The following is a 57,671-nucleotide window of genomic DNA, read 5'->3' as shown; positions in this document are numbered from 1 at the left end:
ACGTATATCTAAACGGTATTTAGCAGGTTCGATATCATTAACACTAAAGGTTAATGTACTGATATTCGGTTTAATTTTTATCCAACCTAACTCTTCTAAAATACGTGCGCCGCGCTCTGCATTTACGGGGTCATTGGATAAAGCAACGATCATACCGTCTTTCACTTCGTCTAATGATTTATGTTTATTCGAACGTAAGCTTTGTGGTGCACTCGGAGAATCAGTTAATGCCACCATATTAATATTATTTTTCTTATTATAAGCTTCCATATATGCACGACTCTGGTTTACCGAGGCATCGATAGAACCTTCTTCAAAGGCGGGATTTATTTGTCTATTTTGCGAAAATTGGCGTAAATTGACTTTATAACCCTTCTTTTCCAAGATGGGTACAATCCCTTTCTCAACTTGGTCGATATAATTACCAACCCCAAAACCTATAGTGATCTCTTTTTTATTCGGATTATCCTTTTCACTATTATCATTACATGCAGCTAATGCAATAACAGCGGTAGCAATAAGCGATAAGTATTTTATTTTTTGTTTCAACATGATGTTACGACCCTGTGTAAATAATGTGGCCAGTATAATCATATTTTTTACATCTTATTTAGATCATCTCGTTATAACTTAATACAAAAAGAATATATAACCTATTTTATATGCCTTTTAGGTATATGAATATAATAATTTGTTCGTTCGAATAACGATTCGCTTGATATGTAATGAAGGAGATAAAAAACGTTAAAAAAAAGTGAGTTATGAAATGCCGATTTTAAATTATGATTTAATTGATGCGCTAATCAATATAACACCAGAGTCTACCTTAGCAGATGCAAGGAAAGAACGTTCAAACGCGACAGAAAATACGCAAGCTGCTTTTGAAGCGATTTTTTCCGCACCGTCACCCCAATTAACCGGAGAAATTAAGTTTTTATTTGCGCGAATTATCGCTGAACAGACAGGTAGCCATGTGCTAGCCGATTTTTACAATCAATTATTAGGGCAGCGCTCACCTAACTTGAATACGCCAGCGCTTCAAGCCGCTGAACACTATTTACGCATATTGGTGAGCCAGCCAAAACAAACTCATTACTCCCTCATTCATGCCCTTATTGAACAAGGGTGGCACGAAGCGGATATTATCCTACTTGCGCAATTAATAACTTTTGTCACCTATCAAGCCCGTTTAATTGAAGGGTTAAGATTATTGCAAGGTAACAGTACTATCACCAAATCTGCTGAGCCAGTTACTGCTGGACAATGGAATAGCAACTCACACACTCATCAAGGCCAACCCGCTCCGACCGCCTTCACTCAAGATCAACTTGGATGGGAATCATGGCTACGAGCGAGAGATCCACAGACGCTAGAAGCAGATGAAGCTCAGGTGATGAAAAAATTCGGCCAACTTAATTCTGAATATTTTTTGCTGCTCGCCCATCAAAGTCACATTCTAACACTACGTACGCTTATCGATCGTGGCGTCTTTTATACCCTCGGCGGCTTACCTCGTTGGGAACGTGAATTTGCTGCTGCGGCGGTTAGCAAGGTGAACGGCTGCATCTATTGTGCTTCGGTACATGCTCGTAAAGCCAGCCAATATGCCAAAGAGCGTAAAGCGGATGTTGAGAAGCTTATCGCAACGCCAGTAGGCGCGATTTTAGCTGAGGGTTTTGATGACCGTTTAACGGCGATTACGGATTTCACGACAGCGCTATCAACGACACCAATACGAGCCACGCATCAACAGGTTGAGACACTACGTCAACTAGGGCTAAGTGAGCTAGAGCTACTTGATTTGATCCAATCAACCGCCTTTTTCTCTTGGGCTAATCGACTGATGCTCTCACTCGGTGAACCATTTGAACTTAAACAGGACAAGGAGTGATCTCGTGACACAGCTAAAAGGGTTAAATGCTTTGGAAGAGCAAATCACTCAAGACCTACAAAACCTTAATCTGCCATTAAACCGCTGGTCATTATCGCCAAACCAGTCTGATGACCATCAATTAGATGTTGCAATTATCGGTGCGGGCATGTCAGGGGTCACGGTAGCCTTTGCCCTTAAATTACAAGGGATTGATGCAATAGTTTTTGATCAAGCCCCAGAAGGTCAAGAAGGCCCATGGCAAACGCCGGCCTTGATGGAAACATTGCGTTCACCAAAACAGGTGGTTGGCCCTGCACTCGCGTCACCCTCTTTAACTTTTCAAGCTTGGTTTAAAGCTCAGTTTGGTGACGATGAGTGGGAAGCACTCGATAAAATTCCTCGTTTACAATGGGGGGAATATCTACAATGGTTTAAAACCATGACGTCGCCAGTGGTTTTCAATCAATATCAATTAACTGATATTCAAGTCAACCCACAAGGTTGCCTACTCACATTTGCAACACCTAACGGTAAACAGCAATATCAAGCACAGCATGTGATCCTTGCGACAGGTATGGAATCCTTTAGCGAACCTAATATTCCAAGCTTTATGGCGGAGATCCCTTCTGCTTACTGGGAGCACTCTTACGCCGGTAGTGATTACAGCCGGTTTAAAGGGTTAGATATTGCGGTCGTAGGATACAGTGCCGGTGCTATGGATAGCTCGGCAACAGCACTTGAACAGGGTGCGCGCTCTGTTGAATTATTGATCCGAGCGAAAGATATGCCAAGGGTGAATCGCGGAAAAGTCGCAGGCAACCCCGGCTTTACTCAAGCTTATCACCAGCTTACTGATGCACAAAAATGGCATTACAGTGATTATGTTGCTAAAGCAAAAACGCCGGCCCCGCATGGCAGCACGCTGAGAGTCTCTCGGCATGAAAATGCTTATTTTAACTTTAATACACAGGTCAAAAAGATAGACGTCAATGGCAAGAAACTGCATATCGCCACAACCACAGGGGAATATGTGGTCGATTATCTGATCTTAGCGACCGGATATCGTATTAATTGGCAGCGCCACAGTGCATTTAATCACATCGCACCTTTTATTCGTAAATGGGGTGATGTGTATACCCCTTCTAAAGCTGAACAAAATAGTGAGTTTGCCTCCTATCCCTATTTAGGCCATCACTTTGAATTTCTCCCTAAAACCGATTGTGAGTTACCTAAGCTCAGTAATATTTACTGCTTTAACTTAGCTGCATCCTTAAGTATGGGGCCACTTATTGGTTTGATCCCTAATACCAATACAGGCGCGCAGAAACTGGCTGAACATATCGCTGCTCAGTTGTACCTCGCTCATCATGAGCAACATTTAGAGCAGGTAAAAAATAGCACTGAAGCGGAGCTACTAGGTGATGAATGGCAACCTGCTCTCCCCTATAGCCAGCGAACACCACAAACGAGTAATGTGGAGTGATTGATGATTACATTTAAAAATATTCAGAAGGTCTATGAAAAAGAAGGCCATTCACTCACTGCCTTACAGGATGTGAATTTGCAGATTCATGAAGGTGATATTTTTGGGTTTATTGGCTATAGCGGTGCAGGAAAAAGCTCCTTGATCCGTCTCGTCAACCAACTTGAAAAACCCTCGTCAGGTGAAGTGATCATTAATGGGAAAAATATTGCTCACCATAGTGCAACTGAAATTCGAGCCCATAAAAAAAGCATCGGCATGATCTTCCAGCACTTCAATTTGTTAGAAACGAAGACCGTTGCACAGAATATCGCCATGCCGTTATTGCTATCAGGGGTCGACAAAAAAGAAATTCAGCGACGCGTGGATGATATTTTAGCCTATGTAGAGCTGAGTGATAAAAAACACCAATATCCTGGGCAACTATCAGGCGGACAAAAACAGCGTGTTGGTATTGCTCGAGCATTAATCAATAACCCGAAAATTTTATTGTGTGATGAAGCCACTTCTGCACTTGACCCACAAACGACACAATCTATTTTGTCATTATTAAAAAAAATTAATCGTGAACAAAATATCACCATTTTGTTGGTAACTCATGAAATGGAGGTGATTGAGCAGATATGTAATCGTGTCGCGGTAATGGAAGCGGGTCGAGTTGTCGAAGAAGGCACTGTTTTAGAGATTTTCTCAGAGCCACAACATCCGACGACAAAAAAGTTTGTCCGTACCGTACTTAACGAAGAAATCCCTGAACGTGTCTTGCACAATTTAGAGCATCAAAGCAATGTTTACCGCTTAGAGTTTTTAGGTGCTTCCGCACAGCAACCCGTTGTGAATGAACTGATCTTACAGGATAAAGTTAAAATCAATATTTTGTTTGCCAATATGAAAGAGATAAGTGGTGTCGTGTTAGGCAGTATGTTTGTCCAGATCGTCGGCCATGATGAAGATATCGACCAAGGGATCGCATTTTTACGTCAGCGCGGTGTTGCTGTCAATAAGGGGGTACTATGACACAATGGCTTGATACCGCATTAACGAGTAAACAATTTTTACTCGCGATGTCTGAAACCTTCACTATGGTTTCAATTGCACTGGTTATCGGTTCCCTATTGGGGATTTTACTGGGGATTGCACTCGTTGTGACGCGCCCTGATGGGATTTGGGAAAATAAATGGGTTTATCGCATTATTAACCCAATAATCAATACGGTCCGTTCATTGCCTTTTATTATTCTACTCGTTGCAATGATCCCTCTAACACGTTTTATGGTTGGCACCTCTATCGGCACTACGGCTGCCATTGTGCCCTTAGTTATCTATATTGCACCTTATACGGCTCGTTTAATTGAAAACTCATTATTAAGTGTGCATTCGGGGATCATTGAAGCCGCAGATTCAATGGGGGCGACCAATTGGCAAATTGTTTGGCACTTTATCTTACCTGAGGCTAAATCATCGCTAATCTTAAGCTTAACCGCAGCCAGTATCACTTTAGTGGGAGCGACAGCCATGGCTGGAGCGGTCGGTGGTGGCGGTGTCGGTGACCTAGCACTCAACTACGGTTACCAACGTTTCGACAACGTTGCTATGGCAATCACCGTCGTTACATTAGTCATTATTGTTCAAGGAATACAAATGATTGGTGATTATCTTGCTAAGAAAGCAAGATTCCACTAATTCTAGATGACCGATATATCAGATTATATCGGTCAATCTACTCTTTTCCGTCCAATGCATCATTTTATTGATAATCTCCGCATCTTTTTCGCCTGTTTTCCTCTAAATAATTATTTTTCTAATTTATAGCTTATTGATTAGCGTGAAAATTACACAAAACGCCAACCTTTACTAACTTTAAAGTTAAATCCCACAAAAAAATATAAATGAAACCGCTGGTTCCACCAAACAATGCATTCAAAAGCTTATAAAAATAGCATAAGCATGTCATAACAATTTAAAAAAATGCAGTTAATCGTCAATTTATTTGTTGTTATCTGTTGTATAATCATAATGATATGTCAATGGAAATGTTTTTAAGTCGTTTTAAACAAAAACATTATCAATGCCATGTTAATCTGAGTTTTTTCTTCTTATTGCTGATTACTTTATACGCAACACTACTGCATCATCAGCGTTTTATTAACCTCTAACCTAAATCTGATTATGCCAACAATAGAACAACTGATATTACTGACATCCATACTGATTTTACTGGGTATTTTTTCTAGCAAACTTTCTGCTCGGCTAGGCTTGCCTATGCTTGTTATGTTCCTGTTTATAGGAATGTTAGCGGGTGAAGATGGCATAGGCCAAATCGCGTTTAACAACGTGAATGTTTCCTATGCTGTAGGTTCACTCGCATTAGCCTTGATTTTGTTCGACGGTGGCCTACAAACATCAGTTAAATCGATTCGACTTGTTTGGAAGCCTGCATTTACCTTGGCCACCTTTGGGGTGTTAATTACCGCGGGCATCACCGGACTCGCCGCGGCTTATATTCTTGGCATCCCCTTGCTTGAAGGGCTGTTGCTTGGCGCCATTGTCGGCTCAACAGATGCGGCGGCGGTATTCTCCCTATTGCGTAACGCGGGTATCTACCTTAATGAACGTTTACAATCAACGTTAGAAATTGAAAGTGCTACCAACGACCCAATGGCAATTTTCTTAACCGTGGGCTTACTGCAACTCCTCATGAATCAAAGCGCTTCTGGTAGCGAATTATTATTACTGTTCGTTAGCCAAATGGGGATCGGTACACTTGTCGGCCTAAGTGTTGGTTGGATTTCAATCAAGATCATTAATAAAATTAAGTTACTGGCAACAGGGTTATACCCAGTATTAGTGGCGGCGTGTGGTCTATTATCATTCGGTCTAGCCAGTAACTTGCAAGGTAGTGGCTTTTTATCTATCTTCGTTACAGGCGTTGTGATTGGTAATGCTCGCTTTGTTTTCCAACGTAATACCTTTTTATTCCATGATGGGCTGGCTTGGCTCAGCCAAATCATCATGTTCGTTATGTTAGGCTTGCTAGTTAACCCAAGCTCTTTATTAGAGGTCTGGTTTGAAGGGTTGGTGATCGCACTGGTACTCACCTTTATCGCTCGCCCCATCGCTGTCGTGCCTGTATTAAAATTCTTTAAATTCAGTCGTGAAGAAATCACTCTGGTTTCTTGGGTTGGTCTGCGTGGCTCTGTTCCTATTATCTTAGCGATCTTCCCTTTTATTTATGGTCTACCAGGCGCTAACTTAATTTTTGATGTGGTTTTCTTCGTGGTATTAATCTCAGCGACGTTACAAGGCTCTACCCTACCTTATGTCGCACGCAAACTTAATTTAATGCAGCCACCACCATTACTGCCCGCTGCGACTTTGGACATTACCGCTGTCGATCAAATTGATGCTGACCTAGTAGAGTATACGTTGGGTGAGGACTGTTCTGCTGTCGGCCGCCGTCTATCTCAATTGGCACTACCTGACCAAACTGTCATCGCAATGATCACTCGTGGTAAAAGCGTGCTCCCCCCTCGTGGTTCAACAAGACTAATTGCCGATGACCATTTGTTTGTCGTCTTGAAACCAGAAAATCGTTTATTCCTCGAACGGCTGTTCTCTGAACAAGTCTCTCCTGATTTAACCCCGATAGAATTACCCACTTCTGGGCTCAGTCTAAAGGGCACAACAAGGCTAGATGAGATTTATGAGTCTTATGGCATTTTAATCGATAATGAGAATAACCAAACACTGGACCAATTTATTTATAGCATTTCAGCAAATGAGCCAGTACAAGACACCGTCATTAGCTTAGCGACATTACAGATAAGAATTAGTGAGATGATCGGCTCTCGAATTGTGACGGCAGTATTAGAGCCCCTTCCACAAGAAGATAATTAGTTCAACGGCAAACATCAGTTAATTCGATTTACAATGAAATTAACTGATGTTTATATCTGCCAGCCTCTTTTATTGTCTGGATGTGCGATTTTATCTGGGTGTATTGTTGATAGCTTTATCTTCTTTAGACTATTTGATGAGTTGTTATTTTTACTCATATAATTTTCTAGATTCTTAGCTACAAAAAATAAAAGCCCGTAAACGGGTTTTTATTTCGCAAAGTATAAATAAAGATAGCTACAATAAATTATCAGTATACTCAATAGAGAGAATTCTCAATTGTTATTAGCATATTAATGTTCTTAATTGAAACAATTAAGTTTTAATTGCTTAATTAAGTTCCACTTTGGAACATAATAACTGATGATTAAATGAGTGAATAAATAGAGTCATCAAACCCTTTAGATTCTTTGTCCTCATTAGCATGAGTATCATCTTGCAGGATTTCACTGAAGAATTCGCCCATATTTACATCTAATACTTTTAGTACTCTAACTAGACAATCAATATCTATACGATTTACCCCACGTTCATAACGAAATAGTTGTTGCTCACTGATATCAATCTCTTTAGCTAACTGAAAAACGGTATAGCCTTGAGATTTTCTTAACGATTTAATTTTTTGTCCAACTGCACAAGCGACAGGATATTTTGTATTCATAAACATTCTCGCTTCAACTTATATTATTAATGAAATAAAAAATCAGCAGGTGATTCTCTGTGTTTTTCTATTGTTATCTTTATTTATGATATAGCCATTTGGGTGTATTAACGACGATTCAGCATATATCTTGAGAGGGATGATATACTAGCCATATAATTAGTTTCAACTAATCCAAAAATGACATTGCAAATGTGTAACTAAATATTATCAGAATCACAAAAAGCCCACCACCTAAGTATTATTCTTTAATTTCAATAAGTTAATCTGTTTAACAATTAATAGTTGTTGTTCTATGCAGACATAGTCTAACAGGTAGCGGTAGAATTATAATCTAAATTAACCTCATTTAACCGATAAAAAATCTAAAAACAAAAGAAATAAACAGAATAATTTAATACTGTAACACTATTAATGATTTTTCAAATCAATATTCATTTTATGAATACGCATAATAGGATAATTACAGCAATACTGTAAAACAAAGTAAAAAATGGAAATTTTTCCCATATTATCATTTTGATAACTTAAATATCAATAACTTATAACAATAGTCCTTTTGTTACAATCGGCAGAAAATACTTAATTTTTAAAACAGCACAAAAAAACAGACTACAGCTATCATAGCTAACATAACAAAACATTAACGTTAAGTATCTTTTTGCTTTGCTATACATGAAGCATATCACAAAAAACAAAAAATTAAATTCCCACAAATAAACAGGTTTTTATCTCGTCACAACACTCTAAAAGTGATATTTTTCTTATAGATTTTTTACATATATTAAACATGGGGAGTTTATGTCTACAAAATTTTTATCGGCAGATTTTTATCATGTTAAGCTCGACTGATACTCCTACAATTTTTTTGTTTTTAGCATCTGATATAGACAAATGAAATCTAATCCTCAACAAAAAGAACATCTACAGCATTATAAGAGTAACAATGTAGATTTTATCTAACCATTATTCCTAGCCCAATAAGAAGAGTATTTCTAGCAATAATCATTCGAAATTTATTTCCTTTTTTGATCCTACCTTCCTTATAACTCATATACAGCGTAGATATAGCGACAAATAAATACCATGCAAAATCATCTTTTAATGACAATCATTTATTGATAAGTTTTTATTGATGATCATTTTTGAACCAAACATTTTTATTAATACATATTTTAGGTGGTTTATTAATTACCTGATTAGTGACTAATAGCAACTTAATGAATATTTTTCGATATTGTAAATATTAAAACTAATTATCATTAATATTTTCATTAAATAAAATAACGGTAAGTGATAATAAAGCAAAGATAATGCGCTCGAGTTAATAAGAGATTATTTCCATCAATTAGCACATTGGGTAATATTTAATATCTAAATTTAGGTTTAGACGTTGCTTTCAGCGAGTTTAATGACTGCGTTCAATTTGCACTCAACGCGTTTACAAGTTTTTTTATTATTATGCCCAGCTAACAGTCAATTAAGACTAAAATGCTGAGATATGCGCATTTAGCTCACTCTACAGTGGGAAATTTAATGGAGCTATCCGAGAAATGAATTTCTGTTATTTTATCCAGCACGCTGCACGCTAGAGCAAAATTGAATAAAAATGAGAGGTTGAAGTGATATTATCTATGTGAGTGGTTATTTATCAATTTTACAAGCTAGCAAATCATTAAGCTCGGTGTATTGGCTAAATCTCTGTTTGCTAGCTTCGCAGACATGACAAAAAACGCTATCGATAAGCAGGGTTCAATGATCGCAAAGCGGTTACAGTGGGTTTGATTAGAATTTTAATGCGGTTTTTCATTGATACTTAAATAAACATCATGAAAATAAGGTGGTTATTGTTGATTTAGGGGATTTGATTAGATGGTGGGTCGTGCAGGATTCGAACCTGCGACCAATTGATTAAAAGTCAACTGCTCTACCGACTGAGCTAACGACCCATCTGGTATGACTGATTTTAATATTAAGATGGTGGGTCGTGCAGGATTCGAACCTGCGACCAATTGATTAAAAGTCAACTGCTCTACCGACTGAGCTAACGACCCATCTATTAATTTTTATAACCAGTATTTATGAAAATGCGAGTAACTAATGAAGTGGTGGGCGATACCGGGCTCGAACCAGTGACCTCCTCCTTGTAAGGGAGATGCTCTACCAACTGAGCTAATCGCCCACTTCATGACAAGTTTCACATATTTGTAAATAAATGGTGGGCGATACCGGGCTCGAACCAGTGACCTCCTCCTTGTAAGGGAGATGCTCTACCAACTGAGCTAATCGCCCATTTATTTACTTCACTTACTTGTTTTATCGTCGACAGTGGTGGGCGATACCGGGCTCGAACCAGTGACCTCCTCCTTGTAAGGGAGATGCTCTACCAACTGAGCTAATCGCCCTGCCGTCGATGGAGGTGCATTATAGGGATCCCTCGTTCTGAGTCAACGGTTTTTGAATAGATTTTTTCTGTTCGTTGTAAAAATAAGCAAGATGTTCCAATATTCACCAGAAAAGAACCTTATTTAACCAATAATTAAGCTTTTGTATCACCCAACCAATACAATATTAGAACAAAAATATTTTTATGCTGAGAAATTGCCTATCCTTTTTCTTTTTTTACGGATTTTATTTGCATCAACATCGATAACTTGATTGAGGTATCACTTTAGAGTGATAGAATAGAACAACATTTTAGACATGCTGACGTGTTTCTCTGGTGACCGATAGCGAGAAGAAATCTTTCGCTCACACATCAATGATAGGCTGTTTATATTTAACGCCTCCCTATTATTTAGAGAACGTTGGCATGTTAGAAACCACGTATCGCAATTAAGGCAATCTCGATGAGTAAAATTAAAACCCGTTTTGCACCTAGTCCAACAGGGTATTTACATGTTGGTGGAGCGCGTACTGCGCTTTATTCCTGGTTATTCAGCCGCCATAATCAAGGCGAATTTGTTCTGCGTATCGAAGATACGGACTTAGAACGCTCAACTCAGGAAGCTATCGATGCCATTATGGATGGTATGAACTGGTTAAATTTGAATTGGGATGAAGGCCCTTATTATCAAACGAAACGCTTTGACCGTTATAACGATGTTATTGACCAAATGCTTGAAGCAGGTACCGCTTATCGTTGCTACTGCTCAAAAGAGCGCTTAGAAGCGCTGCGTGATCAACAGATGGCATCAGGTGAAAAGCCTCGCTATGATGGCTGCTGCCGTGATCACGCCCATAACCATACGCCTGACGAGCCGCATGTTGTTCGTTTCCGTAATCCACAAGAAGGCTCAGTTATTTTTGATGATAAAATCCGTGGCCCGATTGAGTTTAGTAATCAAGAGTTAGATGACCTCATTATTCGCCGCACCGATGGCTCACCAACTTATAACTTCTGTGTGGTTATTGATGACTGGGATATGGAAATTACTCACGTTATCCGCGGTGAAGATCATATCAACAATACCCCACGCCAAATTAATATCTTAAAAGCGCTAGGAGCACCTGTTCCTGAATATGCACACGTTTCAATGATTTTAGGCGATGACGGTAAAAAACTCTCCAAGCGTCACGGTGCTGTAAGCGTTATGCAATATCGCGACGAAGGGTATTTACCAGAAGCACTACTCAACTATTTAGTTCGTTTGGGCTGGTCACATGGCGACCAAGAGATTTTTTCTCGTGAAGAAATGATTGAATACTTTAGCTTAGATGCAATTAGCAAATCAGCGAGCGCATTCAATACCGATAAGTTGCTTTGGTTAAACCACCATTATATTAATCAATTGCCACCAGAAGAAGTTGCCGTTCACCTTGCATGGCATATTGAGCAACAAAACATCAACACTGAAAATGGCCCGCAATTAGCTGAGTTAGTTAAATTGCTCGGTGAACGCTGCAAAACATTGAAAGAGATCGCTGAATCCTGCCGCTACTTCTATGAAGAGTTTGATGAGTTCGATGCAGATGCCGCGAAAAAACACTTGCGCCCTGTTGCACGTCAACCATTAGAAACGGTGAAACAAAAACTGTCAGCAATTACCGATTGGACAGCAGAAAACGTTCATCAAGCTATCGAGCAAACGGCCGCTGAATTAGACGTTGGTATGGGTAAGGTCGGCATGCCATTACGTGTCGCTGTAACTGGTGCGGGTCAATCCCCTGCGTTAGATGTTACCGTTCATGCGATTGGTCAAACACGTGCTATTGCACGCATTGATAAAGCGTTGTCGTTTATCGCCGAACGTGAAGCCTCAGCCCAGTAATTGATTTAATTAAGCCCCTATGATGGTTAGCATCATAGGGGTTCACACCTTATCAACCTTATAAGTACTCCTCTAATCTCTATACACTCCCTTATTCATTGACGAAATGCTCTATAATTCAGCAATTAAACTTAAAACCACATTATTTGATTGACACCCTGACATTGCTTGAATATTATGCCCTCCGTCCAAAAGATTTTGTTTGGGGCTATAGCTCAGCTGGGAGAGCGCTTGCATGGCATGCAAGAGGTCAGCGGTTCGATCCCGCTTAGCTCCACCATCTAATTCCCTGTTAGGTGGTATCAAAATCATTTTGTTGGGGCTATAGCTCAGCTGGGAGAGCGCTTGCATGGCATGCAAGAGGTCAGCGGTTCGATCCCGCTTAGCTCCACCACCTTATATCCTGTCAATAGTTAGTCAGCCTATTTCTGTTTTATCCCAATATAATAGATTGGTTCGGGATGTCATCCGGTTTTACTTCAGAAAAATAGCCGCTATTGAGATATAACACTTCCTCATACTATGGCTGTTTTTGATGCACTTCTTGTAAGAAGAAGTGGTTGCGGCTAGTCATGAATATCTATCACCACCGCATCCCTATTGTGCCGTATATCCCCCATCGACGGGTATAAATGCCCCTGTAATAAAACTGCTATCATCAGAAAGTAAAAATGCGACTGTTTTTGCGATCTCTTCACGCGTTGCCATGCGCCCCATTGGGTGAGTCGATGCCATCCATTCTTGAGTTTCTGTTGGTAAATTCATTATATTTGGCGTTGCGACATAACCAGGACCGATAGCATTAATCCTCACCCCTTTTTGAGCATACTCTAGTGCCGTTGCACGAGTTAGACCTAAAACAGCATGTTTTGCCGCTGTATAAGGTGAAATACCCGCAATACCAGTCACGCCATTACATGCAGATAAGTTCACGACGGCTCCGCCTCCCGCCCTGACGATTGCAGGTAATCCGTATTTTAATCCATAAAAAGTTCCACTCACATCAGTTGCGATAACGGCATCCCAATCCGCTAGTGGATAATCCTCAATAGTAACGCCATGAGGTCCTGTGATCCCTGCATTATTAACCAAATAGTGTAACGCCCCACACTGCTGCTCAATTTGTGTAATTGCTGCTTTAAATTGCTCGTGACTTGTCACATCCATCACTAAAGGAATAACACGTTCGCCACTTTGGTCTATCTTATTGGCTGCTGTTTGTAATGATATTTCGTTGCGTCCTGTTATAAACACCGTCGCACCACATTGGTATAAATGTAGTGCAATTTCTTCACCAACTCCTGTTGATGCGCCTGTCACTAAAGCGACTTTTTCTTGTAAATTTTGCATACTCCCTCTCAATATGATTAACTAAAGTTAATTAACCACACTGTATATGATTAACTAAAGTTAATTAACCACACTGTATATGATTAACTTTAGTTAATCAATAGTCGATTTTATCGGATTGATAAGGCTATACTGTGTCAATAATCACTAACATGATGAAATAACATGGCAAATCAACTCGAAGATGCACTATCACTTTTGCAATGTACCTTGGTTGCGAGGCGTTTAAGCTTTACACCTGAACAGGTCACTTGGGGGCAATATGATGTATTAGAAATACTTCGGCTCAAAGGGGATCAAACACCAGGGCAATTAAGCCAACTGTTAGGCATATCTCGGCAGAATTTATCCAAGTTTCTTCGAACACTAAAAGCACTTGGGTTCGTGAGCCAATACCAATCTGAACAAGATAAGCGAGAATTAATCACTCACTTAACCGATGAAGGTCGGGATTTTTTACAACGTGCAGCAACAGGCCGAAAAGAAAATGCCGCTAAAGTCAGTAGTGCTTTAACAGCGAATGAACAAGCTTTGTTTATCCAGCTTTCACAGAAAGTCACTGCGGCTTTAGGCCATGACTGACCCAATACAACTAAACTCGTTTTAAAGGCTTTACAAGGCCATCTAGCCCCTCTATTTTTAAGCCTAATGCCATTTCCATCAGTTGCCCTAATCGCCCCTGTGGAAATGCCCCTTTTTTGTAAAACCATAGCAGGTATTCTTCAGGAAGATCGATCAATACACGACCTTGATATTTTCCAAATGGCATCCGCGTGTTTGCCATATCAATGAGATCTTGTTTTTCCATTTTTTCCTCCTAAAAGCAAAAACGGCATTCATAATGAACGCCGTTTTACACTTTACCACGCTTTTATGTTTTACAGAATTAAGCCAACAACAGCCGCTGATAGGAAGCTAACTAATGTTGAACCAAACAGCAGTTTCAAGCCAAAACGTGCAACCGTGTTACCCTGTTTCTCATTTAAGCCTTTGATTGCCCCTGCCACAATACCGATTGAGGAGAAGTTAGCAAAAGAGACTAAAAATACCGATAAAATACCGACTGAACGTGTTGATAACGTTGCTGCAACCTCTTTTAGGTCGCCCATTGCGACGAACTCGTTAGTGACCATTTTTACCGCCATGATCCCACCGACTTGCAATGCTTCTTCAGCAGGGATACCTAATATCCAAGCAAATGGGTAGAACACGTAGCCCAGCATGGTTTGGAACTTGATATCAAAAATCGCCATACAGATACCATTTACCATGGCAATCAAAGCGATAAAACCGATTAACATGGCTGATACGATAATCGCAACTTTAAAGCCGGCAAGGATATATTCACCCAACATTTCAAAGAAGCTTTGACCTTCATGAATATTGGTCATCTGTAACTCTTCTTCGGCTTCAGGTGGGTATGGGTTGATTAAGGAAAGGATCACGAAAGTACCAAACATGTTAAGTACCAATGCTGCAACCACAAAGCGCGGTTCTAGCATGGACATATATGCACCAACTATCGACATAGAAACCGTCGACATTGCCGTTGCAGCCATGGTGTACATTCTACGTTCAGACATTTTGCCTAGCTGATCTTTATAGGCAATAAAGTTTTCAGATTGGCCTAATAGCAGTGAGCTAACCGCGTTAAAAGACTCTAGCTTGCCCATACCATTGACTTTAGATAGAACCGTACCGATCACACGGATCACAAGAGGCAGCACCTTAATATGCTGTAAGATACCGATCAGTGCGGAAATAAAGATGATTGGGCAGAGGACTTGCAAGAAGAAAAACGCTAGATTGCCTTCGATCATGCCACCAAAAACGAACTTGGTCCCTTCGGCTGCATAACCTAATAAATGGGTGAAAACACTTGCAACGCCTAGTACGAATGAAGAACCAACATTAGAATTCAAGAAGAAGTATGCTAATGCGATTTGAATAACCAGTAGTTGAAAAACATAGCGTAGTCGTATCGCCTTACGGTTACTACTGGCTAAGACTGCAAGAGCACCAATTACAACAAGGGATAGAACAAAATGCAGGATCGAGGTCATATGCGACTCCATACAAATTTAATAAAGCGGTTTATGTATCTATTCTATGTAATAGCCGACATTTAAATGAGACGGGAATCACATTAGTATGAAAACGACCCCAGTGTATTTTGCAAAAAATATATACCGATCACATTATTACAGTAAATTCTAATTCTTAGGTGGTAGATTGATACAGATCATATCATTACCCATTTTCTGGGTAATGATACTTCAAACTCTCGTTAATTATTAGGCTTCTAATAAGCGAATTAGCTCATTTTCGTCAATGACAGGTATACCTAGCTCATTTGCTTTTGCCAGTTTTGAACCTGCCGCCTCACCTGCAATGACTAAATGCGTCTTCTTAGAGACACTGCCAGAGACTTTAGCACCGAGTGCCACTAATTTATCTTTTGCTTCATCCCGTGTCAGTTGGCTCAAAGAGCCCGTCAATACCACGGTTTTCCCTGCAAATGGACTATCTATCGTACTCACATCTACCGCAACAGCTTCTGGCCAATGAATATTCGCCTTATCTATTAACGCTTGAATGACAGTTTGATTATGCTCCTCACGGAAAAAGTTAACGACATGCTTAGCCACCACATGACCAACATCTTGTACCGTTTTGAGTGACTCCTCATCTGCCGCCATTAGGGCTTCAAGGGTGCCATAATGCGCCGCTAAATTTGCCGCGGTAGCCTCACCGACCTCACGAATGCCTAACGCATAAATAAAACGAGCGAGAGTCGTTGATTTCGATTTATTTAGGGCTTCCACTAAATTTTGTGCCGACTTTGGCCCCATGCGATCTAAACCCGTCAATATCCCTGCACTTAATTGGTACAGATCAGCCGGATTTTTCACATATTCTTTTTCAACTAATTGGTCGATGATCTTATCGCCCATGCCATCCACATCCATCGCACGGCGTGAGACAAAATGTTTCAGTGCTTCTTTACGTTGTGCACCACAAATCAACCCACCAGTACAACGCGTAACGGCCTCACCTTCGACACGTTCCACATCAGAGCCACAGACTGGGCAGTGAGTTGGGAAAACAATTTCTCGGCTATCGGCTGGGCGTTCAGACTCAACAACACTCACAATTTGAGGTATCACATCGCCCGCACGACGGATCACGACAGTATCACCGATATGAACCCCTAAGCGCTCAATTTCATCAGCGTTATGTAGCGTCGCATTACTGACTGTCACGCCGGCAACTTGAACTGGTTCCAAACGTGCAACAGGCGTAATTGCTCCGGTACGTCCAACTTGGAATTCAACATCTTTTAGCAATGTCATCTGCTCTTGAGCCGGGAACTTAAACGCCGTTGCCCAACGAGGTGCCCGAGACACAAAGCCTAACTCTTCTTGGGTTGCAATGTCGTTAATTTTAATGACTACCCCATCAATATCAAAGCCTAATGTTGGGCGAGCTTTTTCTATCTCATGATAAAAGTCCAATACCGCCTGAGCGCCTTTCCGTAATTGCACATACTCACTTACAGGTAACCCCCACTTCTTAAACTGCATCAGTCGCTCATAATGAGTATCTGGCAGTGTTTCGCCTTCCACCAGCCCCACGCCATAGCAGTAGAACGTTAAAGGCCTTTTCGCTGTAATACGTGGGTCTAATTGGCGTAATGACCCCGCTGCCGCGTTACGAGGGTTAGCGAAAACTTTTCCACCTGTACGGCGCGCTTCCTCATTCAATGCTTCAAAGCCTTTTTGTGGCATAAATACTTCACCACGAATTTCTACCCTAGCAGGAATATTTTCACCCGTTAAACGAAGTGGAATAGCACGAATTGTACGAACATTAGAGGTAATATTTTCCCCCACAGTTCCATCACCGCGAGTAGCGGCTTGGACGAGTTCGCCATTCTCATACAGTAAGCTCACCGCAAGGCCATCTAATTTTAATTCACAACAGAAGGTTTGTTCTTGCTGATCTTTTAATCGGTCTCTCACGCGTTTGTCGAAAGCAAGATAGCTTTCTTCATCAAATACGTTATCAAGCGATAACATCGGTATTTCATGACGTACGGTGTCAAACGCCGCTAATGGAGCCGCACCCACTCGCTGAGTCGGTGAGTCACTGGTGATCCATTCAGGATGTTCCGCTTCGATAGCCTTCAGCTCTTCCATGAGTTTGTCATATTCTGCATCTGGGATTTCAGGTGCATCTAATACATGATATTGATATTCATGATGACGTAATTGTTGTTTGAGTGTATCGAGATGTTGTTTTGTAGTCATGTTTCACCAGTAAAGATAAAAAACCCCCAGTTAAGGGGGTTTCGTTGATTCTGATATTTAATTCAGTGTGTTGCGGATCCGAGCATGGTACACCTCAATTTTCTGAGGTGTGAGCATTTTACGCTCATCATCAAGGACTACGCCCCCCACATCGGAAGCAATACGCTGTGCAGCTTGCAACATCAATTTGAAATTTTGCCCTGCTTCACCATACGATGGCACCATCATAAACATAGAGATACCCGGAGTGGTGAACTCTGACATCGTTTCTGGATCAAAAGACCCCGGTTTCACCATATTAGCAAGACTAAATAAAACCGGCCCTGTTCCCGATGGATGCACATGTCGATGGAAAATACGCATTTCACCGAACTGGAAGCCCGCTTGAAGAATGCTTTGCAACAGCGCTTCACCTTGTAGAACTTGCCCCTGAAGTGCAGCTACATGAAGAACCAGAACCGTCTCCTTGTTGTTCTCTGAAGATTGGTTTTGCGGTTGTTCAGTTTTCTTCTCAGTGTGCGCCTGTTCCTGTTCATGGTGTGTCGGCTGTGGCCCCTCTTGCTCTTCGTGAATGTCAAAATCAAATTCTGGTTGTTCAGGCGCATGCTGAGTGCGCCCATTCGCTGTAGAGACTGGTGTCGCTATTGGTTGAACCGTTGGTTCCACCTTCATCGCGGGTTGTTCATTTACAGCATTAATGCGCGAGTCAATATCAGATTCAACAGGCTCTGAACGCTCAGGCGTAATATTTAATACAGGCTCGGTATCACGAGTAGAAGGTGTAATGGGTGGCAAATCAGGTTCGGCACGACGTTCTTCTTGAACCTGACGAGCAGGCTCAGAAACTACCGGTGAAGAGACGGGAGGCTCTACCTTTTGAGTTTCACTGAATAATGCAGAATCATCATCATAATCCGATGATTTATCCTGACTGTCATGTTTTCGGCGTTTTACGGGACGATCACGGAATAACTTAGAGCGCTCTTTACGGCTGGTCCATAAACCATGCAGTAATAACGCAATTATGGCTATCGCACCTACGACCACTAATATCAGACGCAAATCCTGCATCGCTGCTATCTCTAATTGTTGAATGATAATGCCACCACGGCAAAAAATAAGCCAAAATACTTTAAGTTGCAAGCCAAGGCGCACTCCCGCTCCCCTCGCCCCGCATTGCGGTATGATTTTGGGGATTTCAGCGGTAAAACGCCGTCAACCGAAAAACAACTTAAAAAATGACGGATATATCTTAAGATTATTTGTCAAACGTGCTAAGTGCAACCCCCTAAACGATTTTCTGATAAGAAAGAGACAATTCTGCTTTCGTTTGCTGCTTTTTTAAGCAAATACTGACTAGCCAGCCTAAAAACCTATCTATATGATACATAGTCAACCGCAAAGGAGAGAATAAGAAGTATGATACAATCGACAGATTCGCAACAAAAAAGCCATTCAGGTTTTTATTACTTCGTTCAAGGATGGCGTCTTGTTACACGTCCAGGTATTAAACGTTTTGTTATTCTACCACTTTTAGCCAATATCATCTTACTTGGTGGTGCATTTTGGTGGTTATATACCAAACTTGGTGGTTGGATTGACCAAGTCATGAGCTATATTCCTAGTTGGTTACAATGGCTTGATTATCTTATTTGGCCTATTTCCGTTATTTCGATTTTACTTATATTTACTTACTTTTTCAGTACGGTTGCCAACATTATCGCCGCACCGTTTAATGGTTGGTTATCCGAAAAGCTCGAATCAGAATTAACCGGTGTGCCCGCCCCTGATGGCGGTATTGTTGATATCGCAAAAGATGTTCCACGCATGGTTAAGCGTGAGTTTGTTAGGATCGGTTATTATCTTCCGCGCGCTATTGGCTTATTAATTTTGTTTTTTATTCCTGGTATTGGGCAAACTGTTGCTCCCATTCTTTGGTTCCTATTCGGTGCGTGGATGATGTCAATTCAGTATTGCGATTATCCATTTGATAATCACCGCGTTAGCTTTAGTGAAATGAAAAATGCTTTAGCCAAAGACCGCATGAATAATATTCAATTTGGTGGAGCAGTTAGTGTGTTAATGATGATACCTATCCTTAACTTGATTATTATGCCTGTTGCCGTTTGTGGCGCGACCTTAATGTGGGTTGACCAATACCGCGCTCGTCATGCACGCTATTAATTATTCACTGATTTGATCAAGAGTGCGGGGGGAATTTACACCTCGCACTTTTTCATCTTCAACCTCCCTCAGACCACAGACACAGCGCAACATATTTTATGATAGGTGCTTGTGTCACAACCTTTTACTTATAATTTTTCCATATAAGATAGCAATTCGTTATAAGCTTATACTTAATTTATATTTGCAATAATAGCGAGTTCACGTATGTTTGGAGTCAATCTTATCTATCATTCTCAGTTCTAAATAGGCAACTGCCTGATTATAAGGATATCCCATGAGTAAAATTTATGATGATAATTCGCTAACCATTGGCCATACCCCATTAGTACGTTTAAAGCATTTCGGCAATGGCAATATCTTAGCGAAAGTTGAATCACGCAACCCAAGTTTCAGCGTTAAATGCCGTATTGGTGCGAATATGATTTGGGATGCTGAGAAAAAAGGACTTCTGACCAAAGAAAAAGAGCTGGTTGAACCTACTAGTGGTAATACAGGGATTGCTTTGGCGTATGTCGCCGCGGCTAGAGGCTACAAATTAACATTGACCATGCCTGAAACGATGAGCGTCGAACGCCGTAAACTGCTTAAAGCATTAGGGGCGAATCTTGTATTGACTGAAGGCGCTAAAGGGATGAAAGGCGCCATTGAGAAAGCCGAAGAAATCGTCAACAGCAATCCGCATAAGTATATTTTGCTGCAACAATTTAATAATCCAGCTAACCCTGAAATTCATGAAAAAACGACAGGACCTGAGATTTGGAGTGATACTGACGGTAAGGTTGATGTTGTTATCGCGGGTGTGGGAACTGGGGGTACTATCACCGGTATCGGTCGTTATTTGAAAAAAACCAAGGGCAAAAATGTCACTCTGGTTGCGGTAGAGCCTGAAACGTCCCCTGTTATTAGCCAAACGCTAGCAGGAGATGAAGTCAAGCCAGGCCCACATAAAATTCAAGGGATCGGGGCTGGTTTCATTCCTGGCAACCTAGATATCACGCTTATTGATAGAGTATTTAAAATCAGTGATGATGAAGCCATTCAAACTGCCCGCCAATTAATGGAAAAAGAAGGGATCCTAGCAGGGATTTCATCAGGTGCTGCTCTTGCAGCCGCAGTAAAACTCGCAACTGAACCTGAATTTAAAGATAAAAACATTGTTGTTATCTTACCTTCATCAGGCGAGCGCTATTTATCAACGGTTCTATTTTCCGATCTATCCGCCGAGTAATTTTAAAAACCGTTAATTAATCGTTAAAAAAGCACCTAATTGGTGCTTTTTTTGTGGAATGGATCAAACTTTAGCACGTATTGAGATGATTTCTGACCTAGGGTTTAGTATTAAACATAGTAATTATTTTGAGCCACGAAATTAATCAACTTTAAGTCAAAGATTTGTTCAATTACTCATATTCTTTGCGATTTAAATTGACATTATTTAGGCCAATAAACTGAAAAAGTGTTGATACGCAACAAAGTAGGAAACCTTTTTAACAGTTAATAATCTAACAATACGCAAACCTAAGTTTATTCAACTACACTAGCTTAGGTCATTATAAAAAACTAAAGTTATTGAGGAAATAATATGTTCCAGCAAGAAGTCACTATTACAGCACCTAACGGCTTACATACTCGCCCTGCCGCTCAATTTGTGAAAGAAGCCAAAGCATTCTCTTCTGATATTACTTTGACTTCTGGTGGCAAATCAGCAAGCGCAAAAAGCCTATTTAAGTTACAAACTCTAGGCTTAACTCAAGGTACTGTTGTGACAATTTCTGCCGAAGGCGAAGATGAAAAACAAGCAGTTGAGCATTTAGTTAAACTGATGGGTGAGTTGGAATAACCGCACAAGCAAGAGAGCCTGTGTCACCGCATTAATCTTCATCCCTGAATGGCATCATTCAGGGATATCAGTTTACACACAGATAAGCTTACTGTTGTCTTTTCAACATCAGAACACCTACCCGCAGTAGTAAGGTAATATTATGATTTCAGGAATTTTAGTATCCCCAGGTTTTGCTTTTGGTCAGGCTTTAATCCTCAAAGAAGATCCTATCACTGTCAGCACAAAAAAAATTAATGACGACCAGATAGAAACCGAGATCCAACACTTTATTGAAGGACGTAACAAATCAGCCGAACAGCTCAGCTTCATTAAAGAGCGAGCCGAAAAAAATCTTGGTGCAGAAAAAGCTGAGATCTTTGAAGGCCATATTATGCTGCTGGAAGATGAAGAGCTTGAACAAGAAATTGTCTCTCTAATCAAAAGTGATAAAAAAACAGCTGATGCCGCGGTTTACTCCGTTATTGAGGATCAAGCCCAAGCGCTCGAAGCACTTGATGATGAATATTTGAAAGAGCGTGCTGCCGACGTACGCGATATTGGTAAACGCCTATTAAAAAATATCCTCGGTATGCCTATCGTCGATTTGAGTGCCATCGACAAAGAGGTTATTTTGGTTGCAGCTGACCTAACACCGTCAGAGACGGCACAATTAAACCTTGATAAAGTATTAGGTTTCATCACCGATTTAGGTGGTCGTACATCACATACCTCAATCATGGCTCGTTCACTGGAGTTGCCTGCCATTGTCGGCACCTCAGATGCCACCGCGAAAATCAAAAATGGTGACTACCTCATTCTAGATGGTGTCAACAACCACATCTATCTGAACCCGTCAGATCAAGAAATTGATAAGCTGAAAAAATTCAATGAAGAATATCAGCAAGAAAAAAATGAACTGGCAAAATTAAAAGATTTACCTGCAATCACACTGGATGGCCATCAAGTCGAAGTGTGTGCAAACATTGGTACTGTACGCGATGTCGCGGGTGCTGAGCGTAACGGTGCTGAAGGGGTTGGTTTATACCGCACTGAGTTCCTGTTTATGGATAGAGACTCACTGCCAACTGAAGAAGAACAGTTCCAAGCATACAAAGCTGTTGCCGAAGCAATGGGAAGCCAAGCTGTTATTGTGCGTACCATGGATATCGGCGGTGATAAAGACCTGCCATACATGAATTTGCCAAAAGAAGAGAACCCATTCTTAGGCTGGCGGGCAATTCGTATTTGCCTTGATCGCAAAGAAATTCTACATTCTCAGTTAAGAGCTATTTTAAGAGCCTCAAGTTTTGGTAAACTGCGTATTATGTTCCCGATGATTATTTCCGTTGAGGAAGTTCGCGAACTAAAAGCAGAACTTGAGATGCTAAAAGGTCAATTACGTGAAGAAGGCAAAGCCTTTGATGAATCAATCGAAGTTGGTGTCATGGTGGAAACCCCTGCCGCAGCGGTTATTGCTCATCATTTAGCAAAAGAAGTTGACTTTTTCAGTATTGGGACGAACGATCTCACTCAATATACTCTAGCTGTTGACCGTGGTAATGAGCTGATTTCTCACCTCTACAATCCAATGTCGCCTGCTGTATTGAACTTGATTAAGCAAGTCATTGATGCATCACATGCAGAAGGCAAATGGACAGGAATGTGTGGTGAATTAGCAGGTGATGAACGTGCAACCTTGTTGCTGCTTGGTATGGGGTTAGATGAATTTAGTATGAGTGCAATTTCAATTCCTCGTATTAAAAAATTAATTCGTAATGCAAACTTTGCAGATACTAAAGCACTGGCTGAGCAAGCCCTTGCCCAACCAACCGCAGACGAATTGATGAAACTTGTTGATACCTTTATCCAAGAAAAAACGTTATGCTAGGAGCAGCACATTAGTTCGGTCCCATATAAAAACGATTAGGAGAAGGTCCATGGGTCTGTTTGACAAACTGAAATCACTGGTTTCGGATGATAAAAATAGCAGTGGCAGTATTGAAATTATCGCACCTCTATCGGGTGAAATTGTCAATATTGAAGATGTTCCCGATGTTGTTTTCGCTGAAAAAATTGTTGGTGATGGTATCGCCATCAAACCAGCAGGGAACAAAATTGTCGCTCCTGTAGATGGGACTATTGGTAAGATATTTGAAACCAATCATGCGTTTTCTATTGAATCTGATGATGGTATTGAACTATTTGTTCACTTCGGTATTGATACAGTCGAACTGAAAGGTGAAGGCTTTAAACGTATCGCTGAAGAAGGGCAATCCGTTAAAAAAGGTGATTTGGTTATCGAGTTTGACCTTGCATTGCTGGAAGAAAAAGCAAAATCAGTTCTAACGCCTGTTGTGATTTCTAATATGGATGAAATTAAAGAGCTGACTAAGCTTAGCGGTAGCGTTACCGTGGGTGAAACAGTTATTATGCGCGTTAAAAAATAACGGCAATCCCTTTTAAGCTTTTCAAATAAAACCACCAGATAGCGTTGTATGACCTCTGGTGGTTTTTTTATGGCAGGATAAAATCCATCGCCATCATATCTGTTGCAATCAACGACTCACCTATATTCGAGCACATTGATGCTTTTGTCAGTGTCTAGATGGCGATGCTAATTAATCGTCAAACACGCCCGTAGAAAGATAGCGATCGCCTCGGTCACAAATAATGGCAACGATCACCGCTCCCGGATTCATTTTAGCCACTCTCAAAGCGCCCGCAACCGCGCCTCCTGAACTAACACCACAAAAGATACCTTCTTGTTTAGCGAGGGCTCTCATCGTCTCCTCAGCCTCTTCCTGATTAATATCTAAAACGGTATCAACGAATTCTTGATTGAAGATCCCCGGAAGATAGCCTGGCGACCAACGGCGGATCCCCGGAATTTGGCTTTTTTCCGCTGGTTGTAAGCCCACAATCTGAATATGTGATGATTGTGATTTTAAATAACGACTGACTCCCGTGATAGTTCCTGTCGTTCCCATACTTGAAACAAAGTGAGTCATGCGCCCATCGGTTTGCTGCCATATCTCAGGGCCTGTGGTCTTGAAATGGGCTAATGGATTATCGGGGTTATTAAATTGGTCAAGGACCTTCCCTTCCCCCTTCGCTTCCATTTCTTGAGCTAAATCGCGAGCGCCCTCCATGCCAACTGAAGTACTGACTAAAATGAGTTCAGCACCATAAGCCTTCATTGAGGCTTGGCGCTCTTTACTCATATTTTCGGGCATCAATAGTTTGAGTTTATAACCTTTGACTGCGGCGATCATTGCCAAAGCAATCCCGGTATTGCCACTCGTCGCTTCAATCAATGTATCACCAGGTTTTATTTCACCACGTTTTTCCGCTTCTGTGATCATTGAATACGCAGCTCTATCTTTGACGGAGCCAGCCGGATTATTACCTTCTAGTTTGACCCAAATTTCAGCGTCCATCCCCTGTGTCAAACGCTGAAGTTTAACTAGCGGCGTATTACCTATAAATTGTTCCAGAGTTGCCACTGTCTATTCCTTATTCTATTTATCTATAATCACCATTTCGAATGATATAGATAGTATCCTAACACCTACAAATTAGCAGCATGAAAAAAATTCACTTATATATCAGTAATTAATAATTCTGGTCGATGTTATTACTAATATCGATATATGATATGTTTACAGGGAATTTGACTGAAAATAGTCTCAAAAAAATGCCATTGGTCAGCTCAAAAATGGTCAGGCAGGCATAAATTGCGTTTTAATATCGAGGGATATTGCGTTGATGAAATAACAACATCAACGCAATATTAGGAATGGTTAGGCACTTTTAGCTAACTGGGGAAATAAGAGCTCATTTTCACCTTGGTAAATTTTAGCCTGTTGACTACCAAGGAAATAGTGCTCACCACGCACAGGCGTTGCATGAGAAGATTGCCAAACTACAGAGAGAGGTTCATGCCCCCAACCTATAGGCTGTACCGTTAACTGCCAGAAATGCCCTCTCGGCCCTGATTCAATCACACGAACCGGTAATCGGTGTTGTTCATCAACGTCTTTCTTCAATGTTATATCCCATGGACGTAAAAACACATCCACCTCGCCTTGTTGGGCACTTGCATGATGTAGAGGGAATTCATAACCATCAATATGTAACTGAGAACCTTTAATTTGCCCATGGAGTTGATTCACTTCCCCCATAAACTCCAACACAAAACGCGTTTCAGGACGTTGCCAGATATCATCAGGAGTGCCAACTTGCTCAATATGCCCCTGACTCATCACCACTATCCTATCGGCAACCTCCATGGCCTCTTCCTGATCATGGGTGACAAATACACTGGTAAACTTCAATTCATCATGTAATTGACGTAACCAGCGGCGCAATTCAATACGTACCTGAGCATCCAACGCACCGAAAGGCTCATCTAGCAATAAAATTTGTGGCTCTACAGCCAAGGCACGGGCCAGCGCAACACGCTGTTTTTGCCCTCCTGAAAGCTGAGAAGGATAACGAGAGGCTAAATGCGCCAACTGAACCATATCAAGTAATTGCATGACTTTCTGCTTGATAGCTTGCGATGATGGGCGTTGTTTTCTTGGCATAACGGTGAGACCAAACGCGACATTGTCAAACACCGTCATATGACGAAACAGGGCATAATGTTGAAATACAAAGCCAACATACCTATCTTTAGCATGAATACGGCTAACATCTTGACCATGGAAGCGTAGTAAGCCATGGCTATGCTGTTCTAACCCTGCAATAATCCGTAACAGTGTCGTCTTACCTGAACCGGATGGACCGAGCAGTGCCACCATTTCACCAGATGCAATATCTAATGAAATATCTTTCAACACTTGCGTCCTACCAAACAATTTCCCAATTTTTTCAATTTGAATACTCATGGTAAATGAACTCCTGATTCGGATTGCTGCCGGCTCAAATGCCATTGCAATGCACTTTTAATAATTAAAGTGATAATCGCCATTACAGCTAGGATCGCAGCAGCAGTAAATGCGCCTACGGTGTTATAGTCTTGATGCAATAATTCTACTTGTAACGGTAGCGTATAGGTTTCCCCGCGTATGGCACCAGAAACAACGGACACGGCACCAAATTCACCTATTGCTCGAGCATTAGTCAGAACAACACCATACAATAGTGCCCAACGGATATTTGGTAAGGTAACTCTCCAAAACATTTTCCAACCTGAAGCGCCCAGTAATACTGCCGCTTCATCTTCGTGACTACCTTGGCTTAACATCAGTGGAACTAATTCCCTAACTACAAAAGGACAGGTCACAAAAATGGTCACTAATGCCATACCGGGCCACGAGAACATTAATTGGATATCATAACTTTCTAGCCAGCCCCCAAACCAACTGTTGGAGCCATAAAACAGTAGATAAAGTAACCCCGCGACCACTGGCGATACCGCAAAAGGAATATCGACTAGGGTTAATAACAGTTGCCTACCAGGAAACTGAAATCGAGTAACTAACCACGCGAGCATGGTGCCAAAGATCAAGTTGACAGGCACCGTTATCAGTGCAATAAGGACCGTCAGTCCAATAGCATGCAACATGTCCGCGTCATTCAAATTCATTAAAACCGCATCAATACCTTTGGAAAAAGCGGTCAAAAATATCCAAATAATTGGCACCACCAGCAACATGACTGAAAACAATATGCCTGTGATAATCAAAGACCATTTAGCCCAATTAATCGGTTGACGAGAAGCCCCCGTGACAGGTGTAACCTGAGCCATTACTTTCCTCCCAACCTTTTGCCAAAGCGGCTTTGTACGACATTGACGCTAAATAGCAGTAATAATGAAACCGCTAAAATAACAGAAGCAATCGCACTCGCTGCTGGGTAATCAAACTGTTGTAACTGACTAAAAATCATCAAAGATACGACTTCAGTTTGCCAAGCAATATTTCCTGCAATAAAGATAATGGCACCAAACTCCCCCAAACTTCGGGTAAAAGACAATACTGTTCCTGCAATTAATGCGGGAGAAACTTCAGGCAATACCACCCGTCGAAATGTTTGCCAACGGCTTGCACCCAATGTTTGTGCCGCCTCTTCATATTCAGGCCCAAGCTCTTCTAACACAGGCTGTACCGTTCGTACAACGAACGGAATACTGGTAAAAGCCATTGCGACAGCAATGCCGAGCCAAGTATTTACTACTTTAATATCAAAGTGATGCAGAAACTGCCCGTACCAGCCAGACGCTGCAAATAACGTAGCTAATGTTAAACCTGCCACCGCGGTAGGTAAGGCGAAAGGCAAGTCAACAAGACCGTCTAAAAAAGTGCGGCCAGGAAAACGATACCGAGTCAAAATCCAAGCGAGCAGCATGCCAAAAACCGCATTAAATAAACTCGCAACCAGTGCAGCCAGTAAGGTGACTTTATAAGCGGCAACGACTTGCGGATAGCTGATCACATCCCAATATTGTTGCCACGTCATTTCAGATAACTGAACGACTAACGCACTCAAAGGTAGCAGCAGGATCAAACAGGTATAAAATAGGCTGCTACCTAGTGTGAGGCCAAATCCTGGCAAAAAGCGTTTCCCTGACTTACGCATTAACGGCGCCCTTCTGCCATCAATTTGTCAAACTCTCCGTTCGTCGCAAAATGGGTCTCCATCACCGCAGGCCAACTCTTAAACTGTGATTCGACCGTAAATAAGCGGGTTTCAGGGAACTTATCTTTATTTGCCGCCATGACTGCCTGATCGTTCACCCGATAGTTAAATTTAGTGATAATTTCTTGAGCTTTTGGACTATATAGGTAATTAAGATAGGCTTTCGCCACCTCTTCCGTACCATTTTTCTGAACGTTTTTGTCAACCCAAGCAACTGGGAACTCCGCCAGAATATCGACAGGAGGAACGATAACTTCATAGTCCGTTTCACCATACTGCTGACGAATATTGTTCACTTCTGATTCAAAGCTAATCAATACATCCCCAAGGCCTCTTTCAATAAAGGAAGTTGTGGCACCACGCCCCCCTGTATCGAACACTTCTACATTTTTCAAAAACTGCTTCATCTGCTCGCGGGTTTTCTTTTCATCACCTTTATTTTCTTGCGCATAGGCTCCCCATGCCGCTAAATAAGTGTAACGACCATTACCCGATGTTTTTGGATTTGGAAAAATCAGCTTCACGTCTTCACGCGCTAAATCATCCCACGTTTTAATGCCCTTTGGATTACCTTTACGCACTAAAAACGCCATCGTAGAGTAATAAGGTGAGCTATTATTCGGTAATCTTGCTTGCCAATTTTCAGGGATCAACTTGCCTTTATCATGCAAGATTTGTACATCTGTCACTTGGTTATAAGTCACCACATCAGCCTTTAAACCTTGCAAAATAGCTAAGGCTTGTTTCGATGAGCCAGCATGTGATTGCTTGATCGTTAATTTGTCATCAGGGTGCTGTTCATTCCACTGCTTTTCAAATTCAGGGTTTAGTGCAACAAATAGCTCTCGGGCGATATCATAAGAGCTATTGAGCAGTTCAGCCGCTACCAACGGCGCGCTCCCCATCAATGAAAATGTTGCGAGACTCGCTAAGGCTGTTTTCTTTAAAATCGCTTTTTGCATTAGGCACCTACTTATGACTAAACCAAAACTACGCTAATGAGGTTACTTTATCTGCTTTGTTTATAACTGTGTAGCTATCAATTGCCTTTTAATATATCAAATTGGTATATTCAAGAAATTATGGCAATAAGCAAATAAATTATATTAGTTATCATAAAGTTGACTGCGTGAAAGGCCTTCATGAAGGCGCTAAGCAATAGAAGGGAAAAGTAGGATATTGACGCAAAAGTAAATTGCCGCCAGATGGCGGCAATAAGAATAATTTATAACGACAATAAAGTGTCAATTGAAGGAGCAAAATAGTAGCTTCCTGATACTGCTTTGGTCATGCGTAACAGGTCATCATATTTACCATCTTTTTCACCAAACATACTCAAAAGCTGCTGTTCAATATTATGGAGGCGCGCGCAATACGCAACGAAGAATAAACCATGTTTGCCGCTTGCCGTACCATATGGCAAGCTATGACGCATAATCGACAGCTCTTCCCCATCTTCTTCAACCACCACGCGAGAAACGTGTGAAGTCACATTACGTTCGCTTTCATCCAGCTCCACACTGTCTTTTTTGGTGCGACCAATCATTTTCTCTTGTTCTTGTTCAGAGAAACGGTCCCATTTATTGAGGCTGTGCTCATAACGCTGAACAAGAATATAACTGCCTCCCATATCAATGCCATCAGCAATTAATGCAACTTCAGCAATTTCTTCACCTTGTGGGTTTTCGGTTCCATCAATAAAGCCACTTAAGTCGCGCTCCTCAACCCAACGGAAGCCGTGGATCTCTTCTTCGACTTTAATTGCTGAGCCGAATGCTTTTAGTGCCGCCTGTGCCAATGAAAAGTTAATATCATGGCGTTGAGATTGGATATGAATAAAAATATCACGCTGTGTTGCTGGCGCTAACCCTTTACCTAATGGATGAAATGGTTTTAACTCAGGCGCGCTTTCCGGTGTTGATAGCTGTTTCCAGATATCAGAGCCGAAGGCCACTACAGCCCCTAATCTATCTGTTGGATACTGCTCTTGTAATTGAGTCAGTGTTTCAACAAAACGCTGACAACCTGTTTTTATATCAGCCAGAGACCCTTGCACCATTGCTTCAATGAAAATACCGAAACGGCTATGATCTTTCAAAATACCGCTCTGAGAATGAGACATGCTAATCAACCTCTTTTAAATAATTTATTATTTATGTCTAGCGATATAGTATCTCATCGATGACGATTTTCACCTGTTTTAACGCAAATATTGGCTAACATTTAGAAAAATGCACAATTTATTCTTAATAAGATAAGTGGGTTAAGAGGGGATCGTATATTAGGAGGGAATAACAACGTATTTTACCTTAATAAAACACGTTGTTATATCAATTAAATGTTTAGAACATAATCCAAGCTATCGACCAATAGCTCTCTATCATCACGCTAACTCACCATTATTTTTTCCAAATAATTTGTGATACCGTCCAGCTCTTTAATTCATCATCCGGTGGCATTAAACCTTCTGGCCCTTGCCATTTACCATTAAATCGATAAATGATATGGGATGTTTGCGGGGCTACACATTCAACAGTCGGTTGATTATTAATTGGCTCAGCCATTTTACATGCGCCAAAAGCTTTTTCATAAATACCGCTAAATGATGAACCAATTTTCGTTCCCCATTCAGTTTTAATGTCAGGGTCATCCACAATAATACGTGAAACATAACCTTTTTCAGGGCCGATCACTTCAATTTTAACCGTCTCATCATCGATACCTTGAAACACGGTCACAATTTCACCTTGCTCAGTTTGCATCCCACTTCGTATCGTGTAACGGTTATCTAATCGCTCCTTGATGATGTCAGCTTGCATTGGTGTGAACCCAGTGATCTCCCCCACACCCGCTGCCTTCGCAGTAATAGGGCTACTAAACCAGTTCATTGGTGAAAGTGAAGACCAAAACCCCCCTGAGCCTGCACAACCCGATAGCAAAAACACACCACTTAGCGCGACTATCTGAGAAAGCTTCACAATTACACTTTTGGGCATAACATCCTCTATTTATTGGCTGACTGACTGCTTACTGTGACAACCTTTTTCTGAAAACATTCCAGTTTATAACGAAATAAACACACAACAGCATTAAAAATCCAAATCACGATCCAGTGTTTTTGTATAGATAAGCCTTGCTGGCTGCTCTTCTTCATATAACATTTTTTCGAACATACAGATAGCAGCGTCAGACTCCTCATTCACAAGGAACTCAATTCTGCCGCACCCTCTTGCTCGCAATTTTTTCTCTAAGCGACTAATCAGAGCATTGGCAATACCTCGGCCACGAAACTCTGGATGAACCGCAAGATAGCATGCCGTTCCTCTTATTCCGTCATATCCTCCCATCACAGTGCCAACAACCTCACCTGTCACTTCCGCAACAAGAAAAAGATCTGCACCACACTGGAGTTTTCGTTCAATATCAAGTTCAGGATCATCCCCAAACTCATTTAAATCACAGCGTTCCCACAATGTGATGACTTCTTCAAAATCGCTTTGGCGAAAGATGCGTATTTCCATGTTCATGACCCGTTTTAACTGAGTTTTCTGCCATTATCACCGCTTTTTGCGCACAATCAATATTCAATATGCCTTTTTTAACTCAAAAGGGTATACTTTACTCACTTTTTTTTACCAACCGTTCTATTGGAAAACAATGAATTACCCTGATATTTTTCAAGTAAAAACATTTTTGCTTGAACTACAAGAAACCATTTGCCAAAAAATTACTGAACTGGATGGTAAGGAAACCTTCCTAGAACAAACATGGGAACGCGCAGAAGGTGGCGGAGGCCGCAGCCGTGTGTTAACTCAAGGTGCTATTTTTGAACAGGCAGGCGTTAACTTTTCCCATATTCAAGGAACAAAACTCCCGAGTTCAGCAACCGCTCACCGCCCTGAATTAGCAGGTCGTAGCTATCAAGCTATGGGAGTCTCTTTGGTGATCCACCCTCTGAATCCCTATATTCCAACCACTCATGCAAATGTCCGTTTTTTTATTGCAGAAAAAGAGGGTCAAGATCCCGTTTGGTGGTTTGGTGGTGGTTTCGATTTAACCCCTTACTATGGTTTTGAAGACGATGTGATCCACTGGCACACCATTGCACACGACCTCTGCGCACCTTTTGGTTCAGAAACTTACCGCAAATATAAAGCGTGGTGTGATGACTATTTCTTTTTGAAACATCGCAATGAGCCACGAGGCGTTAGTGGGCTATTTTATGATGACCTAAACCAACCTGATTTCGAGACTTGTTTCGACTTCACACAAGCTGTTGGTCATGGTTTTTTAGATGCCTATGTACCTATCGTAGAAAAACGTCGCCACCATCAGTGGGGAGAAAGAGAGCGTCAATTTCAACTGTATCGACGTGGTCGTTATGTTGAATTCAACCTCGTGTGGGATCGCGGTACACTATTTGGTTTACAAAGTGGAGGACGTACAGAATCCATTTTAATGTCAATGCCTCCTTTAGTCCGTTGGGAATATGACTATCACCCTGAGCCCAATACCCCCGAAGCCAAGCTGTATAGTGACTTTTTAGTCTCTAAAAAAGATTGGCTGGCGAAATAAGTGTAAAAATCATTTTTTATAAAGTCGCCAAAGCACTTGGCGGCTTTAGTAACAAAAAATAGCAAAAATTATCAAATATAATTAATTATCAACCAGTTACACTCATCACCTTGTAGCTTATGATTCCATTTCCACCCACAAAATGGAGTCTATTTATGAATCATATTCTTGGTCGTTCCTATCTTCCCCCATACCTTGTTGATCACTTATATAAAGAATCTCAATGCCAAAAGCTTAAATCCACACTACTTCATATCAATGAATTAATGAGCAGAGGCTATTCGACGGAAGATAAAGAACACCTAAAACAGTTATTTACTTGTTCAGCCCGCCCAGGTACAAACTACGAACGCATCATCCGCGATGCACAGGAAAAAGCATTTTTACCTAACCATACCCATTCTAACCTACCTATCTGCTCTCGTTCTGACCTTTCACTGGAGCCTACCTATCCGAGTCCTGATGAACTTCATATGCCCCATGAAGACTATCTTATTGTTATGAAAGAAGGTGATCCTGCACAATCATACACACCCGTACAGATTGTTTATGATTCTATTGGCTATGTTAGGCAGTTTTATAAAGAGAAGCTCAACATTGATAAGATCTTTGGTTGTGATTCGCAAATCAATGCGGTAGTTCATTTCGACAAAAATTATCCAAACGCATTCTGGAATTCACAAGCTATCTATTTCGGTGATGGTGATAGTATCTATTTTGGCCCGTTTTATAATGATATTGATATTATTGCACACGAATTAACCCATGGATTTATTACCTTTACGACTGATTTTGATTATATTTTCCAGTCAGGTGCCTTGAATGAATCCGTTGCCGATGTTGTCGGTATTATGGTTAAACAGTATGTAGCAAATGAAACAGCAGCTGAGTCCAATTGGCTGCTCGGTGAAAACCTTTTTATCAATAAAGCCAAAGCTCCTGCTTTACGTTCTATGGCCGCACCGGGAACCGCCTATCGCCTTTCGGAAACAAACAGAGACCCACAAGTCGGTCATATGAGAGATTACAAAAATCTGTCTATTTTCCAAGACAATGGTGGTGTGCATATTAATTCAGGTATACCTAATAAAGCATTTTACCTGCTGGCGACAACGTTAGGTGGTTACTCATGGGAGGTAGCGGGACAGATTTGGATCCGCACTATGTTTGATAAGACACTTAGCACGCGAGCAACATTTGACGATTTCGCCAAAGCAACCATTAGAACAGCGACAGAAAAATTTGACCATCATGTCGTTAATCTTACTCGCAAAAGCTGGGAAAATGTCGGTATCTACGTTTAAGTTTGCAAATAAAATGCCCTGTCACTAACAGACAGAGCTTGTCAGCCATAAAATACGGCTGACATTTTAAAACATAAGGTTAGCGTCTTTTCTTTTTACGGCCTGGTTGAGTGAAACGTTTACGAGACGCAGTATCAGCCATTCCTTTAGGCTTGCTACCTGCATTTGGCTTGCTACCCGTTTTCCCTGCCGTTGATGTTTTCGGTTTAGCAGACTTTTTCGGCTTAGCCTCTGATTCTGATTTTTCAATCATCTCAAATAGCTTAATTAGCTCATCATCTGTTAAGTCACGCCATTCACCTAATGGGATCCCAGAAAGATTCACGTTCATAATACGCACGCGTTCTAACTTAGTGACCTCAAAACCAAAATATTCGCACATGCGACGAATCTGACGATTTAACCCTTGAACTAACGTGATCCGAAATACAAAAGGAGCTTCTTTCTTTACTTTACACTTTTTAGTTACCGTGCCTAGGATAGGTACGCCAGCTCCCATACCACGAATAAAATCATCAGTAATAGGCTTGTTAACCGTGACTAAATACTCTTTTTCATGCTCATTACCCGCACGCAAGATCTTATTCACTAAATCGCCATGGTTTGTGAGAAAAATTAGCCCTTGAGAATCTTTATCTAAGCGACCAATAGGGAAAACACGTTTACTGTGATTAACATAATCAACGATATTATCTCTTTCCCCACTTTCCGTCGTACTCACAATACCAACTGGCTTATTCAGCGCAATTAACACTAAGTCTTCTTCATTCCTAGGTTCAATAAGTTGTCCATTTACTTTGACAACGTCACCACTAAAAACTTGATCGCCGATAGCCGCACGTTTGCCATTAATAAAGACATTTCCTTGCTCGATATAACGATCCGCATCACGCCTTGAACAAATTCCACTCTCGCTAATGTACTTATTAAGACGTGTCGAAGATTTAATTTGCATGGTTACCCTCTGTAATCTGCATAGATAGGGAGCCAAACGGTTGAACCTAGCTCACTTTAAATAATAACGGATAGTTATTAAAAAGCCGTAACAGAATAATTTGTTACGGCTTTTTCAGAAGCTTCACGTTGACGTGCGACTTCTTCGCTTAGCGTTTTTTCAAATGTTGCATTAAACGCTTACGTTTACGCAATTGAGTTGCTGTTAGCTGATTTTTCTTATTCGCATAAGGGTTTTCACCTTCTTTGAATTGAATACGAATTGGTGTACCCATCACTTGCAATGAACGGCGAAAATAATTCATCAGGTAACGTTTATAGCTATCAGGCAAATCAGAAACTTGATTACCATGAATAACAACAATTGGCGGATTATGACCCCCCGCATGCGCATATTTCATTTTCACACGACGACCACGGATAAGTGGAGGTTGATGCTCCTCTTCCGCCATCTTCATAATACGTGTTAACAATGCAGTACCAACACGGCGTGTCGCAGACTCATAGGCCTCTTCAACGGATTCAAACAGGTTACCTACACCACTACCATGCAGCGCTGAAATAAAGTGAATACGGGCAAAATCCACAAAGCCGAGACGTAGCTCTAACATGTCTTTCACATGTTCACGATCTTCAGGCTTCATTCCATCCCATTTATTAACCGCAATCACTAATGAACGACCAGCATTAAGAATAAAACCAAGTAGTGACAGGTCTTGATCGGAAATACCTTCCCGCGCATCAATGACCAACAACACCACATTCGCATCTTCAATCGCTTGCAGCGTTTTGATTACCGAAAATTTTTCGACCGTCTCGGTGATCTTACCGCGTTTACGGACACCCGCTGTATCAATTAAAACGTATTCACGCCCGTCACGCTCCATTGGAATATAGATACTGTCACGAGTTGTGCCTGGCATATCAAACACCACAACACGCTCTTCTCCAAGGATACGGTTAGTCAGTGTTGATTTACCTACATTTGGGCGCCCAACGATCGCTAATTTAATTGGTAACGTTGTTGGATCAAACTCCTCGTCTTCTTCATCAAACTCAGCTTCAGCCTCTTGCGCTGCCCAATACGCCGCGTTTTCTTCTTCCTCGGTTAGCTCGACTTCTTCTTCTATTTCAATGAAAGGTTTTAGCGATTTTTCGATTAGCTGGGTCACACCGCGACCATGTGACGCTGCAATAGGGTGGATTTCACCTAAGCCAAGTGAATAAAAGTCTCCAATTACACTGTCAGCATCAATACCATCCGTCTTATTGGCGACCAGATATGTTTTTTTCTTACGGCTACGCAGGTGTTTTGCGATACCTTCATCAGCAGGCATTAACCCTGCACGTGCATCGACCATAAATAGAACCACATCAGCTTCTTCAATCGCTTGTAAGGATTGTGCTGCCATGTGGGTTTCGACGCCTTCCTCAGTACCATCGATACCACCCGTGTCAATAATAATGAACTCATGCCCTTCCACTTCGGCACGACCATATTTGCGATCACGAGTCAGACCAGGAAAATCCGCTACCAGTGCATCACGGGTACGGGTTAATCGATTAAATAACGTGGATTTTCCTACGTTTGGACGCCCAACCAGCGCTACGACGGGTATCATTATTTGATGCCTCACTACTCTAATTAACTAAAAGAATCCCGGTTCTTAAACAAACCCAACCAGAAAACAAAAAACGAAACGGTTCCTACCACTAGGAACCGTTGATTTTAGCGAGAAATTGACAGCTTGTCAGAAAATTAACGAGTTAACAGATAAACTGTTCCGTTTCTTGCCTGAACCATTAGCTTATCACTGGCAACAACTGGGCGGCTATGCAGACCTGAACTGTTAATTTTGTTTTGTGCTACAAAACCACCAGTGCTCATGTCTAACCAATGGAGGTAGCCTTCTTTATCACCAACCACAAGGTAGCCATTGTACATTTCTGGTGCACTTAACCCACGATTAAGCAGATCTTCTTGTGTCCACAGTGTTACGCCATCGCTCTTACGCACAGACAATACACGATCATTTTGGTCGACCAGATAAAGGTTTTCACCTGAAAGCACCATGTTATTGACAGAGCCGAGATCGCGTTTCCATTTTATTTGTCCTGAACGCATATCAAGTGCTGCGAGTGTACCGTTATACGCAATTGCATAGATAGTACCATCATCAATAATTGGCGTCATATCAACATCATCTAAGCGACCAATTTCTGTAGAGCTAGTCACTTGAGAGATACGTTGTTGCCAAATAAGTTGACCTTGGGATAAAAGTACAGCACTAACGCGGCCATTATCACCACCAACAATAGCGGCACCATAGGCAATACTTGGCGCTGATTCACCACGTAAAGACAATGATGGTGTATCCATATTCACTGTCCACTTGATTTCACCACTGTTCTCATCAAGTGCTTGCAACATGCCATTACTAGTATGAACAATAACTAAGCCATCATTGGCTACTGGGCGAGAGAGGGCTTCACCCGCTACTTCGACATCCCATACCACCGAGCCATCTTCTTTATTCAATGCAATGACTGTTCCGCGTTCAGTACCAATATAAATATGGTTACCCGAAACCGTTAACCCACCCGAAAGCAGTGCGGATAAGTTAGCAGAAAGAAAACCTGTGCGCTTAGAAAGGTCTACTGACCAAATTTCTTTACCGCTCTCCAGTTCTAATGCTTTCACTATTCCTTTACGATCGGCAGCATAAACAGCACTACCATCCCATACTGGCGATAGATCAGAATAAAACTGCTCTACACCATTACCGACTGATTTATCCCAAACGATCGTTGGAGTAAATTGGTTTTCAACCTGAGGAAGTGGTGCCATAACGATAGAATCAGTTTCGCTGGAACAACCGGCAAGTAAAGCTGAAGCGACTAAGCCAATCAAAAGTGTTTTCCGCAACTGCATAATAATCGTTTCCTTTCTTCTTATAAATTATACTCATCCAATTTCAAGCCGTATCCTGTTGATATCCATTGATTTCCCCCTATCGCGTATGTCTATCGCTCTAAGGGGGGATTGGCCTACCGATTGGATACGACCCTAATAATTTAGAGTACAGATACGTTGTTCAGTTTAAGGGTAAGAAGTTCTTTAAGCGTCTGTGAGCCTTCACTATCTAGCCCTTGAGTATATGCAGCTTTTGCGCCTGCATTGTCGCCTTTATGAAGTAATGCATCTCCACGAACATCTTGTGCAGCAGCCTGCCATGCCTTTCCTTTGATGTTACCAACAGAAGCTAATGCTGCATCAGCATTCCCTTGTGCAAGCTGCACTCTTGCTAAGCGGAAATTAATTAAATCAAGCATATCATCGGTTTTTGCTTTAGTTAAAGCAGCAGACAATGATTTTTCAGCCAACGCTAAATCGCCTTTATCGACAGCCACTTGAGCCAACTCTAGTCCGATCATCGCGCTGTATACATCTGTTGTATCCGCAGCGAATTTTTGCGCAGCTTCAATACCTTGAGTAGAGCCTGAATGCAGTTCTTCGCTCGCTTTTGCAAACTGTTGAGCGCTTTCTTGCAGCATATTTGTTTTATGTGACTGCCAGTAATTCCATCCCCAAACAGCCCCAACCCCTAAAACAAGCCCGACCACCAATGCCACGCCATTATTAGCAAAAAAGCGTTTAATCGCATCAACTTGTTCATTTTCGTTTGTATAAACTTCCACGTGCCTCTCCTTAACCTAACAGTTCAGCTAAACGCTGTGCCAATTGCTGCTGCGATACTGTTTCTTGCTCACCTGTTCGTAGATCTTTTACCCCGACTTGGTGATTAGCGATTTCCTCTTCGCCTAAAATCAACGCAACTTTAGCGCCCTGTTTATCTGCACGCGCTAATTGCTTTTTAAAGTTACCGCCGCCATGGTTGGTCATCACACGTAAGTTTGGTAGAGCATCACGTACTTGCTCTGCTAATAACAGCGCCGATTTTTGGCTATTTTCACCAAATGAGGCTAAATAAACATCCGTGACAGATTCATCAGCAATAAAGCCAGGATTTAGGCTTTCAACTAATAGAACCATACGTTCCATGCCCATAGCAAAACCGACAGCTGGGGTTGGTTTACCGCCCAATTGACCGACTAAACCATCATAACGTCCACCAGCACATACTGTACCTTGCGAGCCTAGCGCTGTTGTCACCCATTCAAAAACGGTGCGGTTGTAATAATCCAGACCACGTACTAAACGTTGATTAACACGATACTGAATACCCGCTGCATCTAACAATTTGCATAAACCATCAAAATGCTCACGAGATTCATCATCTAAATAATCAAACAACTCAGGAGCATCATTTAATAACGCCTGTACATCTTGATTTTTTGAATCAAGTACACGCAATGGATTCGTGTACATACGGCGTTTGCAATCTTCATCGAGTTTTTCTTTATGCTGCTCAAGGAAGGCCACTAATGCTTCACGATAATTTGCACGAGCGTCTAAAGAGCCGATTGAGTTTAACTCTAACGTCACATGTTCGCTGATACCTAATGCGCGCCACCAGCGTGCTGTCATCATTATCAGTTCAGCATCAATGTCTGGCCCCGCAAGACCGAAAACTTCGGCGCCAAGTTGGTGAAATTGACGATAGCGGCCTTTTTGTGGGCGCTCATGACGAAACATGGGCCCTAGATACCATAAGCGCTGTTCCTGATTGTACAGCAAACCATGCTCAATACCTGCACGGACGCAACCGGCAGTATTTTCAGGGCGTAAAGTGAGACTTACCTCTGCTTTATCTGTGTCGTGACGGTCGATAAAGGTATACATCTCTTTTTCGACAACATCGGTCACTTCACCAATCGCTCTGCTAAATAGCGGGGTGTGCTCTACAATCGGGGTACGGATTTCACTAAAGCTGTAACCCTGCAAAATATTTTTAAGTACTGCTTCAATTTTCTGCCAGACTCGAGTGTCTGCCGGCAGATAGTCATTCATGCCACGAACGGCCTGGATATTTTTTGCCACGTTATGTCTCTATTTTTTCGGAATCGAATAGACTCGATTATAAAAGCGAAATGTCATTGGGTTCAATCGACAAACCACAATATTCCGCTTCAATCGGGAATATTCTGCTCTTTTTGGGTTTGTCCGTTTAATTTTTACATCAAGCTATGCGCTGAACCCCCGTCAAAAAGTCATAAAAACAAAAACTGGCCCTCAATGAGCCAGTTGTTTGACAATTATTTTTCGACTTGGTTTATCTTTATACGGTTATTTTCATCAAGCATTGCTGCTTTTGCGCGAATTTTCGCCTCAAGCTGATCAATAATATTGTCATTATCAAAACGCTCTTTTTGGCGAACGCCATCTTCATAGAAACCACTTTTGGTTTTCGCGCCAGCCACACCTAAAGTAGAAACCTCGGCTTCACCCGGGCCATTCACTACACAACCAATAATAGAGACATCCATCGGCGTGATAATGTCTTCGAGGCGCTGCTCCAAAGCATTTACCGTACCAATCACATCAAATTCTTGGCGTGAACAGGTTGGGCAAGCAATAAAGTTGATGCCACGTGAGCGGATCCGTAACGATTTTAGAATATCAAAACCGACTTTCACTTCCTCAACAGGATCCGCCGCGAGTGAGATACGTAACGTATCGCCGATACCTTCAGCCAACAACATACCAAGACCAATTGCTGATTTCACTGAACCAGAACGAGCCCCACCCGCTTCTGTAATACCGAGGTGAAGTGGTTGATCAATTTTTTGCGCCAATAAACGATAAGAGCCGACGGCAAGAAAGACATCCGACGCTTTAACACTGACCTTGAACTGATCGAAATTCAGCCTGTCCAAGATATCAACATGTCGCATTGCTGATTCAACCAATGCTTCAGGTGTTGGCTCACCGTATTTTTCTTGGATATCTTTTTCCAGTGACCCGCCATTGACCCCTATACGGATAGGAATGTTGTGATGACGAGCACTATCAACGACTTGGCGAATACGCTCTTCACTGCCGATATTACCTGGGTTAATTCGTAGGCAGTCAACACCATATTCAGCCACTTTCATCGCGATACGGTAGTCAAAGTGAATATCCGCAACCAATGGCACATTCACGCGCTGCTTAATTAATTTAAAGGCTTCTGCTGCATCCATCGTAGGAACAGACACGCGGACGATATCAACACCTACACGCTCAAGTGATTGGATTTGCCGCACAGTGGCTTCAACATCCGTCGTGCGCGTATTCGTCATAGATTGGACAGCAATGGGAGCACCATCGCCAATAGGCACGTTACCTACATAAATTCGGGTGGATTTACGTCTTTTTATCGGTGATTCATTATGCATTTTAATTTTACTCTCTGGACATCCATGTGCTCTTAAACACTGTTGTGTAGTTGATAATCATTGCTTCGATGACCACTATACACAAAAACGCAAACTGCAAACTATCACAATTCTAGTTTTAGGATACAGTTTGCGTCTTCTTAATTTGTGACTTTATGCTTCAGGTATTTTTAATTTAGCAGAACGATTCGCTTTAATAAAACGGCTTAAGTCAACCACATTACCATTGAATTTGATATCAACGTTTGCGGGCGCACCAATATTCAAGCGGTAAGGCAATTTACCTTGTAAATCCAAGGTGTCGCCGCTGTTCTTAATACCACTATACAAGACTTTATTATTCGCATCGCGAACTTCCAGCCAACATGACCCTTTAAAGCTCATGGTGAGCGCATCTTGAACGACAGGGGTAGCTACAGGCTCTTCCGTTGATTGAGTGCGATCAACGCTCACGGTTGTATTAGGTGAATTCGGTAACGGAACGGTTTTTACTGGCAAAGATTCAATTGGCTGATTCTCTGTCGCTTGAGCGGCGTTTAAGTCGACAAGGGTACCTTCACCTGTCTCAGATGTATTTGTTGGCGTCTCTGTTGACCCATTGGAAAGCTCAACTGGATTTCCACTTTCATTTTGCTGAGATATAAGCAAATCATTTTGATTTGCCATCGTAACAAATTCATTTTGTTGTTTTTGATGATCTTGCCACCACCAAATACCAACCATAGCAATCAAAACAATGACAATTAGCCAGGTTAGTTTCATTAACCAACCTTCACGCTTCTTACGCTTTTTACCTAAAGAGTAACTCTGCATTGATGAGACTGTTGATGCCGCAATCGGCTCATCATTTTTAAGTAACGCATTCAATTCACTTTCAGGCACATTAACCATACGCGCATATAAGCGCATATAACCGCGTAAAAACGTAGGTTCAACGCCAGCAGGTTTCACATCCTCATCGATTTCCCTTACCGTACTAACTTTAAGACACAGACGCTCCGCGACTGACTCTTGTGTTAATCCCATACGTTCACGCGCTTGAGACAATAATTTTCCTACAGTGATTGGGGTTTGTTCGGTATTGTTATCGATAGTCATTTGCTGGCAACACTGTTTCCGAGTGAATGAAATATAAAGCTATTTTTCCTTAGCTTTACTCGTAATAATCCTAATGTGATAATTATATTAATATCATCACCTACAAAACATTGTAGGTGATGAGGGCCATTTTGCCTATCCATAAATGACCCAAATGATAATTAGACCAAATATTTAGACTTTATCTATAACTTCAGACTGCTTTCACCTTAATAGGTTCCCCAGCCATACGTTTTTTCAAGGTCCGTTTTGTTCGGTCAATCACTTCTCCCGCCAACTGACCACAGGCGGCATCAATATCATCACCACGTGTTTTACGCACAATCGTTGTAAAGCCATATTCCATTAATACTTTTGAAAAACGATCAATACGACTATTCGAACTACGACCATACGGCGCCCCAGGGAACGGGTTCCAAGGTATCAAATTAATTTTACTTGGCGTATCTTTTAAACATTCCGCTAATTGGTGAGCCTGTTCAATACTGTCATTAATGTGGTCAAGCATGACATACTCTACCGTGACACGACCACCATTCGCATTGGATTTGGATAAATAACGTCTTACACTGCTCAGGAATGTTTCTATATTGTATTTTTTATTGATAGGTACAATATCATCACGGATATCATCAGTCGGTGCATGTAATGAAATCGCCAAAGCGACATCAATCATATCCCCTAATTTATCCAGCGCAGGAACAACACCGGAAGTTGACAGTGTGACTCGGCGTTTAGATAAACCAAAACCAAAGTCATCCATCATGATTTCCATCGCGGGAACCACATTATTCAAGTTCAGTAATGGCTCCCCCATTCCCATCATAACCACGTTGGTAATAGGACGACGACCACTGGATTTTAATGAACCAATAATTTTTGCTGCGCGCCAAACCTGCCCGATAATTTCAGAAACCCGTAAGTTACGGTTAAATCCTTGTTGAGCGGTAGAACAAAATTTACATTCCAACGCGCAACCTACCTGTGAGGAGACGCACAAGGTTGCACGATCATCTTCTGGAATATAAACCGTTTCGACTTGCTGGTCACCTACCGTTATCGCCCATTTAATGGTGCCATCAGCTGAGCGTTGTTCTTCAGCAACTTCAGGAGCACGAATTTCAGCGACTTCCTTTAGTTTTGCTCTTAACGCTTTATTAATATCTGTCATTTGATCGAAATCGTCATAACAGTAGTGATAAATCCATTTCATGACTTGATCGGCACGGAATGGTTTTTCACCCATTTGCGCAAAAAACTCACGCATCTGCTTGCGATTCAAATCCAGCAGGTTAATTTTTTGTGTGTTGTTTTCTGGTGTGACAGAAATAGCGGAGGAAGTTGCACATTGTGCACTGGTTGTCATATCGGACATGTTAAGTTGCCTCGTTGTTACACTTTCGGCGAGTGCTACTTTGGTAGCACAACGTTCATAATAAAATCGCCCTGTTAACAATTATATTAACAGGGCGTCGCATTGTACAAACTTTATAAGAATAATGCTAATGCATTACACTAGTTTACCAATTAGCGTGGGCAGATTTCGTCTTCAGTGAAGAAATACGCGATTTCGCGGTTTGCTGATTCAACAGAATCTGAACCGTGAACCGCATTCTCAGTGAAGCTGTCTGCATAGTCAGCACGTAGAGTACCTGCCAGTGCATTATCTGGATTAGTTGCACCCATTAGGTCACGGTGACGTTGAACTGCGTTCTCGCCTTCTAGTACTTGCAGCATAATTGGACCAGAAGTCATGAATTCAACCAGACCTTCAAAGAAAGGGCGGCCTTTGTGCTCTGCGTAGAAACCTTCTGCTTGCTCACGAGTCAAATGCAACATTTTGGCGGCAACGATTGAAAAACCAGCGCTTTCAAAACGATTATAGATTGCACCAATAGCATTTTTCTTCACTGCGTTTGGTTTAATAATAGAAAATGTACGTTGAACCGTCATAAATAACCTCTTAGCGATATCGTGACTTTTACTTTTGTATTCTTAACTTTCATGTTAATCAAAACACAAAGTAGATGTCAGTTGTAGTTTTTTATATTGTTTATCTTCTGATGACGAGCAGCAGAAATTAAGGCGTTGATTATAGGGGCTACGATTACAATTTCCTACAGTCACATCAACATTTTGTTAAACTTTTTATAGCAAAAAACACTATTTTTTTGACTCAGTCACACTTTTTATTTGTTACTTGACTTTAAAATTAACTGACGTGACTTGCCCACCAAGATCTAATACCGAAATTTGATAGTTTCCTGCCTTATCGAAGGTCAGTAAAACGCTACCATTGTGCTCAGTCTCTTGGATCTGTTCACCATTTAAAAACCACCATTGCTGCCCTTGCCCACCTTGTGTCATTAGACGCACATCCAAACTCGTTTTTCCTGGTAGCCGTTGCAGAATTTCCCCATCACGGATGCCCGAAATAAACAAAGGTGGTGTTTCCGTACGCAATGGAGGACAGGACGAGTCGATTGGCGGTAAACGATTTATCCGTTTTTCACTCTGTGGTAACCAAGACTCTAAGGTAATCGGCCACAAATAAACCTCTTTTTCCACTGCATTAGGGCAATCAGGAGCAACCTGCAACCCTTGTTCATTTACCCATATTTTCTGACGTAACCCCAATAATGATTCTTGATCTTTCGCCATTAATGTTGGCGGGATCGTATTATCTAAAATCCAACTTAAACGGCGTTGCCGACAATTACTATCCCCTTCTGGTAATACAGTGCCGCTAGGCCAACAGATCATCGCTTGACTGACCGTTGATGGCTTGGTGTCTTTTGGCATCAATTGATTCGATTGATACAAACGCCCTAACAATAAATTATTCACTTGATTCATAATGGGGATCGCGGTCGCATAACCTAATTGCCCGGCAACAGGAGTACCATCGGGCCGCCCCACCCACACTCCTATTGTGTAGCGTGGATTTACCCCGATAGCCCAAGCATCTCGATAACCATAGCTAGTACCTGTTTTCCACGCTAAATTAACTTGCGCGGTCAAACTACTATCAGGAACAGGGCGCGCTTCACCACCCATAATACGCCGAATAATCCATGCCGCACCCGCTGACATTAATTGGCGATCACGTATTGTGTCTGTTGGACGATAGCGCAATGGCGACACTTTCCCTTGGCGAGCAAAAGCACTATAAGCCGCAACTAGCTCATCCATACGAGCGGCAGTGCCACCTAAAATTAACGACAAATTAGGTTCGCTAGCTAAAGGAAAACGTAATTCTGTTCCCACATTACGTAATTTCGCCGTAAAACGCTTACTTCCGTAAACGTCAAGCACTTGTACTACAGGTAAATTCAGTGAACGGACTAATGCGTCACTCACACTCACAGGCCCATTAAAACCGCTATCAAAGTTCCCCGGTCGATAATCATCGAAGCGTCGAGGCACATCTTGCAGTAAAGATTCAGCGTGGATCAAGCCATCATCCATCGCTAAAGCATATAAAAAGGGTTTCAATGTTGACCCCGGTGAGCGCCAAGCCGTGATCATATCGACATGACCAAAACGGCCATTATCTTGAAAATCGATTGACCCAATATAAGCTTTCACACTCATATCAGTATGATCTACTACCAATATCCCTAGCGATGTCTGCTTAGGAAGCTGGTTTTTCCAGTTAATTGCCATCTCTTCCAATTGGCGCTGCAACCCTGCATCAATGGTGGTTTCAATGACCGTTTCTTGTGCATCTTTGACAACTCGGCGCGCCAACAAAGGCGCAGAATTCGGATTTTTGCGTGGCGCTAACCAAATCTGTTCTTGTTTAATATCTTCAATTTTATCTGCTGGCCACACCTGATATTCCGCGAGTCTATCGAGCACTTTATCGCGTGCAGCTTGCGCTCTTTCGGGGTAACGGTCTGGCCTTAGTCGACTAGGTGCTTGTGGCAACACCGCAAACAATGCCGCTTCACCCGAGGTTAATTTATCAGGTGCTTTGTTTAAATAGACCCAACTGGCCGCACCGATACCTTCAATCGTACCTCCATAGGGAGCTCGGTTAAGATACATTTCCAGTATTTCATCTTTTGAATAGTGATATTCAAGTTGTGCAGTACGCCATAACTGTTTCAATTTCCCTGTTATGGTGCGGTCATGGGGATCGACTAACCGAGCAACTTGCATTGAGATCGTACTTCCACCAGAGACAATGCGCCCTGAACTGACGTCTTGCCACAATGCTCTCAGTAATGAAAATGGGTTAACACCGGGATGTTGATAAAAATGACGATCTTCGTAGGTCAATAATGCTTCGATAAACTCAGGGGAAACTTGATCCAGTTTTACGGGGTAACGCCATATTCCTTCTTTATCCGCAAAACGCCAAAGTGGTGTACCATCCTGGGCAACGACCGTGCGCGCCATCTCAACTTGTTTTATCGGCAATGGCCAAATCTTATCTGCCAGCAAAAATAAAAGAGGCAAAAAAATCACCAAGCAGAGCAAAACCAACCCAGCGCGTCGTAATCTTTTTTTCATAGATGGATATACCGCAAACAAATAGCCCTTATACCGAAATCATCACGCATCCAGTATAAGGGCTGATTAAAGATTAACGAACGACTTCTAATTGGCCGTTAGCTTTACCTACCGCACGCCATTCAGGAACATACATCGATTCCACTTGTGGAGCCGGGATAGAATATACCCCCGGTGTCACGGCACGCGCCAAATAGACTAATGTTGTCGGTCTATATTGCTCAACCTCAACGGCTGCCACAAAGCGATCATCCCGATATTCCATATGGTTGACTTGTGATTGTTGCATATCATCAATCACTTCCTGCAAGTTTGGCGCAGTTTCACTCAGATTAGCACTACTATTTGCTAAGTTCTGGTTTTCAAGCTCTAAGCCAGCAGGCAATAAATCAACCACTAAAGCATCAGGTACTCTTTGTGAAGCATTAACTTCTAATTTCACCACGACCATTTCACCTGTTCTTAAACGATCGAGTGAAATTGGACGACCTTGCAGATCTAAATATGTTCGTTTCACATTCAACACATTCGAACTTGGTGTTGGCGTATACAATGGATAACCCACTACGTTCAATTGGCCATACAACGTGTTCGTTCCTGTATTTTCGATGCTATAACCTGTTTTTAGCTGCTCTTTAGTTAAAAACTCATTGATAGGCTTATCTGAAGTCATCGGTGGTTGTTGACCATTAATGACCGCTTTCCATGGGGTTTCTGTATTATTCACATAATAACGTCCCGCCAAGTACAGCGCATTGCTCTCTTGAGTTGAGAAGTACTGTTGAGATACCAAGTTGTTTGAAAGCATTTGCAGTTTTTGATCACGTGCTTTTGTCATCAATTGGTATTCATTCAGTAACGCAACGATCATCGCATCATCACGAATGATTGAGCCATAATCCCCACTGTAGCTGTAACGAGCTCGCTGCTTTTTCAACCCATCAGCAATTACATTATCACCCCGTGTTTTATCGCCCATCAAATTTAAAGCGATACCCAACTGTACTAGTGGCAACCCACTATTGGCTTCCTGACTTCTTGAGTAGAGTTGTCGTAATGCTCCGAGAGGCGCCTTTTGCTGTGTTGCAAGTACTAAGCCCGCATAGGCTTGGGCTGCAAAACGTGCGGCTGATTGATCATCTACATAGGGGTAATTAATTTGATTACCATCTTGTAAATAGCTCAATAAACGACTATTAGCATTGGTTAATGCCTCTTTCGGCACCGCATAACCACGCTGATTTGCTCGGTTAAGGAAATCCGCAGCATATGCCGTTAACCAGTACTCTTCTCTACCGTTACGATCCCATAACGAGAAACCACCATCAGGACGTTGCATGCTTAATAAATGAGGGATCCCCAATTCAATGGCTTTGCGACGGTCATCATCTGTCTGCGATTTTATCCCTAACTTATTCAGCTCTGCTTGTGAAGAGTATAACGATGGATACAAGCCACTGATTGTCTGCTCAAGACAGCCATATGGATAAGCAAATAGCTCACGAATATAGCGGGCAATCTGCAATGGTGGACGGCTAGTTAGTAAAACTTGACCTTCGAGCGTATTAGGGGAGAGACCTTGTAAATTCTCGGTTGGTAATGACCATTGCTCACCCGGCTCAATAGCAACAGCATAAGAGACCGTTTCCGCAGGCTGTGCAGGGCGAACCCCAACTTTCCAACTATTGCTATACGCTTTCAATGATTCATCTGGCAAATCAATACCATTGATTGTCATTGAAACCTCACCCTGACCATAACCATAATCCGCGCGAACTGGCAACGTTACCGTTGTGCGTTTACCTTTCACTAAGGCTAGCTCTTTCGTGGCGGTTCCTTCTAATTTCACCATTCCAGAGGCTTTAAAAGTCACTGTCACATTTTGTGTATTGTCCGTCGTGTTAGTGAGATCTAATGCGAAGTAAGATTTATCACCACCAGCCATAAAACGTGGCATCGACATTTGAGTGATAAGCGGCGCCGCTACCACGACTTTACTATCAGCATGACCAAAATCCTTCTCATTCCATGCTTGAGCCATTACGCGCAACTCACCATTAAAATCAGGGATCGGTAAGCTAATTTCACCTTCACCATTTTTATCTAATGTGACAGGTGCCGCCTGTTCCGCAATGATTTGCACTTCTGTAAGTGGCTTCATTCCACCACGATCTAATGAAGTATCTTCACCATCACCACCAAAACGTAAATTTGCTAACTTACCTTGGCCTTCAATGAGGTGACCGTACACATCGTACTGATCGACACTGTAACGTTTACGACCAAAGAAGGCGTCATACGGATCGGGCGTTTTAAAATCAGTAATGTTCAACACGCCAGTATCCACAGCAGATAGCAATACATTGACTTTTTCAGGTAATGGCTTGCCATCTTGTGCCGTCGCTTTCACTTTAACGATAAGGTCTTGGTTTGGACGCATTTGGGTTGGTGCTGAGAGCGCTAATCCAATCTTGCGATTTTCATCCGCTAACGGAAGATGAAGTACCCCAATCGCTCGCTTAACCGTTGCCTCTTTCGAGTCATCTCCTGGACGAACAACGACCGCAGTAATGTATAGGTCATGGCGAGCCCACTCTTTATTCACTGGTACCTCAATTTCCATTCCTTTTTCAGGAACATCAATTTCTTGCCACCACAGTGGACCATTACTTGATTCAAGTAAAATATAACCTTTACCCGCTTTTGGTGATTCCACACGAACTTTTGCTTTTTCACCCGGTAAATAAGCCGGTTTATTTAAACTCAGCTTAACTTGATCAGGGCGCACAGCCCCATTACCGCCCGTATTGTCTTGCCATGAATAACCAGCCCAAAACGGTAGACTGGTGACTAATTGGTTATTTTCATTGATAACCTCAAGACGGAAGGCACCCCAATCAACAGGAAATGAGACTTTTGTTGTCTGACCTTGACTAATCTTGATGTTTTCATTGGCCATCACTAAATCTTTTTGATCATAGTTTGATGTCCAACCACCACTTTCAGACCAATTCCAATAATAATCACGGCGCTCATAAATTAGGCGTGCAGTTAAATTGTTGGCCTCTAATTTATTTCCGGCAGCATCAGCAAAGACAAGCTCAAACTCCGCTAAAGAATTTTCATCAACATTATAGCGTTGGGCATAGCGGTCAGTTCGATAATCATAAATTTCCTTTTTATTGAATAATGGGCGAATACCCACCATCTCTCTTGCTGGCCATACGGCTTGCTCAGCACGACGGGTCACCGGACGCCCGCCCGCCTCCAATAGACTGACTTGCGCAATAACTTTTATTGGGGAGCGTAAAGATTCCCAATTACTTTGTGGCACACTAATGGCGGTTTCACCCGTATCATCTAGCGTTAAATCGAATTCATCAAGCTTACGTTGCAACCCTTCTTCGCTCGCAAAACCAAATTCAAATCCAGGTAATTTAGCTACGGCTTCACGATCAGGACGAATAAATATTTGCCCTTGAAGTTCATTACCCGCAGCGGGTGCACCATATAAATAGCGGCCTTGAATATCAAACTCAACAGGCTGATTATTCAAAATAGGTTTATCTTTTGTAGTGACATCTAATGCCATGCGTTCAGGCATAAAGTCTTCAACATTGAATTTATAGTAACGTAGTGGTGACCCGTCACCTAAATCAAAGCGTAATGACCAGCCCCCCGTTTCCGCTGATTGAGGAATTTCATACTGGTATTGATACAAACCATCATGGTCTTTCTCAGGTTGCCACACAAAACTTCTAACAACCTGTCCATCCGTTTTTAAAACATCCACTTTAACAGGTTGCGCTTTAAGTGGATTTCCATCACCGTCGCGTAATAACCCATTAACCAATAACAGTTCACCTGGGCGATATAAGTCACGTGGCCCAAACACAAAAAATTGTTTTGCGTATCCAGTAGGGCCTGAAATATCAAATTCAGAGAGGTCTAAAGCAGGTTGAGTAAGGTCAATCATGCTCGTTTGCCCATCAAGGGTCGCTAGCAATAATTTTCCACCCGCTAATTTATCTAATTTGGCATGCCCCTCGCTATCAGTAGTCGCTTGGTTAACCAATTGACCTTTTTCATCAAGGATACGCAGCTCAACGCCTTTAAGGGCTGAACCTTTTGCGAGTGATTGCGTAAAAACATCAACCTGATCTTGATAGCTATGCAGTGAGACCCCTATGTCACTCAGGGTGAATACTGTTGCAGGGAACTGATAACTGTAGCTACCCGCTTTTTGCATGATAGCTAGGTAGACGCCGTCTTGCTGTAGCTCTTTAATATCTTTTAAAGGTAGTAAAACGGTTTGGCGAGTGTTTTTATCAGGATTGAGGTCAAAGCGCCCTGTATAAGCAAGTTCGGTTTTATTGAGAAACTCTTCTGAATACCAATATTCATAGTTACTACGGTATTGCCACATTGACAGAAATTGTGGTAATTGCTTTTCGTCAATACGGAAAAAATTCACATCGACTTTATCTACATTCAGCGCAATAACGGGCAATCCTTGTGCTACTTTGCTCGGTAATAAGGAGCCTTTGCTTGCAAAACCAACAGTTGGGATAATCTGTGCTGTTTGCAGTTTTTTCTCAAATGGTTGCTCTATCGTACGCCCATTTATCGCCTTAATCCCTGTATTTACTGTGAGATTTAACTCTCTTGATGGCGGTAAGTGACGAAAACGTAACTCCATTTTATTATCGGATAGTTCCCAAGCACCATCCAATTTTCCTGATTTCACATCAACTAAGTTTAAATATTGACTAAAATCTTGCTCCTCATATAGCGGCACAGAGAAGGTGACAACCATTGCGCTTGCCCCATCTAGTTGCAACTCAGAGGCATCAAGAATAGTTAACTCTTTACCCGCATAGCGCTTCATCATTTCAGCTGCTGATAATTTCGGCGTAGCTCCCTTTGCCGCCGCTAACGGTGCCGTTTGAATCACTTTTTCTGTCGTTGCACTTTTTTCGGCTACGACGCTGTTTTCTTTACTATTTGTGTTGTCTGAATTATCACAACCTGTTAGTGCAATAACTGAGGCTAATGCTGCTACAATATAACGTTTTTTTGTTTTTAGACCCGCCAATGAAGCCCAACGAATATGTTGATTCATGACCGATTCTTCCTTTTATAGTTAATATATGGTGCTTTTACTTCCATCTATAAGTTGGAAGCTACAGAAATCTTGGCTGGATGTTAAAATAAGCAAAGACTGAGATAGTGCGTAAATCGGTTACACAATTTAACAGATTGTGCGATTAGTACCTATAAGACAAAGCGGAAAAAACCCTAACTATTTTAGGCTCTGTTGCTAAGTTTGAATGCCCCATTATGCTAAGTTAACCAGCCCCCTACGGAAGCTTACCTCATGAATGCATTTAAAGGTCGTCATTTCACCGATATTATCATCCTTTGAACTGTGCGTTGGTATTGCTGTAACTCGACGGACCTTAATCATTGGCATTTGGACGAAACTTATATCAAAGTGAATGGGAAATGGACGTACCTTACCGTCGAGGGCACACCATTGAATTTTATCTCTCACCACGTCGTAATACCAAAGCGGCTTATCGATTTTTAAGAAAAATAGTCAATCGAGTCAAAAAATGGCAAATCTCCAGAGTTATCAATACAGATAAAGCCGCACCCTATGGTTGAGCACTTAACCTTCTAAAAGAAAAAGGAAAATGTCCTGCACATGTAGAGCATCGACAAATCAAATTTCACAATAATGTGATTGAGTGTGATCACGGAAAATTGAAGCGCGTGACAAATCCCACCTTAGGTTTTAAGTCCCTCAATACGGCTCATGCAACCCTTAAAGGGATTGAAGTGATGCGAGCGCTTCGTAAAGGTCAGGTTGAGCATTTTTACTATGGTCAGCCCTTAGGCGAAGTGCGTCTAATGAATCGAGTTTTTGACCTATAATTCACTTTGAGCTGAAAAACTCAACGTCATCTCTTTATTTGCAACAGTGCCGCCCAACAACGATTTAGTTAGAAACAGAAAGTAGCCATTTTAGCTCAACACAACAGCTCCACCTATTGCAAATTTTAGAAAAAAATGCATTAATTAAGGTAAATTTTACATATGGAATGAAATATCTATGTCAGAAATGATTTACTTAACGCTAAAGGGAAACAAGCAAGGGCTTATTTCTGCGGGTTGTTCCAGCTATGATTCAATTGGTAATAAGTATCAGAAAGGTCATGAAGATCAGATACTTGTCTACTCAACAATCTATGATCTAGCACGAAAACAAAATGTATCTCACGCGCCATTCATCTTGATAAAAGCCGATGACAAATCCTCCCCCCTTCTGGTATCTGCAATTTCAAATAATGAGATTTTAGACTGCCTTTTTGAATATTATCGTGTAGATAAAAGTGGGGTAATGATCCCTTACAAAAAAATTCGACTCACTAAAGCATCCATCATCCGTATTACAAATGAGTCACCGAACTCGTTAACTGAAAATGAAATGCAACCATTTGAAAAAGTGTCACTGATATACGAAAGTATTACTTGCACACATAACACTGCAAACACTTCAGGCTATAGCATCAGAAACGAATCAGTTATGTAGGTATGACAATGAAAATCAATGATGTGTACTTTAATAGATTCGACGTTCCCATAGTAAGTTCTCCAAACCCTTACAATGATTCATTAATAGATGACCCTGTTAAAATCTTTATTGTTGTTAATTACAATTGGAAGATGGGCCATACAGGTATGGTGGTTGGAGAAGGTGAGGATGCTCTTTTATATGACCCATCAGGCGGTTATTCTGAATGCCTTTCCAGAGAATGCTACAATAATAATGAAGCATTGCGAGCGCCACGTGGTTCAGGTGAATTTTTCGAATATCCTGAATTTAATTGGGATGATTACCTTTCTTTTCAGTTGTGGGATGGCCCTGACGTTCAGATAATTGAATTTGTAGTGCCTAGAACTCAAGCAGAAAAAATAAAAGAGCTAATTTTTGAGCATGGGGGAGCAGGGTGGGCTATGTGTGCAGAAACCGTGTTCAATATACTTAAAGAAAGTGGCGGTATATTTGACTCTTTGGATAAAAAGTTCTTCTTCCGCGAAGATCCTTGGAATCTCAGAGAAAAATTAATTGACCTTCACTACCCTAAACGTAGGGAGCTCATATCAGGTGCTTATTAAATCTAATTTTTTTATCACATTAATATCACTGTTTATAAGTATTATTTTTTTTTACTTAGAAACAGTTCATGAGTTTTTCTTTAAACTTTATCCCCATTCTGTTAATTCTAAAATAGTTATTGAAATACAAAAATCACTATCATATTCATTTTCTTTGTATCTGATTGCTCTCGCTTTAATAATGCCACTTTTCTTTAAGAAAATTAATATTAATATGTTACATCGCTTTATCATATATTTTTTAATACCTTATATTATCAATTTGATTGTTTGGTATTTTAATGGATATCAAACTAATATTTACAAATATAATTCAGTAATGATTTCTGATTTTTTCTTTACATCCTATGTCATACACTTCATTTTTATTATTCCTATCGTCGCATATTTACTAGATTACACCTTTCGTTTTAGAATAAAAAAGTGAATGCATTCGGGCTACCTTGAACTGCCCAGCACCTACCATGCCAATAAAAAAGGAATTGTTGCAAATAAAGAGATGATATTGAGTTTTTCAGGAGAAGAAAGGCTGGAAACTCTACTTTATACCGCTACTGAAGAAAGGGAAGAGATCAAAATGTAAAAACTCTCTTAGGTACTAAGATAATTTGCAAGTTTACAGATGAAAATAAAATGATAAAATCACTGGAGTTAATAAATAAAGTAATTAAATTACACCTAAGAGTTAATTCAATTAGAAAAAGGTTGGCAGGTTTTTATCTACTTTCATTTCTTGTCCTGTTTTTGGTGTTTATTCTGAGTATTAATGGGAGCACTAATAAATTTATGAGCCAACAAAACGTAATACCTCAGACTCAAGCAGATAATGTTAAAGTTTAGAAAAAACACCATTGATAATACTATTGCTCATGATAATGCCATGAATAACGACACCTATAAACGTAACTAACTTATTTATAATAAATTTTCATTATTATTTTAAGTGCTGCCCTAGATAATATTAGTTATCTAGAGCAGATCCTAATTATTTATCACCTGTGACGTATGAAAGTTCTTATCAGAAAAATATCCTAATTTTGTTGTGCTGGATATTCATGCTATTAGATTTATTTTTTTCATTAATTATAGTGTTAGGAAGTAGGGATGGTAGAGTTGTACAAATATCAACCCATGCCTTTTTATTCCTAGCTTCCAGAACATAACAAGTATTATTTGTGTTGACCGCAATTAAATTACCAGTCATTACTGTTGATGAAATATCAATAGAATTTATATCACACAGGGAACAAACAACTCTGTTCACTTTTTTTTCATAAAAAAATATGAAAAAAACCACCCAAAAGGAAGTAATACAATGACATTTTTTGTTCGTAAATTAAATTGTTTTTAGTTTCATCCACATGGATCTCACTTACTAATCTAATTACTTTTTTTCATACTATTTTCCTTGTATATTAATTTTCTAAACTAGATCATCATAATAAATATGAATTAATTATTACATGCTCAGTTATTCCTTACAACTAATTTCAACGGGCTTGTTGCAAATAATAAATCAGCGTGTTTTTTTGCTCAAAGCTCATTGAGTGTTTCAGACGAAAACAGTTTCTACATTGAATAATCGATTGATAAAGGTAGATCGCTTCCACATCCGAAATTGTACTTGAGTGCATACCCATACGGTTTTTAACATGCGACAAAACAACACTAGGAGATGGGAGTGGAAACATTAAGAAGGTTCTTTGAGCTTAAGCTCCACAAATCTAATGGTAGCGAGTTTCAACGTTTGGTAGAAACCATCATGACATATAGACATCAGGCAGAATTTCGACAAGTAAAACCAAATGGAAGGCTGGGTGATGGTGGAAATGATGGGTGGATCCCAAATGAAAATATTTACATGCAAATCTTTGCCCCAGACGATTTAAGCAAAAGCGCTTATGTAGCCAGTAAGAAACTTAAAATGGACTTCATGAAAATATTAGAATCCTGGAGTCCGAGTCATCCAATGAAAGAGTATTGGTTTATTGTGAATGACAAATACAACGGCTTATCTCCACAAGTCCAAAAGGCTATACAAGAACTCGAAAGTGAATCTAATGTGAAAACAAAAGTAATTAGGGCAAAGTTACTGGAATTTTATTTTCAGAAACTTGATTTACAGACTAGAAAAGATATCGTTGAATTCCCTTCAAGTGACATTGCGAAGTACCAGAGGTTGTTAAATTCTTTATGTTGGAATTTATCGACCCTGTAAATAATTCTGTGTATTTGCCTTTTATAAAATGTGGCCGTTTAGGTGGTCACCGAACTCAATAATAAAACGACTCATTGCCTGTTTCCAGTTTTGAATTGGCATACTCCATTTTTTAGAGGCCGATTCAATCGCTAAATCAATCACTTTCCGTACAGAGTCATCACTGGGGAAGACCTTACGTTTCTTAATGGCATGACGGATAACGCTGTTTAATGACTCGATGGCATTGGTTGTGTAAATCGCTTTACGAATATCATCAGGGTAAGCAAAAAATGTATTCAAGTTTTCCCAATATGCGTACCAACTTTTACTCATTTGTGGGTATTTTTTATCCCATATAAGGGCGAATTTCTCCAGTGCCATCAACGCAGACGTCTCTGTTGCTGCACGATAGACCGTTTTTAGCCCTGCGGTCACGGCCTTGTAATCTTTCCAAGAAACGTACTTTAAGCTGTTACGCACCATGTGAATGATGCAGAGCTGAATTTGTGTTTGAGAATAAACGCTATTTATCGCCTCTGGGAAGCCTTTTAAACCGTCTACACAGGCAATCAGGATATCTTGAACACCGCGATTTTTAAGTTCAGTAAGCACCGATAACCCAAATTTAGCCCCCACATTTTCTGCCATCCACATGCCCAAAAGTTCTTTATGCTCTTCAGTATTAATGGCGAATGCAAGAAAAACAGACTTATTGATAACGCGGCCATCGTGACGCACTTTGATAACAATGCAGTCAAGATAAACAATGGGATACAGCGATTCTAGTGGTCGGTTTTACCATTCTTGGACTTGCTCTTTAACGGCATCGGTGACTTTTGAAATTAGGGCCGGAGAAACATCTGCATCGTACATTTCCTTGAACGTGGCCACGATTTCACCGGGAGTCATCCCTTTCGCGTAGAGGGATAAAATTTGGCTGTCCATCTGAGTGATGCGAGTTTGGTTTTTCTTAATCAACTGAGGCTCAAAGCTGCTTTCACGGTCG

Annotated in this window: 44 protein-coding genes, 7 tRNA genes and 2 pseudogenes (1 of these 53 running past the window's edge); 21 read left to right on the top strand and 32 right to left on the bottom strand. The window is 41.2% G+C overall.

The window, feature by feature from the left end; all coding sequences use genetic code 11:
- Nucleotides 1-594, bottom strand: the 5' portion of a protein-coding gene (locus PR833_RS00655) for a MetQ/NlpA family ABC transporter substrate-binding protein (protein ID WP_004921277.1). 294 nt of this gene lie to the left of the window's left edge; the window shows 594 of its 888 coding nt (coding positions 1-594); it begins with the start codon at nucleotides 592-594; its stop codon lies beyond the left edge, outside the window.
- A gap of 172 nt (nucleotides 595-766) precedes the next feature.
- Between PR833_RS00655 and PR833_RS00650 the strand changes: the two genes are divergently transcribed.
- The 5 genes from PR833_RS00650 (at nucleotide 767) to PR833_RS00630 (ending at nucleotide 7,252) form a co-directional block, all read left to right on the top strand.
- A complete protein-coding gene (locus PR833_RS00650) occupies nucleotides 767-1,891 on the top strand; it encodes a CMD domain-containing protein (RefSeq protein ID WP_272525810.1) in 1,125 nt (374 codons plus the stop codon).
- Nucleotides 1,892-1,895: 4 nt separating this feature from the next.
- On the top strand, nucleotides 1,896-3,356 hold the full coding sequence (locus tag PR833_RS00645; RefSeq protein WP_272525809.1) for an FAD/NAD(P)-binding protein: 1,461 nt from the start codon (nucleotides 1,896-1,898) through the stop codon (nucleotides 3,354-3,356).
- A gap of 3 nt (nucleotides 3,357-3,359) precedes the next feature.
- Nucleotides 3,360-4,373 carry a methionine ABC transporter ATP-binding protein gene (locus PR833_RS00640; RefSeq protein WP_004921283.1) on the top strand — a complete coding sequence of 338 codons (1,014 nt, stop codon included), beginning with the start codon at nucleotides 3,360-3,362 and terminating at the stop codon, nucleotides 4,371-4,373.
- A complete protein-coding gene (locus PR833_RS00635) occupies nucleotides 4,370-5,038 on the top strand; it encodes a methionine ABC transporter permease (protein WP_004921285.1) in 669 nt (222 codons plus the stop codon). Before PR833_RS00640 ends, PR833_RS00635 begins: the two co-directional genes overlap by 4 nt.
- 486 nt (nucleotides 5,039-5,524) lie before the next feature.
- Entirely contained in the window at nucleotides 5,525-7,252 is a 1,728-nt protein-coding gene (locus tag PR833_RS00630) for a potassium/proton antiporter (protein WP_004921290.1), read from the top strand.
- 367 nt (nucleotides 7,253-7,619) lie between these two features.
- On the opposite strand, the gene PR833_RS00625 is transcribed toward PR833_RS00630, so the two are convergent.
- From PR833_RS00625 to PR833_RS00600, 6 genes are all read right to left on the bottom strand, one after another.
- Complete coding sequence (locus PR833_RS00625) at nucleotides 7,620-7,913, bottom strand: helix-turn-helix domain-containing protein (protein ID WP_014656306.1); 294 nt, start codon at nucleotides 7,911-7,913, stop codon at nucleotides 7,620-7,622.
- 1,873 nt (nucleotides 7,914-9,786) lie between these two features.
- Nucleotides 9,787-9,862: transfer RNA gene (locus tag PR833_RS00620), tRNA-Lys, on the bottom strand.
- Between the two features lie 29 nt (nucleotides 9,863-9,891).
- Nucleotides 9,892-9,967, bottom strand: a tRNA-Lys gene (locus PR833_RS00615).
- Nucleotides 9,968-10,019: 52 nt separating this feature from the next.
- Nucleotides 10,020-10,095, bottom strand: a tRNA-Val gene (locus tag PR833_RS00610).
- Nucleotides 10,096-10,129: 34 nt separating this feature from the next.
- Nucleotides 10,130-10,205: transfer RNA gene (locus PR833_RS00605), tRNA-Val, on the bottom strand.
- 37 nt (nucleotides 10,206-10,242) lie between these two features.
- Nucleotides 10,243-10,318: transfer RNA gene (locus tag PR833_RS00600), tRNA-Val, on the bottom strand.
- Between the two features lie 444 nt (nucleotides 10,319-10,762).
- On the opposite strand from PR833_RS00600, the gene gltX reads away from it, so the two are divergent.
- From gltX to PR833_RS00585, 3 genes are all read left to right on the top strand, one after another.
- Nucleotides 10,763-12,184 (top strand): glutamate--tRNA ligase, encoded by a 1,422-nt coding sequence (gltX, locus tag PR833_RS00595; protein WP_004921297.1) that lies wholly within the window; start codon nucleotides 10,763-10,765, stop codon nucleotides 12,182-12,184.
- A 204-nt stretch (nucleotides 12,185-12,388) separates the two neighbouring features.
- Nucleotides 12,389-12,464, top strand: a tRNA-Ala gene (locus tag PR833_RS00590).
- A 38-nt stretch (nucleotides 12,465-12,502) separates the two neighbouring features.
- Nucleotides 12,503-12,578: transfer RNA gene (locus PR833_RS00585), tRNA-Ala, on the top strand.
- 203 nt (nucleotides 12,579-12,781) lie between these two features.
- On the opposite strand, the gene PR833_RS00580 is transcribed toward PR833_RS00585, so the two are convergent.
- Nucleotides 12,782-13,534, bottom strand: coding sequence for an SDR family NAD(P)-dependent oxidoreductase (locus PR833_RS00580; protein WP_014656307.1), 753 nt, complete (start codon nucleotides 13,532-13,534; stop codon nucleotides 12,782-12,784).
- A gap of 165 nt (nucleotides 13,535-13,699) precedes the next feature.
- On the opposite strand from PR833_RS00580, the gene PR833_RS00575 reads away from it, so the two are divergent.
- Nucleotides 13,700-14,116 (top strand): MarR family winged helix-turn-helix transcriptional regulator, encoded by a 417-nt coding sequence (locus PR833_RS00575; RefSeq protein ID WP_272525808.1) that lies wholly within the window; start codon nucleotides 13,700-13,702, stop codon nucleotides 14,114-14,116.
- Nucleotides 14,117-14,126: 10 nt separating this feature from the next.
- Here PR833_RS00575 and PR833_RS00570 read toward each other — a convergent pair whose 3' ends face one another.
- From PR833_RS00570 to zipA, 4 genes are all read right to left on the bottom strand, one after another.
- Nucleotides 14,127-14,342 (bottom strand): DUF3820 family protein, encoded by a 216-nt coding sequence (locus tag PR833_RS00570; RefSeq protein WP_004921304.1) that lies wholly within the window; start codon nucleotides 14,340-14,342, stop codon nucleotides 14,127-14,129.
- A gap of 70 nt (nucleotides 14,343-14,412) precedes the next feature.
- Nucleotides 14,413-15,597, bottom strand: coding sequence for a NupC/NupG family nucleoside CNT transporter (locus tag PR833_RS00565; RefSeq protein WP_014656308.1), 1,185 nt, complete (start codon nucleotides 15,595-15,597; stop codon nucleotides 14,413-14,415).
- Between the two features lie 231 nt (nucleotides 15,598-15,828).
- Nucleotides 15,829-17,844 carry an NAD-dependent DNA ligase LigA gene (gene ligA, locus PR833_RS00560; protein ID WP_272525807.1) on the bottom strand — a complete coding sequence of 672 codons (2,016 nt, stop codon included), beginning with the start codon at nucleotides 17,842-17,844 and terminating at the stop codon, nucleotides 15,829-15,831.
- Between the two features lie 57 nt (nucleotides 17,845-17,901).
- Nucleotides 17,902-18,915, bottom strand: coding sequence for a cell division protein ZipA (gene zipA / locus PR833_RS00555; protein ID WP_197556384.1), 1,014 nt, complete (start codon nucleotides 18,913-18,915; stop codon nucleotides 17,902-17,904).
- Between the two features lie 348 nt (nucleotides 18,916-19,263).
- Between zipA and cysZ the strand changes: the two genes are divergently transcribed.
- The 5 genes from cysZ to crr all read left to right on the top strand — a co-directional run bounded on the left by cysZ (nucleotide 19,264) and on the right by crr (nucleotide 24,300).
- Entirely contained in the window at nucleotides 19,264-20,028 is a 765-nt protein-coding gene (gene cysZ, locus PR833_RS00550) for a sulfate transporter CysZ (RefSeq protein ID WP_004921313.1), read from the top strand.
- A gap of 277 nt (nucleotides 20,029-20,305) precedes the next feature.
- Complete coding sequence (gene cysK / locus PR833_RS00545) at nucleotides 20,306-21,259, top strand: cysteine synthase A (RefSeq protein WP_272525806.1); 954 nt, start codon at nucleotides 20,306-20,308, stop codon at nucleotides 21,257-21,259.
- A gap of 354 nt (nucleotides 21,260-21,613) precedes the next feature.
- Nucleotides 21,614-21,871, top strand: coding sequence for a phosphocarrier protein Hpr (gene ptsH / locus PR833_RS00540; protein ID WP_004921318.1), 258 nt, complete (start codon nucleotides 21,614-21,616; stop codon nucleotides 21,869-21,871).
- 142 nt (nucleotides 21,872-22,013) lie between these two features.
- Nucleotides 22,014-23,741, top strand: coding sequence for a phosphoenolpyruvate-protein phosphotransferase PtsI (gene ptsI, locus PR833_RS00535; RefSeq protein WP_272525805.1), 1,728 nt, complete (start codon nucleotides 22,014-22,016; stop codon nucleotides 23,739-23,741).
- A gap of 49 nt (nucleotides 23,742-23,790) precedes the next feature.
- Nucleotides 23,791-24,300, top strand: coding sequence for a PTS glucose transporter subunit IIA (gene crr / locus PR833_RS00530; protein ID WP_004921322.1), 510 nt, complete (start codon nucleotides 23,791-23,793; stop codon nucleotides 24,298-24,300).
- Between the two features lie 171 nt (nucleotides 24,301-24,471).
- Here crr and cysM read toward each other — a convergent pair whose 3' ends face one another.
- The 8 genes from cysM to PR833_RS00490 form a co-directional block, all read right to left on the bottom strand.
- On the bottom strand, nucleotides 24,472-25,356 hold the full coding sequence (gene cysM / locus PR833_RS00525) for a cysteine synthase CysM (RefSeq protein ID WP_004921324.1): 885 nt from the start codon (nucleotides 25,354-25,356) through the stop codon (nucleotides 24,472-24,474).
- Between the two features lie 297 nt (nucleotides 25,357-25,653).
- Nucleotides 25,654-26,742 (bottom strand): sulfate/thiosulfate ABC transporter ATP-binding protein CysA, encoded by a 1,089-nt coding sequence (gene cysA / locus PR833_RS00520; RefSeq protein ID WP_272525804.1) that lies wholly within the window; start codon nucleotides 26,740-26,742, stop codon nucleotides 25,654-25,656.
- Nucleotides 26,739-27,605: a sulfate/thiosulfate ABC transporter permease CysW gene (gene cysW, locus PR833_RS00515; protein ID WP_004921327.1), complete on the bottom strand. Its 867-nt coding sequence runs from the start codon at nucleotides 27,603-27,605 to the stop codon at nucleotides 26,739-26,741. Before cysW ends, cysA begins: the two co-directional genes overlap by 4 nt.
- Nucleotides 27,605-28,435, bottom strand: coding sequence for a sulfate/thiosulfate ABC transporter permease CysT (gene cysT, locus PR833_RS00510; RefSeq protein ID WP_004921329.1), 831 nt, complete (start codon nucleotides 28,433-28,435; stop codon nucleotides 27,605-27,607). Before cysT ends, cysW begins: the two co-directional genes overlap by 1 nt.
- Nucleotides 28,435-29,457, bottom strand: coding sequence for a sulfate ABC transporter substrate-binding protein (locus PR833_RS00505; protein ID WP_004921332.1), 1,023 nt, complete (start codon nucleotides 29,455-29,457; stop codon nucleotides 28,435-28,437). The genes cysT and PR833_RS00505 overlap by 1 nt, the downstream gene beginning before the upstream one ends.
- Before the next feature lie 263 nt (nucleotides 29,458-29,720).
- Nucleotides 29,721-30,617 (bottom strand): Dyp-type peroxidase, encoded by an 897-nt coding sequence (locus PR833_RS00500; RefSeq protein ID WP_036940983.1) that lies wholly within the window; start codon nucleotides 30,615-30,617, stop codon nucleotides 29,721-29,723.
- Between the two features lie 277 nt (nucleotides 30,618-30,894).
- Nucleotides 30,895-31,491, bottom strand: a complete 597-nt coding sequence (locus PR833_RS00495; RefSeq protein WP_004921336.1) for an RpoE-regulated lipoprotein — start codon at nucleotides 31,489-31,491, stop codon at nucleotides 30,895-30,897.
- Between the two features lie 93 nt (nucleotides 31,492-31,584).
- Nucleotides 31,585-32,016 (bottom strand): GNAT family acetyltransferase, encoded by a 432-nt coding sequence (locus PR833_RS00490; RefSeq protein WP_014656314.1) that lies wholly within the window; start codon nucleotides 32,014-32,016, stop codon nucleotides 31,585-31,587.
- Between the two features lie 136 nt (nucleotides 32,017-32,152).
- On the opposite strand from PR833_RS00490, the gene hemF reads away from it, so the two are divergent.
- Complete coding sequence (hemF, locus tag PR833_RS00485) at nucleotides 32,153-33,070, top strand: oxygen-dependent coproporphyrinogen oxidase (protein ID WP_272525803.1); 918 nt, start codon at nucleotides 32,153-32,155, stop codon at nucleotides 33,068-33,070.
- A gap of 155 nt (nucleotides 33,071-33,225) precedes the next feature.
- On the top strand, nucleotides 33,226-34,374 hold the full coding sequence (locus PR833_RS00480) for a M4 family metallopeptidase (protein WP_171830971.1): 1,149 nt from the start codon (nucleotides 33,226-33,228) through the stop codon (nucleotides 34,372-34,374).
- 79 nt (nucleotides 34,375-34,453) lie between these two features.
- On the opposite strand, the gene rluF is transcribed toward PR833_RS00480, so the two are convergent.
- The 11 genes from rluF to PR833_RS00425 all read right to left on the bottom strand — a co-directional run bounded on the left by rluF (nucleotide 34,454) and on the right by PR833_RS00425 (nucleotide 52,405).
- Nucleotides 34,454-35,329 (bottom strand): 23S rRNA pseudouridine(2604) synthase RluF, encoded by an 876-nt coding sequence (rluF, locus tag PR833_RS00475; RefSeq protein WP_004921343.1) that lies wholly within the window; start codon nucleotides 35,327-35,329, stop codon nucleotides 34,454-34,456.
- Between the two features lie 148 nt (nucleotides 35,330-35,477).
- Nucleotides 35,478-36,950: a ribosome biogenesis GTPase Der gene (der, locus tag PR833_RS00470; protein ID WP_004921345.1), complete on the bottom strand. Its 1,473-nt coding sequence runs from the start codon at nucleotides 36,948-36,950 to the stop codon at nucleotides 35,478-35,480.
- A 137-nt stretch (nucleotides 36,951-37,087) separates the two neighbouring features.
- The gene (gene bamB / locus PR833_RS00465; RefSeq protein ID WP_004921347.1) at nucleotides 37,088-38,260 is read right to left on the bottom strand and encodes an outer membrane protein assembly factor BamB; all 1,173 of its coding nucleotides are present in this window, start codon (nucleotides 38,258-38,260) and stop codon (nucleotides 37,088-37,090) included.
- A 143-nt stretch (nucleotides 38,261-38,403) separates the two neighbouring features.
- The gene (locus PR833_RS00460; RefSeq protein ID WP_004921349.1) at nucleotides 38,404-39,027 is read right to left on the bottom strand and encodes a YfgM family protein; all 624 of its coding nucleotides are present in this window, start codon (nucleotides 39,025-39,027) and stop codon (nucleotides 38,404-38,406) included.
- Nucleotides 39,028-39,037: 10 nt separating this feature from the next.
- Entirely contained in the window at nucleotides 39,038-40,330 is a 1,293-nt protein-coding gene (gene hisS / locus PR833_RS00455) for a histidine--tRNA ligase (RefSeq protein WP_014656316.1), read from the bottom strand.
- Between the two features lie 215 nt (nucleotides 40,331-40,545).
- Nucleotides 40,546-41,667 carry a flavodoxin-dependent (E)-4-hydroxy-3-methylbut-2-enyl-diphosphate synthase gene (gene ispG / locus PR833_RS00450; RefSeq protein WP_004921354.1) on the bottom strand — a complete coding sequence of 374 codons (1,122 nt, stop codon included), beginning with the start codon at nucleotides 41,665-41,667 and terminating at the stop codon, nucleotides 40,546-40,548.
- 153 nt (nucleotides 41,668-41,820) lie between these two features.
- Nucleotides 41,821-42,765 carry a cytoskeleton protein RodZ gene (rodZ, locus tag PR833_RS00445; protein ID WP_004921357.1) on the bottom strand — a complete coding sequence of 315 codons (945 nt, stop codon included), beginning with the start codon at nucleotides 42,763-42,765 and terminating at the stop codon, nucleotides 41,821-41,823.
- Between the two features lie 193 nt (nucleotides 42,766-42,958).
- Nucleotides 42,959-44,140 carry a bifunctional tRNA (adenosine(37)-C2)-methyltransferase TrmG/ribosomal RNA large subunit methyltransferase RlmN gene (locus PR833_RS00440; RefSeq protein ID WP_004921358.1) on the bottom strand — a complete coding sequence of 394 codons (1,182 nt, stop codon included), beginning with the start codon at nucleotides 44,138-44,140 and terminating at the stop codon, nucleotides 42,959-42,961.
- Nucleotides 44,141-44,292: 152 nt separating this feature from the next.
- Nucleotides 44,293-44,718 carry a nucleoside-diphosphate kinase gene (gene ndk, locus PR833_RS00435; protein WP_004921360.1) on the bottom strand — a complete coding sequence of 142 codons (426 nt, stop codon included), beginning with the start codon at nucleotides 44,716-44,718 and terminating at the stop codon, nucleotides 44,293-44,295.
- 243 nt (nucleotides 44,719-44,961) lie between these two features.
- The gene (gene pbpC, locus PR833_RS00430) at nucleotides 44,962-47,283 is read right to left on the bottom strand and encodes a peptidoglycan glycosyltransferase PbpC (RefSeq protein WP_154598977.1); all 2,322 of its coding nucleotides are present in this window, start codon (nucleotides 47,281-47,283) and stop codon (nucleotides 44,962-44,964) included.
- Nucleotides 47,284-47,356: 73 nt separating this feature from the next.
- A complete protein-coding gene (locus PR833_RS00425; RefSeq protein WP_272525802.1) occupies nucleotides 47,357-52,405 on the bottom strand; it encodes an alpha-2-macroglobulin family protein in 5,049 nt (1,682 codons plus the stop codon).
- A gap of 306 nt (nucleotides 52,406-52,711) precedes the next feature.
- Between PR833_RS00425 and PR833_RS00420 the strand changes: the two are divergent.
- The 5 genes and pseudogenes from PR833_RS00420 to PR833_RS00400 all read left to right on the top strand — a co-directional run.
- A pseudogene (locus PR833_RS00420) lies at nucleotides 52,712-53,220 on the top strand (IS6 family transposase); the annotation flags it as partial.
- A gap of 178 nt (nucleotides 53,221-53,398) precedes the next feature.
- Nucleotides 53,399-53,878, top strand: a complete 480-nt coding sequence (locus tag PR833_RS00415; protein WP_272525801.1) for an Hcp family type VI secretion system effector — start codon at nucleotides 53,399-53,401, stop codon at nucleotides 53,876-53,878.
- Nucleotides 53,879-53,886: 8 nt separating this feature from the next.
- The gene (locus tag PR833_RS00410) at nucleotides 53,887-54,465 is read left to right on the top strand and encodes a hypothetical protein (RefSeq protein ID WP_272525800.1); all 579 of its coding nucleotides are present in this window, start codon (nucleotides 53,887-53,889) and stop codon (nucleotides 54,463-54,465) included.
- Nucleotides 54,466-54,892: 427 nt separating this feature from the next.
- Nucleotides 54,893-55,048, top strand: a complete 156-nt coding sequence (locus tag PR833_RS00405; RefSeq protein ID WP_272525799.1) for a hypothetical protein — start codon at nucleotides 54,893-54,895, stop codon at nucleotides 55,046-55,048.
- Nucleotides 55,049-56,146: 1,098 nt separating this feature from the next.
- A complete protein-coding gene (locus PR833_RS00400; RefSeq protein WP_272525798.1) occupies nucleotides 56,147-56,683 on the top strand; it encodes a hypothetical protein in 537 nt (178 codons plus the stop codon).
- A 21-nt stretch (nucleotides 56,684-56,704) separates the two neighbouring features.
- On the opposite strand, the pseudogene PR833_RS00395 reads toward PR833_RS00400, so the two are convergent.
- Nucleotides 56,705-57,671: pseudogene (locus PR833_RS00395) on the bottom strand (IS256 family transposase); the annotation flags it as partial.

It is taken from the genome of Providencia sp. PROV189, assembly GCF_028480065.1.
GTDB lineage: Bacteria > Pseudomonadota > Gammaproteobacteria > Enterobacterales > Enterobacteriaceae > Providencia > Providencia stuartii.
This window is presented reverse-complemented; position numbering and strand designations above follow the sequence as displayed.

Coding starts and splice junctions, on each gene's coding strand:
- PR833_RS00650 (WP_272525810.1), top strand. CDS start 767: ATGCCGATTTTAAATTATGATTTAATTGATGCGCTAATCAATATAACA.
- PR833_RS00640 (WP_004921283.1), top strand. CDS start 3,360: ATGATTACATTTAAAAATATTCAGAAGGTCTATGAAAAAGAAGGCCAT.
- PR833_RS00635 (WP_004921285.1), top strand. CDS start 4,370: ATGACACAATGGCTTGATACCGCATTAACGAGTAAACAATTTTTACTC.
- PR833_RS00630 (WP_004921290.1), top strand. CDS start 5,525: ATGCCAACAATAGAACAACTGATATTACTGACATCCATACTGATTTTA.
- PR833_RS00625 (WP_014656306.1), bottom strand. CDS start 7,913: ATGAATACAAAATATCCTGTCGCTTGTGCAGTTGGACAAAAAATTAAA.
- gltX (WP_004921297.1), top strand. CDS start 10,763: ATGAGTAAAATTAAAACCCGTTTTGCACCTAGTCCAACAGGGTATTTA.
- PR833_RS00580 (WP_014656307.1), bottom strand. CDS start 13,534: ATGCAAAATTTACAAGAAAAAGTCGCTTTAGTGACAGGCGCATCAACA.
- PR833_RS00575 (WP_272525808.1), top strand. CDS start 13,700: ATGGCAAATCAACTCGAAGATGCACTATCACTTTTGCAATGTACCTTG.
- PR833_RS00570 (WP_004921304.1), bottom strand. CDS start 14,342: ATGGAAAAACAAGATCTCATTGATATGGCAAACACGCGGATGCCATTT.
- PR833_RS00565 (WP_014656308.1), bottom strand. CDS start 15,597: ATGACCTCGATCCTGCATTTTGTTCTATCCCTTGTTGTAATTGGTGCT.
- ligA (WP_272525807.1), bottom strand. CDS start 17,844: ATGACTACAAAACAACATCTCGATACACTCAAACAACAATTACGTCAT.
- zipA (WP_197556384.1), bottom strand. CDS start 18,915: ATGCAGGATTTGCGTCTGATATTAGTGGTCGTAGGTGCGATAGCCATA.
- cysZ (WP_004921313.1), top strand. CDS start 19,264: ATGATACAATCGACAGATTCGCAACAAAAAAGCCATTCAGGTTTTTAT.
- cysK (WP_272525806.1), top strand. CDS start 20,306: ATGAGTAAAATTTATGATGATAATTCGCTAACCATTGGCCATACCCCA.
- ptsH (WP_004921318.1), top strand. CDS start 21,614: ATGTTCCAGCAAGAAGTCACTATTACAGCACCTAACGGCTTACATACT.
- ptsI (WP_272525805.1), top strand. CDS start 22,014: ATGATTTCAGGAATTTTAGTATCCCCAGGTTTTGCTTTTGGTCAGGCT.
- crr (WP_004921322.1), top strand. CDS start 23,791: ATGGGTCTGTTTGACAAACTGAAATCACTGGTTTCGGATGATAAAAAT.
- cysA (WP_272525804.1), bottom strand. CDS start 26,742: ATGAGTATTCAAATTGAAAAAATTGGGAAATTGTTTGGTAGGACGCAA.
- cysW (WP_004921327.1), bottom strand. CDS start 27,605: ATGGCTCAGGTTACACCTGTCACGGGGGCTTCTCGTCAACCGATTAAT.
- cysT (WP_004921329.1), bottom strand. CDS start 28,435: ATGCGTAAGTCAGGGAAACGCTTTTTGCCAGGATTTGGCCTCACACTA.
- PR833_RS00505 (WP_004921332.1), bottom strand. CDS start 29,457: ATGCAAAAAGCGATTTTAAAGAAAACAGCCTTAGCGAGTCTCGCAACA.
- PR833_RS00500 (WP_036940983.1), bottom strand. CDS start 30,617: ATGTCTCATTCTCAGAGCGGTATTTTGAAAGATCATAGCCGTTTCGGT.
- PR833_RS00495 (WP_004921336.1), bottom strand. CDS start 31,491: ATGCCCAAAAGTGTAATTGTGAAGCTTTCTCAGATAGTCGCGCTAAGT.
- PR833_RS00490 (WP_014656314.1), bottom strand. CDS start 32,016: ATGGAAATACGCATCTTTCGCCAAAGCGATTTTGAAGAAGTCATCACA.
- hemF (WP_272525803.1), top strand. CDS start 32,153: ATGAATTACCCTGATATTTTTCAAGTAAAAACATTTTTGCTTGAACTA.
- PR833_RS00480 (WP_171830971.1), top strand. CDS start 33,226: ATGAATCATATTCTTGGTCGTTCCTATCTTCCCCCATACCTTGTTGAT.
- rluF (WP_004921343.1), bottom strand. CDS start 35,329: ATGCAAATTAAATCTTCGACACGTCTTAATAAGTACATTAGCGAGAGT.
- der (WP_004921345.1), bottom strand. CDS start 36,950: ATGATACCCGTCGTAGCGCTGGTTGGGCGTCCAAACGTAGGAAAATCC.
- bamB (WP_004921347.1), bottom strand. CDS start 38,260: ATGCAGTTGCGGAAAACACTTTTGATTGGCTTAGTCGCTTCAGCTTTA.
- ispG (WP_004921354.1), bottom strand. CDS start 41,667: ATGCATAATGAATCACCGATAAAAAGACGTAAATCCACCCGAATTTAT.
- rodZ (WP_004921357.1), bottom strand. CDS start 42,765: ATGACTATCGATAACAATACCGAACAAACCCCAATCACTGTAGGAAAA.
- PR833_RS00440 (WP_004921358.1), bottom strand. CDS start 44,140: ATGTCCGATATGACAACCAGTGCACAATGTGCAACTTCCTCCGCTATT.
- ndk (WP_004921360.1), bottom strand. CDS start 44,718: ATGACGGTTCAACGTACATTTTCTATTATTAAACCAAACGCAGTGAAG.
- pbpC (WP_154598977.1), bottom strand. CDS start 47,283: ATGAAAAAAAGATTACGACGCGCTGGGTTGGTTTTGCTCTGCTTGGTG.
- PR833_RS00425 (WP_272525802.1), bottom strand. CDS start 52,405: ATGAATCAACATATTCGTTGGGCTTCATTGGCGGGTCTAAAAACAAAA.
- PR833_RS00415 (WP_272525801.1), top strand. CDS start 53,399: ATGTCAGAAATGATTTACTTAACGCTAAAGGGAAACAAGCAAGGGCTT.
- PR833_RS00410 (WP_272525800.1), top strand. CDS start 53,887: ATGAAAATCAATGATGTGTACTTTAATAGATTCGACGTTCCCATAGTA.
- PR833_RS00405 (WP_272525799.1), top strand. CDS start 54,893: ATGCATTCGGGCTACCTTGAACTGCCCAGCACCTACCATGCCAATAAA.